This window comes from Paracoccus lutimaris (assembly GCF_003337565.1).
GTDB classification, from domain to species: Bacteria; Pseudomonadota; Alphaproteobacteria; order Rhodobacterales; family Rhodobacteraceae; genus Paracoccus; species Paracoccus lutimaris.
Genome location: NZ_QPJL01000012.1, coordinates 1 through 53,401 on the forward strand (window position 1 = coordinate 1; position 53,401 = coordinate 53,401).

Genomic DNA, 53,401 nt, shown 5'->3' on the forward strand with positions numbered 1-53,401 from the left:
GCTATGACAGATCCGCCAAGACCTTCCTATCCGCCGTCGCCCTCGCCGCAACAGTCATGTTCTGGCTGTGAAGATCAATGAGTCTGGAGCCTAGGGCGATCCGGCGTCTGAAACGCAGGTTCAACAATCCCCTCCCGCAAATACTTCTTGATTGTGTTGCGCGCGATGCCCGTGCGCCGCGCAATCTCTCGAATGGGCATCTTGTCTCGCAGCGCCCATGTCCTGATAACCTTCAAAAATCCCATGTCGATCACTCCATTTGCCCCCAGCTGGTTCAAGCCGGGGCAAGGTTGCACATGGGTCAATTCTCAATGACAATTTCCGCTGTTGCCGGGTCAAATCTCAGTGGCAATCAACACCGAACGACCGCAAAGGCTATTCCTTGACCGCCCCGGTCATCGACGAGACGTAGTAATCGACAAAGAACGAATAGAGGATCACCACCGGCAGCGATCCCAGCAGCGCCCCGCTCATCAGGGCGCCCCATTCATAGATGTCGCCGCGCACCAGCTCGGTCAGCACGCCCACCGGGACGGTCTTGTTTTCCGAACTGGAGATGAAGGTCAGCGCATAGATGAATTCGTTCCAGCTGAGCGTAAAGGCAAAGATCCCGGCCGAGATCAGCCCCGGCACCGCCAAAGGCAGCACCACCTTGGTCAGGATCTGCCAGCGGCTGGCCCCGTCGACCAGCGCCGATTCCTCAAGCTCGTAAGGGATCGAGCGGAAATAGCCCATCAAGAGCCAGGTGCAGAACGGGATCAGGAAGGTCGGATAGGTCAGGATCAGCGCCAGGCGCGAGTCGAAGATGCCGACCTGAAAGACGATATAGGCCAAGGGGATGAACAGGATCGAGGGCGGCACCAGATAGGCCAGAAAGATCAGAAGTCCGGTGATCCGCGCGCCCTTGAAGCGCAGCCGTTCGATCGCATAGGCCGCCAGCACCGAGGCAAACAGCGCAATCACCGTCGAGGCGACCGAGACGATGACCGTGTTCCACATCCAGCCCGGATATGAGGTTTCAAACAGCAGATAGCGCATGTGTTCCAGCGTCGGGCCGACCACCCAGAACGGGCTGTAGTTTTCGTAATCGGTCAACTGGTTGTCGGGCTTCACCGCGGTAATCGCCATCCAGTAGAACGGGAACAGCAGCACGAAGACAAAGACCGCCAGCGGCAGATAGACCACAAGGATGCGGCGCGGCAGGGTCTCGAACTGTTCCAGCGGGGCAGAGTTGTCCTCGGTCGCTTTGGCCATGATGCGCGCTCCTCAGTCCTGACCTTGTTGCCATTTGCGGCGCTGAAGGCCGAAGAAGCTGAACAGAATTGCCGCCAGCAGGAAGGGGATCATCGCGACCGCGATGGCCGCCCCCTCGCCCAGCTGGCCGCCGGGAATGGCGCGCTGGAACGACAGCGTGGCCATCAGATGCGTGGCGTTCACCGGGCCGCCCCGGGTCAGCACATAGATCAGCTGGAAATCGGTGAAGGTGAACAGGACCGAAAAGGTCATCACCACCGCGATGATCGGGGTCAGCAACGGCAGCGTCACCTTGCGAAAGCGCTGCCAGGGCGTGGCGCCGTCGATGGCCGCCGCCTCGTTCAGCGATTGCGGAATGGTCTGCAACCCGGCCAGAAGCGAGATGGCGACAAAGGGAATGCCGCGCCAGACATTGGCGGCGATCACCGACCAGCGCGCCGTCCAGGGGTCGCCAAGGAAGTTGATCGGCTGATCGATCAGCCCCATCTTCATCAGCGACCATGAGATGATCGAGAATTGCGAATCGAAGATCCACCAGAATGCCATGGCCGACAGCACCGTCGGCACCACCCATGGCAACAGGATGATGGCCCGGAAGAAGTTCTTGAAGGGCAGATGCCGGTTCAGGATCAAGGCCAGCCACAGCCCCAGCCCGAATTTCGCCACCGAGGCGATGGTGGTGTAGAACACCGTGTTGAAGACGGTCAGCCAGAAGACCGGATCGTCAAACAGCCAGAGGTAATTCTCAAGCCCGATAAAGACGCCCTCGCGCCCGATCCTTGTATCGGTAAAGCCCAGCCAGACCCCCAGCCCCAGCGGATAGGTCAGAAAGAACAGCAGGAAGATCGCGGCGGGCAGCATGAACAGAAAGCCCAGCCCGTTCTGGCTTTCCGACAGGCGCGACCACAATCCCCTGCGGGCGCGCGCCGGGGCGGCATCGCGGGCGTTTCTGGCCTGATCGGGTCCGGGCATCATGCGTCCTTTCCTTGGGCGTGTTCAGCGGGTTTTTCAGTCGACAGGCGGGGCGGCCCGAAAGCCGCCCCCCATCGGGATCAGCGGTAATAGCGCTGCAGGCGCCGCTCGGCATTGGCGATGGCTTCCTCGGGGGTGCGCTGGCCGGTCACGGCCTCGGCGAACATGTCCACAAGGACGTAATCGGCCATGGCGCCTGCCGATGCCGGCCCCAGCGGCCCGGCATAGCCATTCACCCGCAGCGATTCAGAGGCCTTTGCATAGGGCGCATGGACCGGGTTCGAGGTCCAGACCGGGTTCGCCGCAAACTCCTTGAGCGCCTGACAGCAATAGGCGCTGGCGGCCTCAAGCCATTTGTTCATGTTCTCGGACCGGTACATGAACTCGATATAGGCCTTGGCGGCGTTCGGATATTTGCAATGGCTGAAGATCGACAGAGTCGAGGTCTGGTGCAGCTCGACCGACTTGCCGACCGGGCCGATGGGCAGGTTGGTGGTGCGCAGGTCTTCGGCGATGGGCTTCATCGCCTCGTCCTTCATCGCGGCGTAATACAGCGACACGCCATTCGCGGTCAGCGAGATTTCCCCGGCCAGGAAGGCGCGGTTGTTGTTGATGTCGAGCCAGCTTTCCGTGCCCGGAATGAAGGTCGCGTAAAGCTGTTTGGCATAGTCGATGGCGGCCAGCGTCTCGGGGCTGTTGATGGTGACCTGGCCTTCGGCATTCACCGCCTCGCCGCCATGCGACCACAAGAGCCAATGCGCGTAGTTGTTGCCGTCGCCCACCGCCTTGCCATGCGGGAAGCCCGCGGGCGTGCCCTTTTCCTTCAGCGCCTGGCACAGTTTCAGGAAACCGGCGGTGTCGGTCGGGAACTCATCAAAGCCCGCCGCCTTCATGTGGCTGTCGCGATAGCAGATGGCGTTGCCGATGGCGCAAAGCGGCGTCGCGATCCATTTGCCATCCTGCGAGCCATAGGCCGCAAGCCCGTCATACCAGCCGCCATGCGCCTCGCCCAGATGGGTGCAAAGGTCGGTCACGTCGACCAGCTTGTCGGGATACTGGAAGGGGTCGTCGAACCAACTCATCACCATGTCCGGGCCCGAGCCCACATTGGCAGCGACGGCAGCCTTGGGACGCACATCCTCCCAGCTTTCCTGATCGATGGTGACCTGCACGCCGGTCGCCTCGGTAAAGGCGGCGGTGTTGGCGTTCCAGGCTTCCTCCTCGCCCTTGACGAAGGGGACCCAGCGCAGCAGGCGCAGGGAAGCCCCCTCTTCGGGCGTGAACATGGGCGCGGCCTGCGCCAGCGCGCGCCCGGCGCGGAACGGGCCGACAAGCGCGCCCGCCGCAGCCAGCGCAGCCGTGCCTTGCAGCAGTTTTCTGCGGTCGATGGTCATGGGGTTCCTCCTCGCTGAATGAAACGGGCGATCTGAGGCCGCCCGGTTTATACGCCCCGCCGCCACCCTCCCCGGCGGCGGCGGGGCGGTCGGTCAGTCCGAGACGCGCTTGCCGCTGGCCTCGTCGAAAAGATGCACGCCCGAAGGGTCGATGCCCACCGTCATCGTGCCGCCCGACGCCACATCGATGCGGTCGCGAAAGACGCCGGTGATCTCGACCCCGCCCAGCTTGCCCACGACATGGGTTTCGGCGCCGGTCGGCTCGGTCACCTCGACCACCAGCGGCACATCGCCCCCGGCGGTCATCAGCTCGGGGCGCAGGCCATAGATCAGCGCCTGACCGGGCCGGGCGCTGCCCCGCCGGGTGACCGGCAAAAGCGTGCCGTCCTTGGCGCGAAAGCCGCCCTCCTCCAGCGTGCCGGGGATCATGTTCATTGCCGGAGAGCCGATAAAGCCCGCCACGAACAGGTTGTCGGGCCGGTCATAGAGTTCCAGCGGCGCGCCGATCTGCTCGACGATGCCGTCATGCATGACCACGATCTTGTCGGCCATGGTCATGGCCTCGATCTGGTCATGGGTGACATAGACGGTAGTGGTCTTCAGGCGCTGGTGCAGGTTCTTGATCTCGCTGCGCATGGTCACGCGCAGCTTCGCATCCAGATTGGACAGCGGCTCGTCGAACAGAAATACCTGCGGATCGCGCACGATGGCGCGGCCCATGGCGACGCGCTGGCGCTGGCCGCCCGAGAGCATGCGCGGATAGCGATCCAGAAGATGCGCAAGGCCCAGAATTTCGGCTGCCGGGCGGACCTTTTCGGCAATCGCCGCACGCTTGGCCCCGGCCAGCATCAGCGAAAAGCCCATGTTCTCGGCCACGGTCAGATGCGGGTAAAGCGCATAGTTCTGGAACACCATGGCAATGTCGCGTTCCTTGGGCGCAAGGTCGTTGACCACCCGCTCGCCGATGCGAATCTGGCCCGAGGTGATGTGCTCAAGCCCCGCCAGCATCCGCAAAAGCGTCGATTTCCCGCAGCCAGAAGGACCGACCAGAACGACGAATTCCCCCTCATCTATCGCGACATCGACACCATGCAACACTTCGACCGAGCCATAGGATTTGCGCACGCCCTCGATCGTCACAGATGCCATTGCCGCCCCTCCCACAGGTATGCATTGCCGGATGCTATGCGTCAAATAGCCGTCTGGGCAAGAAGATTTTCGCGCCCCGGCAATGGCTGTACCAAGGGCAGCTTTTATTTGACAATGTATACGTTGTGGAAAAAACTGAGCCCCGGACGATATGAACATCAGGGAGAAACGCATCCATGACGGGCAAGATCACCAGAATCGCACGAGGAATCATCGACCGCCGCGCGGCGCTGACGGGCATCGCGCTGGCGGCCATTGCCGGCCTTGGCGCGCTTCCCGGCCCCTTTGCCGCAGGTCCCGCATCGGCCGAATATCCCGAGCGCCCGATCGAGATGATCGTGCCCTGGGGCGCGGGCGGCGGCACCGATGCGGTGGGCCGGATCTTTGCCCAGATCCTGCAGGAAAACCTGGGCCAGCCAGTCAATGTGGTGAACCGCACCGGCGGCTCGGGCGTGGTCGGCCACACCGCCATCGCGCGCGCCAAAGCCGACGGCTACACCATGGGTGTCATGACCATCGAGATCGACATGATGCATTGGCAGGGCCTGACCGCGCTGACCCATCAGGATTTCGACATTCTCGGCATGGTGAATGCTGATCCGGGCGGGCTGATGGTGTCCGAGGACAGTGAATGGAAGGACGCGGCAAGCCTGCGCGATGCGATCAAGGCGGCGGCGCCCGGCACCTTCAATGCCTCGGGCACCGGTCAGGGCGGCATCTGGCACCTGAACCTGCTGGGCTGGCTGATGTCCGAGGGCATCCCGGTCGAGGCCGTGACCTGGGTGCCCAGCGAGGGCTCTGTCGCGGGCCTGACCGACATGGTCGCGGGGGGCGTGAACATGGTGACCTCCTCCCTTGCCGAGGGCCGCGCCCTGATCGAGGCCGGCAAGGTCCTGCCGCTGGCCAGCATGTCGGCGGACAGGCAGGCGATGTTCCCCGATGTGCCCACCATCAAGGACGCGACCGGATCGGACTGGAGCCTGTCGGTCTGGCGCACCATCGTCGTGCCCAAGGGCCTGCCCGCGGACGTGCGCACGCGCCTGGCCGACGCGGTCAAGGCCGCCTATGACAGCCCGACCTATCAGGATTTCATGAAGGAACGCGGCTTTGGCCTGCGCTGGATGGGTCCCGACGAGGCCACCGCACAGGTCGCCGCCGATGATGCCAGCCTTGGCGCGGTGATGAAGGCCGCGGGTCTGGCCAAGTGAGCCAGCCGCATCTGAACCGGCCCCGGCGCGCCCGCGATATCGGGCTGGGCGCCGTCTCGATCCTGATCGGGGCGGCGCTGCTGCTCGGATCGCGCGGATTTGGCGCGATCCCGGGCCAGAATTACGGCGCCGACACCCTGCCCCGGCTGATCGCGCTGCTGGCCATCGGCACCGGCATCGCCATGTTGATCCAGGTGCTGCGCGCGCCCGCTGCGCCGCCCGGAGACAGCGGCCCGTCAACGGGCTGGATCCACGAGCCCCGCGCATGGGGCCGACTGGGGATCGGACTGGCGCTGGTTCTGGGCTATGCGCTCTTCTCGGAGACGACCGGTTTTGTCATCGCGGGCTTTGGCGTGGTCGCGGGGCTGGCGCTGCTGATGGGCGTCCGGGTCCTGCCCGCCATCGCCCTTGGCATCGTCTCGGCCATTGCCCTGCGCTATGCCTTTGCCGATATCCTGCTGGTGCCGCTTCCGCGCCTGTCCCTGCCCGGAACAGGGGGCTAGCATGGTACTGACCCAGGCACTCGGGCTGGTGCTGACCCCGCAGGTCATCCTGACCATGATCGCCTCGGGGGCATTCGGGCTGTTTCTGGGCGCCATGCCCGGTCTGACCGCGACCATGGCGACGGCGCTGCTGGTGCCGATCACCTTCTTCATGGAGCCGGTCCCGGCCATCGCCGCCATCGTCACCGCCGCCGCCATGGCGATCTTTGCGGGCGATCTTCCGGCGGCGCTGCTGCGCATCCCCGGCACGCCCGCCAGCGCCGCCTATACCGAGGACGCCTGGCGCATGACCCGCAGCGGCCGCGCCGCCGACGCGCTGGGGGCGCTGCTGGTTTTCTCGGCCATCGGCGGCATTCTGGGGACATTGGTGCTGATCCTTGCCTCACCCGCCCTGGCCGAGGTGGCGCTGAAATTTTCCTCGTTCGAGTATTTCTGGCTGGTGGTGATGGGGCTCAGCTGCGCCATCTTCGTCTCGCCGGGATCGGCACTGAAAAGCATGCTGTCGCTGGTCGTCGGACTGACCGCAGCGACGGTTGGTTTCGACAATCCCGCCGGCCAGCCGCGCTTCACCTTTGGCAATGTCGACATGATGGCCGGCATCCCCTTCATCTGCGCGATGATCGGGCTTTTCGCCAATGCCGAGGTGTTTCGCGCCATCATCCATCCGACCCGTCTGACCCGGGCCGAGCGCGCCGATACCAGCCGCATCTTTGCCCGCCAATGGCACAACATCCGCTGCTATCCCCGGCAGATGCTGCGCGGCAGCGCGCTTGGCACCGTGATCGGCGCCCTGCCCGGCGCTGGTGCCGATATCGCCGCCTGGATCAGCTATGCGATCTCGAAACGTTTTTCGCGCACGCCCGGGAAATTCGGCACCGGCCATGTCGAGGGTCTGATCGAGGCGGGTTCCTCGAACAATGCCGCCGTCTCGGGGGCGTGGATCCCGGCGCTGGTATTTGGCATCCCCGGCGATTCCATTACCGCCATTGTCATCGGAGTGCTGTATATCAAGGGTATGAATCCTGGACCGACGGTGTTCCTGATGCAGCCGCAGCTGATTTACGCGCTGTTCTTCGTCTTTCTGCTGGCGAACCTGATCATGCTGCCCCTGGGCTGGGCGGCGATCAAGCTGGGGGGACGGCTGCTGTCGGTGCCGCAGAACTATCTGATGCCGGTCATCATGCTGTCCTGCATCGTCGGCTCCTTCGCCATCACCAATTCACTGTTCGGCGTCTGGGTGATGCTGGCATTCGGCGTCATCGGCTTTGCCATGGAGGAATGCGACGTGCCCATCGCCCCCGCCATCCTTGGTCTGGTGCTGGGGCCGATGTTGGAAAAGAACTTCATCACCTCGATGATCAAGGCCGATGGCAATCTGCTGGCCTTTTTCGAGCGGCCGATTGCCGCAGCCCTTGGCGTCATGGCCATCGCCTTCTGGTTGCTGCCGCTGATCCGCGCAATACTGAACCGCAGAAAGGCAGGTGCAACATGAGCAAGGGCGTGACGGCGGGCGTGATCGGGCTGGGCTCGATGGGCATGGGGGCGGCGGTGTCGCTGGTCAGGGCCGGGATCACCACCCTGGGCCTGGATCTGCGCGACGAGGCCCGCACCGCCTTCGCCGAACAGGGCGGCATGCCTGCGCCTGACGCGGTGACGCTGGCGCGGCTTTCGGATGTGGTGCTGGTCTATGTCGTCAATGCCGCGCAGGCGCGCGAGGCACTGTTCGGCCCCGGCGGCGCGGTGCCCGCCGCCCGTCGCGGCACCGTCTTCATCCTGTGCGTGACCATGCCGCCCGCAGACGCCATCCAGATCTGCGACCAGTTGGTGGCGGCAGGAATGCTGGCCATCGACGCCCCGGTTTCGGGCGGCGCGGCCAAGGCCGCCGAGGGGCAGATTTCCATGATGGCATCGGGTCCCGAGGCCGCCTTCCGGAAGGCCGCCCCGGTGCTTGAGGCGATCTCGGCCACCGTCTTCCGGCTGGGCGATGCGCCCGGCGCCGGGGCGCGGATGAAGGTCATCAACCAGATGCTGGCGGGCGTCCATATCGCCGCCATGGCAGAGGCGATGGTGATGGCGGCCGCGCAGGGCATGGATCTGGCCGAGGTGCATCGCGTCATCCAGTCCTGCGCCGGCAATTCATGGATGTTCGCCAATCGCGGCGCGCATGTCGTCGCGGGCGATTACACGCCACATTCGGCGGTCGATATCTTCGTCAAGGATCTGGGCATCGTGACCGAGACCGCACAGGGCACCGGCGCACCGGCGCCGCTGTCCGAGACCGCGCTTGGCCTGTTTCGCCAAGCCTCGGCGGCCGGGCTGGGGCGGCGCGACGATGCCGCCGTGGCACTGCATCTGGCAAGGCAGGCCGGGGTGAAACTGCCCGGCGACGAATAGGGGAAACGGCAGATGATTCTGGGCTGCATCGCGGATGACTTCACCGGCGCCACCGATCTGGCGGCGCTTCTGGTCCGGGCGGGTGTGCCCGTTTCACTGCGGATCGGGCTGCCCTCGGGCCCAGCCATCCCCGGCCCCGCCGACGGGGTCGAGGTGGTGGCGCTGAAAATCCGCTCGATCCCGCCCGATCAGGCGGTGGCACAGGCGCTGGCGGCGCTGGACTGGCTGCGCGCGGGGGGCGCGCGGCATGTCTATTGGAAATACTGCTCGACCTTTGACAGCACGGCGCGGGGCAATATCGGCCCGGTCGCGCAGGCTTTGATGGCGCGGCTGCGGGCCAGACAAACGCTTTATGTCCCCTCTTTCCCGGAAAACGGCCGGCGGGTCTTCATGGGCAACATGTTCGTGGGCGACCAGCCCCTGGCCGAAAGCCCGATGAAGGATCACCCGCTGAACCCGATGCGAGACAGCGATCTGACCCGCGTTCTGGCCGCGCAACTGGGCGATGATGCCGACAAGGTCGGGCAGCTCGACTGGCCGGTGATCCGGCGCGGCGCGCGCGCGATTGCCGAGGCGATGGGCCGCTGTTCCACCCATGTGATCTGCGACGCCATCGACGACAGCGATCTTGCGCTGCTGGCGCAGGCCGCGCATCACCTGCCCCTGCTGACCGGCGGCAGCGCATTCGCCCGCCATCTGCCCGAGGCATGGCGCGCCGCCGGGCTGATCGGGCCTGCGGGCGGCAGGGACGCCCTGCCCGTCCTGCCGCACGGCCCGGCGCTGGTCCTGTCGGGCAGTTGCTCGGCCATGACCCGCAGGCAGGTGGCAGGCTATGCCGCCCATGCCCCGGCGCTGAAGCTGGACCCGTTGCGACTGGCCGCGGGGGATGATGGCGGCATGGCGGATTGGCTGGCGACGCAGCTCCGCGCGGGCGCAGTGCCGATCATCCACGGCACGGCCGAACCCGCCGAGGTCGCCGCAGCGCAGGCCGCGCTTGGCACGGAACGCGCCGGGGCGCTGGTCGAGGACACCCTTGCCCGCGCCGCCACCCTGGCCCGCGGCCTTGGCGTCGCCCGCTTCGTGGTCGCGGGAGGCGAGACCTCGGGCGCAATCACCGGCGCGCTTGGCGTGACCGCGCTGCGCGTCGGCGCCGAGATCGCGCCGGGCGTGCCCTGGTGTCTGGGAGAGGACAGCGCCGGCCCGCTGGCCTTGGCGCTGAAATCCGGCAATTTCGGCGATGAGGGCTTTTTCGACCGCGCCTTGGCGCAGGCGGGTTAGCGCAGGCTCTGCATCCAGCCCAGACTGTCGCCGGTCGGCCCAACGGGGCGATATTCCGCGCCTAGGGGCCGGTCCCAGCCCATCGCGTCGATATGGGCAAAGATGTGGCGATAATTCACCTCGCCCCGGTCGGGGGTGCCGCGATCGGGTACGCCAGCGAACTGGATATGGCCGGTGACCGGCGCCATCCGGGTCAGCAGCCGCGTCAGATCCCCCTGCATGATCTGCAGGTGATAGCAGTCAAACATCAGCCGCAGATTGTCGCGGCCAAGGCGCGCGATGATCCCGGCCGCCTGATCGGCGTCGCGCAGGAAATAGCCGGGCGCGTCATAGCGGTTCAGCGGCTCGATCAGCACGGTCGCACCCTGCCGGGCGGCCAGATCGCAGGCAAAATTCAGGTTCGCGTCAAAGGCTGCGCTGGCATCGGCCCCTTCGGCAAAACCGGCCATGACATGCACGGCTTTGCAGCCGATCCGGTCCGCGTATTCCAGCGCCTGCGCGATGGCGGCGCGGGCCTCGTCCTCGCGCCCCGGCAGGGCGGCAAGGCCGTTTTCGCCCGGCGCGCCCCGGACCGTGTTCAGGCCCAGCATGGAAAGCCCGGTTTCCGTCAGCGCGGCACCGACATCGCCGGCATCGAAGCCATAGGGCCAGTGGCATTCCACCGCATCGAACCCCGCCTGAGCCGCCGCCCGGATCGCATCCGGCAGGGCCAGATCGGCCCAGAGAAAGCCCAGATTGGCAGACAGGCGCGGCATGGTCAGTCCTCCCAGCTGATCTTGTGGACGCGGGTCAGATCGGCGATCTGGGCCGCGTCCAGCATCCGCGCCGGCAGGCCCCGCAGCATCAGTGCAAGGCGCGCGGTCGCCTCGAGTTCCTCGACGGCATTGCAGGCGGCCTCGGGGGTCAGGCCCGCGACGACCGGGCCGTGATTGGCCAGCATCACCGCCGCGCGCTTGCCCCCCAGCCCGCGCACCGCATCCCCCATCGCCGCGTCGCCGGGCCGGAAATAGGGCAGCAAGGTCACCTTGCCCAATTGCATGATCGCATAGGGCGTCAGCGGCGGCAGCCAGTTCTGCGCATCGTCCGCGGGCAGCATGGACAACGCCACCGAATGGCAGGAATGCAGATGCACCACCGCTCCGGTGCCGTCGCGGGTGTCATAAAATGCCCGGTGCAGCGCCATTTCCTTGGTTGGCGGATCGCCCCCGATCTGGCGCCCCGCCGCATCGAAGCGCGCCAGCCGCGCCGGGTCCAGCCGGCCAAAGCTGGTCCCGGTGGGCGAGACCAGCAGCCCGCCATCCGCGCAGCGGGCCGAGATATTCCCGGTCGAGCCATGGGTCAGCCCGCGCTGGAACAACGAGGCCGCCAGTTCGCACAGGGTTTCGCGCAGGCGGGCCTCGGCGCTCATGGCTCAGGCTTTTCCGACCTTCTGGGTCTGCTCGCCCAAGCCCTCGATACCCAGCCGCATGACCTCGCCGCCGCGCAGGAAGACCGGAGGCTTTTGCCCCATGCCGACGCCGGGGGGCGTGCCGGTGGTGATGACATCGCCCGGCAAAAGCGTCATGAAGGTAGAGCAATAGGCGACCAGTTCCGCCACGCCAAAGACCATGGTCGCGGTCGAGCCGTTCTGATAGCGCTTGCCGTCCACCTCAAGCCACATCGCCAGATTGCCGGGGTCAGCGATCTCATCGGCGGTCACCATCCAGGGGCCGATGGGGCCAAAGGTGTCAAAGCCCTTGCCCTTGTCCCAGGTCGCGGTGCGCTCAAGCTGCCATTCGCGTTCGCTGACATCGTTGACGACGCAATAGCCCGCGACATGTTTCAGCGCATCGGCCTTGCTGACGCCGGCTGCGGGGGCGCCGATGACCACGCCCAGCTCGACCTCCCAGTCGGTCTTGACCGAGTTTTTCGGGATCAGCACCTCGTCATCGGGACCGACGATACAGCTCGTCCATTTGTTGAAGACGACCGGCTCCGAGGGCACGGCCATGCCGGATTCGGCGGCGTGATCGGCATAGTTCAGCCCGATGGCGATGAACTTGCGCACATTGCCGACGCAGGCGCCAAGGCGCAGCCCGGCTTGCGGCTTCCCCTCGACCAGCGGCAGGTCGGCGGGGTTCAGCGCGGCAAGGCGCGCCAACCCCGCAGGCGTCAGCACGTCGCCCGCAATATCGGCCACATGCGCCGACAGATCGCGCACCCGGCCCTGATCGTCCAGCAGCCCCGGCTTTTCCGCGCCCGCAGGCCCATAACGCAGCAGTTTCATCCCGTCCCCCTGTTCATGAATACCGATGTAGCCTAGTCCAGCCGCAACGGGCATGCAATCTGGCATACCAAATTCTGGTACATTCCTCACCTCGGTGTTAACCTGACGGCAAGGGAATGAAAATGAGGGAATATCATGCGATTGCAGGGCAAGCGGATACTCGTCACGGCGGCGGGTCAAGGGATCGGGCGCGCCTCGGCGCTGGCCTGCGCGGCCGAGGGGGCCGAGGTGATCGCCACCGACCGCGATCCCGCGCTGCTGGCCGATCTGGCCGCGCCGGGCCTGCGCAGCATGGTGCTGGACGTGACCGACCGCGCCATGATCGCGCGCGCCGCCGCCGAGGCCGGGGCGCTGGACGGGCTTTTCAACTGCGCGGGCGTGGTGGTGAACGGCTCGTTGCAGGACTGCACCGAACAGGACTGGGATTTCAGCTTTCGCCTGAATGTGGACGCGATGTTCCACATGACCCGCGCGCTGATGCCGGGCCTGCTTGAGGCCGCAGAAAAGAACGGCGCGGCCAGTATCGTCAACATGGCCTCGATGTGTTCCAGCATCAAAGGCTTCGTCAACCGCTGCGCTTACGGCTCAAGCAAGGCCGCCGTGATCGGGCTGACGAAATCCATCGCCGCCGATTACGTCAAGCAGGGGCTGCGCTGCAATGCGCTGTGCCCGGGCACGGTCGATACGCCCAGCCTGCGCGGCCGCATCGCCAGCGCCGCCGACCCGGTGCAGGCGGAAAAGGACTTCATCGCCCGCCAGCCCATGGGACGCCTTGCCACGGTCGAGGACATGGCGCCGATGGTGGTCTATCTGCTGTCCGACGAAAGCCGCTTTGTCACTGGGCAGGCGGTTCTGGTCGATGGCGGCGTGACGATCTGATCCCGCCCCAGAACCAGCCGGTGAACCCGTCGCGCGGCCCTCAATAGGTCGCGCGGCCGCCCGAGATGTCAAAGACCGCGCCGGTCGAAAAGGCGCATTCCTCGGACGCGAGCCACGCGATCAGCGCGGCAGCCTCGTCCGGTTCCAGAAAGCGGTTCAGGGGGATTTTCGACAGCATATAGTCGATATGTTCCTGCTTCATCTGGTCAAAGATCGGCGTGCGCGCGGCGGCGGGGGTGATGCAGTTCACCACGACGCCGGTCCCGGCCAGCTCCTTGCCCAGACTTTTCGTCAGCGCGATCAGCCCCGCCTTGCTGGCCGAGTAATGCGAGGCGTTCGGATTGCCCTCTTTGCCGGCGATCGAGGCCACGTTGACGATGCGGCCATAGCCGCGCGCGATCATGCCCGGCACCAGCGCGCGGCAGATCACATAGGGCGCGGTCAGGTTGACCTGCATGACCTGCCGCCATGTCGCGGGGTCGATTTCCCACAGCTTCGCATTGCCGCCAGTGATGCCGGCATTGTTGACAAGGATATCGACGGCGCCCGCCTCGGCGCTGGCGGCGGCGACATCGGCGTCGTCGGTCAACTCGACCTGACGGGCCACGCCGCCCAGCTCGGCGGCGGCGGCGCGGGCGGCATTGCCGTTGATGTCCCAGATGACGACGCTGGCCCCCGACGCGGCAAAGCGGCGCGCGACGGCCAGCCCGATCCCCTGCGCGCCCCCGGTGATGACCGCGCGGCGGCCCCTCAGATCGATCTGGTTCATGCTGTTTCCTCCTCATCGGTTTTATCCGGCGCGCCGGGCGGCAGGCGCGATTTCAGCAGGGCAAGCTGCTGGGCATCGGCGCGGGCGCGGTGGCGCAGATGGGCCGCGCGCGCAGCCTCTTCGTCCCGGGCATGGACGGCGGCAAGGATCTCGCGGTGTTCCCTGTCGGATTGGTGCGGGCTGGGCCGCAGGGGCAGCACCAGCATGCGGGCGCGGAACTGCTGGCCCCAATATTCGCCCAGCGTATGCTGCAGGCGGCCATTGCCGCACAGGCTGACCATGCTGGAATGGAAATCGTCGTCCAGATCCGACCAGCGCCCGATATCGCCGCTGGCGGTGTGCCGCTCCATCCGGTCCAGAAGGTTGGCAAGGTGCTCATGCTCGGCCCGGCTCAGCCCGCGCCGCGCCACCAGCGCCACGGCGCGAATCTCCAGCGCGGAAAACACGTCGAGGATCTCGGCCACGTCGCGCAGGCTCAGGTCGCGCACGGTGATGCCGTGGCGGGCGCGGATGCTGACCAGCCCCTCTTCGGCCAGCTTGATCGCCGCCTCGCGCACGGGCGTGCGCGACAGCGACAGCAGCGCCGCCAGTTCCGTTTCCAGCAGCGTCGTGCCCGGCGCCAGCCGCCCGGTCAGGATGCGATAGCGCAGGTCGTGATAGGCCCGTTCGCGCGCCGGCATGTGCTCGACCCCCGAAAGGGTCGGGCGCGGCCGCGTGGCCCGGTTCGAGCGGAACGCGCCCTCGGGCTTCATCGCCTATCCCGCCGTTTCCATGTCGCGGATATGGGCGCGGATGATGTCCTGAAAACTGGCATCGGCAACGAAACCCGCCCCGGTCGCGCGGGCGGCGTCGAAATTCCGCGGCCAGCCGGCGACGATGCCCCGGATCGTCGCATCAGGCTGGCGCTTGATCAGCGCCACCTTGTCCTCGCCCGCGACCTCGCCCAAAGCCGCGATCATCTCGCCCACGGTGACCGAGAGGCCAGGCATGGTCAGGCAGCGCCGCGCGCCCAGGGGTCCGGTGTCCATGGTCGCGGCATGGATCAGGAAGCCGGTCGCGGATGCCGGGCTCGCGACCCAGTGGCGCACATCGTCATCGACCGGCAGCACGGCCTCAAGCCCCGCCAGAGGCTCGCGGATGATGCCCGAAAAGAACCCCGAGGCCGCCTTGTTGGGCTTGCCGGGCCGGACCACGATGGTCGGCAGGCGGATCCCCACGCCGTCAAGGATGCCGCGCCGGGAATAGTCGTTCAGCAAGAGTTCGCCGATCATTTTCTGCGCGCCATAGCTGGTCATCGGCGCGGTGATGAACTCGTCCCCGATCGCCTCGGGGAAGGGCGCGCCAAAGACCGCGATGGACGAGGTATAGACCACGCGCGGGTGATAACCGGCCTCAGCTCGGATCGCCTCGAAGAGGTGCCGGGTGCCGTCCAGATTGATGCGGTAGCCCTTGTCGAAATCGGCCTCAGCTTCGCCCGAGACGATGGCGGCAAGGTGAAAGATCACCTCGGGCCGGTCGGCGACCAGCGCATCGACCGTGGCGCGGTCGGAAATGTCGCCGGTCATGACCCGGACCGCCACCGCATCCGTCCCTTGCGTCGCGGCGGGCACCACGTCGAACAGGGTGACTTCCGACACCGCCCTGTCGCCCAGACGGCCCGAGGCGACCAGCGCCTCGGCCAGATTGCGGCCGACCATGCCGGCGCCCCCGATGATTAGAACCTTCATCCGCCCCGCCCCTTTTTCCCGAGTCCCGATATCTATGTATACATTATCGGGCTTTGGCGGCGGTTCAAGCCTTGAGGAGACCCCGCCCGGCCAGATTGCGCATCAAGGCGCCGGCACCAAAGACCCATTCGGGGGCCTCGGTGGACAGGGTCACGCGATTGACCAGCGCGCCCAGCCCCGGCTCGCTGATGGTGACCAGATCGCCGGGATGATGGGTAAAGCCCTGACCGGGCGCGTCGCGGTCCTGCGTGGGCGCGAAAAGCGTGCCCAGATACAGCATGAAGCCATCGGGATACTGGTGATGGCGGCCGCGCGCCTGCGCCACCAGATCGGCCGGATCGCGGCTGATCCGCGACATGGACGAACGCCCGTCCATGACGAAACCGTCCGCGCCCTCGACCCGCAGGGTCAGTTCGGCCCGGCGGATATCGTCCAGCCCCCAATCCGCGTCGAACAGCCGGATGAAGGGGCCGATGGCTGCGGATGCATTGTTGTCCTTGGCCTTGCCCAGCAGCAGCGCCGAGCGCCCCTCGACATCGCGCAGGTTCACGTCATTGCCAAGGCTTGCGCCCCGGATGCGGCCCCGGCTGTCCACGGCCAGCACGATTTCCGGCTCGGGGTTGTTCCAGCGGCTGATCGGGTGCAGACCCACATCCGCGCCCCAGCCGACCGAGGCCATGGGCTGGCATTTGGTGAAGATCTCGGCATCCGGGCCGATGCCCACCTCAAGGTATTGCGACCATAGGCCCTCGGCCAGCAGCACGCGCTTGACCTCGGCAGCGCGCTCGGATCCCGGCACGATGCCGCGCAGATTGTCGCCGACCCGCGCGCCGATGCGGGCGCGGATTTCGGCGGCAAGGTCGGGATTGCCGGCGGCTTGTTCCTCGATCACGCGTTCGACCATCGACTCGGCAAAGGTGACGCCGCTGGCTTTGATGGCCTGCAGATCGGCGGGCGACAGCAGATGCAGCCGGTCCGGCCCGGTGCCCGTGATCTGCAAATCCCCGATATCGCCAAGGACCTGCCCGGTCTGCGCCGCCAGCCAGCCCGCCGGGTCGTCCAGTTCCAGCAGGTCGCGCATGGTCGGCACCTCGGGCGAGGTGACATCGACCAGCCCGCCGTCGCGCAGGACCACTACGGCGGGGCCAATGCCGGGGCGCCAGACGCGGCCGACGAAAAGCCCCGCCCTGGGCAGCTGGAACCCCGGCGCCACGCTCATTTCCCCCAGCGCAGGACGATCGGGTCCAGCGGCCGGGCCAGATCAATGGCCATGCGGCGCGTGTCGGGGTGCAGGGGCGGGATCGGATGGCGGCAGAATTCCGAGCCGATGACGCCCCCCTCGACCATCAGCGCCTTGGCCGAACGGAACCCGCATTGCCGGTTTTCATGGTTCACAAAGGGCAGGACGCGCGCATAGCCCGCCGTCGCGCCCGCGCGGTCCCCCGCCGCCCAAAGCGTCAGAATCGGCTTGATCTGATCGGTGATCGAGGCCGAGGTCATCGCCCCCGTCGCGCCCGCATCCAGATCGGCCAGAAGCGTGATCGCCTCTTCGCCGTCCATGGGCGCCTCGATGGCGTCGCCGCCTTCGGCGATCAGCACGCGCAGCTTGTTCGCGGCCTGCGGGCATTCGATCTTGAAAAGCTTCACCATCTCGATCTCGCGCGCCATGCGCACCAGCAAAGGCACCGGCAGATCGACCCCCGACAAGGGCGCATCCTGCACCATGATCGGGATCCCCACCTCGCCCACGGCGCGGAACTGCTCGAAGGTCTGCTCGGCAGTGCCGCGCATCAGCGCGCCGTGATAGGGCGGCATCATCATCACCGCCGCAGCGCCCAGATCACGCGCCAGCCGCGCCCGCGACACCGCGATGGACGTGGCGAAATGGCTGATGGTCACGATCACCGGCACCCGGCCTGCGACATGCTCCAAGGACAGCCGGGTCAGCGCCTCGCGTTCATCATCCGAAAGCAGGAACTGCTCCGAGAAATTCGCCAGAATGCAGATGCCGGTCGATCCCTGATCCACCATGCAATCCAGCACACGCCGCATGCCGTCGTAATCGACCTCGCCATTTTCAAGAAACGGCGTCGGCGCGACCGGCCAGATTCCTTCCCATCCCGGCATCAAAGCCCCCTGATTCATGTGATGATTCATGTGATGCGCGGATGGTATACCATTTTTCGCCGGCGGCAAGGGCGCGCCGCAACGCGCCCTTGCCGATCAGGAAAAGCCCGCGCCCTGCGTGGCGGTCGGCAGTGCGTAAAGCGACTGGCTGGCGGCCATGAACAGCACGTTCCGCTTGGGCCCGCCAAAGCAGATATTGCCGCAGACCTCGGGCAGGCGCACCCGGCCCAACAGCCGCCCGTCCGGCGCCCAGCAGGTCACGCCGCTATAGCCGACCACCCGCCCGGCATTGCTGGAGGCCCAGAGATTGCCATAGACATCGCAGCGCAGCCCGTCGGGGCCGCATTTCACCCCGTCCACCATGCAATCGCTGAACAGGCGCTGGTTTGACAGCGCCCCATCCGGCGCCACGTCAAAGACAAAGATCTCGCCCTTGCCGCCCGTGCCGGTATCGCCCGGCCCCTTGCCGGTCGAGGCGACGTAAAGCCGGTCGAACGCGGGCGAAAAGCACAGCCCGTTCGGGTCCTGGATCTGGGCTTCCTCGATCATGCGGGTGATGGCGCCATCGGGCGCGACGCGATAGACGCCATGGCCCATCTCGCGCCTGGCCTCGCCGATTTCGGGGGGCTGGCCGATGCGGTTGTTGATCCGCCCATCCGGGTTTGACGGCCCGCCCGGCGCATCGGGCGTGCCCTCATATAGCTGGCCGCCATAGGGCGGGTCCGAGAACCAGACGCTGCCGTCTTGATGCTCGACCACGTCGTTGGGGGAATTGAAGCGCTTGCCCTCATAGCGGTCGGCGACGATGCTGATGGTGCCGTCCAACTCATAGCGGGTGACGCGGCGGGTCAGGTGTTCGCAGGAAAGCTGCCGGCCCTTGCTGTCAAAGCTGTTGCCGTTCGAGTTGTTCGAGGGCAGGCGCATCACGCTGACATGGCCGTCATCGGCCAACCAGCGCATCTGGCGATTGTTGGGAATATCCGAGAACAGCAGATACTGGCCGACCGCGCTCCATGCCGGGCCTTCCAGCCACAGCCCGCCGGTCCATAACCGCCGGATCGGGGCATTGCCCTGCGCCAGCGCATCAAAGCCCGGATCGACGCTAAGAACGTCGGGATCGCGGAAATAGACATTCGGCGGCGCATCGGGCGCGAAGCTGCGCGGCGGCGTGGTCACGGTGCTGGGCGGTGGCGGGCCCTCCTGCGCAAAGACCGCCGGCGCGGCCAGCACCACCGCTGCGGCCCCTGCCCCCAGCGTGCCCAGCGACTGGCGCCGGGTCATGCCCGCCTGATGATCGGTGTCGTCGTGATGGCTCATGCCCTCGCCCCCTTTTCTCGCGGAAAAATGCGGTTTGCTTTTCGGTCAATCGGGGTATGGTATACCAAAATCCGAAACCGGTAAATCGACGCCAGCCAGAGGGATGCCATGTCCGACACGCGCGCCAACAAACGCTTTCGCAGCCAGGAATGGTTCGACAACCCCAACAATCCCGGCATGACCGCCCTATATGTCGAACGCTATCAGAATCAGGCCTTCACGCGCGATGAGATTCAATCCGACCGCCCGATCATCGGCATCGCCCAGACCGGCAGCGATCTGGCGCCCTGCAACAAGATCCACGTCTTTCTGATGGACCGCATCAAGGCCGGCATCCGCGACGGCGGCGGCATCCCGATGGAGTTTCCGGTCCATCCGATTCAGGAAACCGGCAAGCGCCCGACCGCCGCACTGGACCGCAACCTGGCCTATCTCAGCCTCGTCGAGGTGCTGCACGGCTATCCGATCGACGGCGTCGTGCTGACCACCGGCTGCGACAAGACCACGCCCGCCATGCTGATGGGCGCCGCGACCGTCGATATCCCGGCGATCACGCTGAATGGCGGCCCGATGCTGGACGGCTGGTGGCAGGGCAAGCGCGCAGGGTCCGGCACCATCGTCTGGGAAAGCCGCCGCCTCTTGGCCGAGGGCAAGATCGATTACGACGAATTCATGGAGCGCGTCTGCGCATCCGCCCCCAGCCTTGGCCATTGCAACACCATGGGCACCGCCAGCACCATGAACGCCATGGCCGAGGCGCTTGGCATGTCGCTGACCGGCTGTTCGGCCATTCCCGCGCCGTTTCGCGAGCGCATGAACATGGCCTATGAAACCGGCAAGCGCATTGTGCAGATGGTGCTGGACGATCTGAAGCCCAGCGACATCCTCAGCCGCGAAAGCTTTGAAAACGCCATCGTGGTGAACGCGGCGATTGGCGGGTCCACCAACGCGCCGCCGCATCTGCAGGCCATCGCGCGGCATGCGGGGATCGATCTGAACGTCAAGGACTGGGAAACCATCGGCTTTGAGATTCCGCTGCTTTTGAACATGCAGCCGGCGGGGGAGTTTCTGGGCGAAAGCTTCTTTCGCGCCGGGGGCGTCCCCGCCGTGATGGGCGAGCTGATGAAGGCCGGGATGATCCGCAAGGGCGCGATGACCGTCAGCGGCAAGACCATGGGCGACAATCTGGCGAAATGGGAAAGCCGCGACGCTGCGGTGATCCGCACGGTCGCCCACCCCTTGCGCCAGAACGCGGGCTTTCTGGTCCTGTCGGGCAACCTGTTCGACAGCGCCCTGATGAAGACCAGCGTGATTTCCGCCGATTTCCGCAACCGCTTCCTGTCGCGCCCCGGCGCCGAGGGCATCCACGAGGCCCGCGCCATCGTCTTTGAGGGCCCCGAGGATTACCACGACCGCCTGAACGACCCCGATCTGGCGATTGACGAAAACTGCATCCTGTTCATCCGCAACGTCGGCTGCGTGGGCTATCCCGGCAGCGCCGAGGTGGTGAACATGCAGCCGCCGGACGCGCTGCTGAAACAGGGCATCAACCACCTGCCGACAGTGGGCGACGGGCGGCAATCGGGCACTTCGGAAAGCCCCTCGATCCTGAACGCCTCGCCCGAGGCGGTGGTGGGGGGCGGGCTGGCGCTGCTCAGGACCGGGGACCGGGTGCGGCTGGACCTGAACACGCGGCGCATGGATGCGCTGGTCGATCCGGCCGAATGGCAGCGCCGCCGCGATGCATGGCAACCGCCCGAACTGGTCAACCAGACACCTTGGCAGGAAATCTATCGCCGCCATGTCGGGCAACTGGCCGATGGCGGCTGTCTGGAACTGGCGACGGCCTATCGGCGGGTGGCGCGGATGCTGCCGCGCGACAATCACTGAGCGGGACTGAAAGGACAGGGCATGAGCAGCGGCAAAAGCATCATCATCACCGGCGCGGGCAGCGGCATCGGCCGCGTCACCGCACGGACATTCCTGAAAGCCGGCTGGCGCGTGGGCCTGATCGGCCGGCGCGAGGAGGCGCTGCGCGAAACTGCAGGCGATACCAAGGCCGCGCTGATCCTGCCCTGCGACGTGGTGAACCCGGTCGAGGTCGATGCGGTCTTTGACCGCGCTCAGGCCGCCTGGGGGCATCTGGACGCGATCTTCAACAATGCCGGCACCGGGCTGATCCCGCAGACCCCGGACGAGGTCGATCCCGAGGAATTCCGCCGCGTGATCGCGGTCAATGTGCTGGGCGTCTTCAACTGCGCCCATACCGCCTTTCGCATCATGCGCGAACAGGACCCGCAGGGCGGGCGGATCATCAACAACGGCTCGATCTCGGCCCATGCGCCGCGTCCGGGCTCCATCGGCTATACGACCTCGAAACATGCGGTGACGGGGATCACGCGCTCGGTCTCGCTGGACGGGCGGCCGTTCAATATCGCCTGCGGCCAGATCGATATCGGCAATGCGCTGACCGACATGGCGCAGGCCATGACCAAGGGCGTGATGCAGGCCGATGGCTCGGTCAGGGTCGAGCCGGTGATGGATGTGCAGGTGGTGGCCGATACCGTGCTGCACATGGCCAGCCTGCCCGAGGGCGCGAATGTGCAATTCGTCACCGTAATGGCCACCAACATGCCCTTTATCGGGCGCGGCTGAGCCATGGCGCAGGGGCTTTTCGACCTGACCGGGCGGCGGGCGCTGATCACCGGCTCATCGCAGGGGATCGGCCTTGCCCTGGCGCGCGGGCTGGCCGGCGCGGGCGCAAGCCTTGTGCTGAATGGCCGCGACAGCGCCAAGCTGGACGCCGCCGCCAGGGCGCTGCGGGCCGAAGGGGCGCAGGTCGAGACCCTGCCCTTTGACGTGACCGATCACGCCGCCGCCCGCAAGGCCGTCGACGGGTTCGAGGGCGCGCAGGGCCCCATCGACATCCTGATCAACAATGCCGGCATGCAGCATCGCGCGCCCTTGCAGGATTTCCCCGCTGACGCATTCCAGCAGCTTTTGCAGACGAACATCGCCAGCGTCTTCAATGTGGCGCAGGCCTGCGCCCGGCACATGATCGCGCGCGGCGCCGGCAAGATCATCAATATCGCCAGCGTGCAGACGGCCTTGGCCCGGCCCGGCATCGCCCCCTATACGGCGACCAAGGGCGCGGTTGCGAACCTGACCAAGGGCATGGCGACCGACTGGGCGCGGCATGGGCTGAACTGCAATGCGCTGGCGCCGGGCTATTTCGACACGCCGCTGAATGCCGCGCTGGTCGCCGATCCGGCCTTCTCGGACTGGCTGGAAAAGCGCACCCCCGCCGGCCGCTGGGGCAAGGTCGAGGAACTGGTGGGCGCGGCGATCTTTCTGTCCGCCCCGGCCTCGTCCTTTGTCAACGGCACCGTCATCTATGTGGATGGCGGTATCACCGCCTCGCTTTAAGAAGGGAACCCCATGTCCAAGGTCATCGCCATCGGCCCCTATTCCGACAGTGACGCCGCCGCGCTCAAGCGGGATTTCGACGCGCTTCGCCTGCCCGGTCTTGCCGCCATCGCGGACCTGCCCGAGGATCAGCGCCGTGCGGTCCGGGCCGTGGCCTTCATGGGGCATGACCCGTTCGGCGGCGCGACCATGGACCTGCTGCCGGGGCTGAAGGCGATCGCCAATTTCGGCGTCGGCTATGACGCCATCGACGTGGCGGCGGCGACGGCGCGCGGCATCCGCGTCACCAACACCCCCGAGGTCCTGAATGACGACGTGGCCGATCTGGCCGTCGCCATGTGGATCGCGCAGGCCCGCGATTTCGAGATCGCGATCCGGAACGCCCGCAGCGGCGACTGGGGGCGCGGGGTCAGGCTGCCATTGGCACGCAAGGCATCCGGGCGCCGGGTTGGCGTCCTTGGGCTGGGGCGCATCGGGCGCGAGATCGCCGACCGGCTTGCCGGTTTCAAATGCGAGATCCATTACCAGTCGCGCAGCCGCAAGGACACGCCTGCGGGCTGGACCTATCACGCCGATCCGGTCGATCTGGCGCGTGCCGTCGACGACCTGATCGTCGCCGTGGTCGGCGGCCCGGAAACCGAGGGGTTCGTGTCGGCCGAGGTGCTGGCCGCGCTGGGACCGGACGGGGTCATCGTGAACATCTCGCGCGGCAGCGTCATCGATGAAGAGGCGCTGATCGGCGCCCTGCAATCGGGCGCGATCCGGGCCGCCGCGCTGGATGTGTTCCGGGGCGAGCCGCAGATCGACCCGCGCCTGCTGGCCCTGCCCAATATCCTGCCCCTGCCCCATATCGGTTCCGCCACGGTCGAGACCCGCGCCGCCATGGGGGCCTTGCAGCGCGCCAACCTGCGGGCCATTTTGGCCGGGCAGGACCCGGAAACTCCGGTCAACTAGAATGATGCAGGCGATATCGTGACCAGCAGACCCGAGGACACCGACCGGACCTTTCCCGCCGGCATCGCCGCCCGCCTGCGCCGCGAAATCCTGACCGGCGAATTGCCCCCCGGCAGCGCGCTCAAGGAACGCGACAACGCCCAACGTCTGGGCGTCAGCCGCACGCCCCTGCGCGAGGCGGTGCGCATCCTGGGCCAGGAGGGGCTGGTCACGCTGCGCCCCTTGCGCAGCCCGGTCGTCGCCGACCCCTCGCTGGCCGAGGTGCTGGACGAAATCGCCGTGCTGCGCCAGCTTGAGATCTTTTCCGGCGGGCTGGCCTGCCAGAACGCCACGCCCGAGGAGGTTGAGCTGATCGCCGCCCTGGCCGCCGATGTCGCGGCCCATCATGCCACGGGCGACAAGGTCGATGTCTTTGATCAGGACATGCGCATGCATACCGCGATTGCCGATGCCGCGCATAATGCGGCGCTCAGCCGGACCTATCGCGAATATCTGGCGCGGCTGTGGCGGGTGCGGTTCGTCTCAGCCCGCGAACGCGCCGATGCGCCCCGCGTTTTGGCCGACCATCAGGACATGATCGCCGCGCTGCGCGCCCGCGACAGCCAGCGGATGACGGCAGCGATTGCCTCGCATCTGGACGGGATGGTGCGCAATGTCACCCGCCATTTCCAGAACCGCGAGGGCAATGCCCGCCAGCCCTGACAGATCGCCGGGATCGCCCCATTGGCGGGCAGGCTCATGCGGTGCAGGCACGGGCCCGCAGGTCAGTCCCCGCCGGTCACGGTTGCATCTGGACGCCCCGGCCTTGATGCAAAGCTTGCCGCCATTCTGCGCACCGTATCCGAACCGTTCCGCATCAGCCGCTCCAGCCGGTCGCCCGGATGGCCGCCATGGGCGATCATCGCCGCAAGCGCGGCCTCGGTCCGCGCGCTGTCGCCCGAGTCGACCCAGTCGCGCACCACGGCGGCCGTGACTTTCGGCGGCAGCCATTCAAAGGCGCCACAAAGGCCGCGTGTGCCGTCATCACAGACGCGGGCGAAAGCGACGGCCTGCTCAAGGCGCCGCGCATCGCCTGTCTCGAGCGCGCGATGGGTCAGCACGAACAGCTCACCCTTTTCGGGGAATGCCTCGAAAGCCTCGATGATGAACGGCCAGACCGCCGCGCCGGCGATACGCAAGGCGTCAAGATTGGCCTCAAGCCGGGCATCCACGAAAGCGATGGCCTCGGTATCGGGCGGATCCTCGGCCGCCAGCGTATCGCGCTGTGCCCAGAAGAAGGCGGCGTTTTCGACATGTGTGCGGACCACCGCGGCGATCACCGGCTGCGTCTCCGACATGTTGCCCTCTGATTGTCTGCTGACGTCACCGGCAAGTATAGCGCGCAACGCGCGAATTGATCGTGGAAACTTTCAGCAGCTATCGCCCGCCCTTCTTGCCGGGCGGTGTTTCTCCGCCCTTCTCGCCTGCGTGCCGGCGCATTCCGTTTCCCACTGGTTTTCAGACGCGCGCGGACCTATTTCAAAGGCCAAGCAGGGGGATGCCGCCATGAAAGACCTGACCCAGACCGATGCCGACGCGCTGATCGCGACCCTTGGCCGGCGCGCGCGCGAGGCGACGCGGGTCCTCGCCGAAGCCACGGCCGAGCGCAAGCACGCCGCCCTTGTCGGCGCGGCCGAGGCGATCCTCGCCGCCGGGGACGAGATCCTCGACGCCAATAGCGAGGACATGCGCCATGCCGAGGAAAAGGGCCTGACACCCGCCATGCTCGACCGGCTCAAACTCGACGTCTCGCGCATCCGCGCGATGGCCGACGGGCTGCGCGCGGTCGCCGAGCAGCCCGATCCGGTGGGCAAGGTGCTGGCCGAATGGGATCGCCCGAACGGGTTGCATATCCAGCGCGTCGCGACGCCTCTGGGCGTGATCGGGGTGATCTATGAAAGCCGCCCCAATGTCACTGCCGACGCCGCCGCACTGGCGCTGAAATCGGGCAATGCCGTGATCCTGCGCGGCGGCTCGGAAAGCCTGCACAGCTCTGCCGCCATCCACAAGGCACTGGTGCGGGGGCTGGTCTCGGCCGGCCTGCCCGCGGATTCGGTCCAGATGGTCCCGACCCGCGACCGCGAGGCGGTGGCAGCGATGCTGCGCGCGCAGGGGCTGATCGACGTCATCATCCCGCGCGGCGGCAAGGGGCTGGTCGGCCTGGTGCAGAAAGAGGCGCGCGTACCGGTCTTTGCCCATCTTGAGGGGATCTGCCATGTCTATGCCGATGGCGATGCCGATCTGGCCAAGGCGCGGCGCGTGGTCCTGAACGCCAAGACCCGCCGTACCGGCATTTGCGGTGCCGCCGAATGCCTGCTGATCGACCGCGGCTTTTACGACCGCCATGGCGCCGTGCTGGTCCAGGACCTGCTGGACGCGGGCGTCGAGGTGCGGGCCGATGGCGCGCTGGCCGCAATCGCCGGCACCGTCGCGGCCGAGCCCTCGGATTTCGGGCAGGAGTTTCTGGACAAGATCATCGCGGTCAAGCTGGTTGACGGGATCGATGCCGCCATGGACCATATCCGCCGCTATGGGTCCGGCCACACCGAGTCGATCCTGACCGAGAATGACGCCACCGCGCAGCGCTTTTTCAGCGGGCTGGACAGCGCCATCCTGATGCGCAATGCCTCGACCCAGTTCGCCGATGGCGGCGAATTCGGCATGGGCGCGGAAATCGGCATCGCCACCGGCAAGATGCATGCCCGCGGCCCCGTCGGCGCCGAGCAGCTGACCAGCTTCAAGTATCTGGTCACCGGCGACGGCACGATCCGGGACTGATGACGGCCCAGACGCTGCATCAGGACGACCGCTACCGCGTCACATTGTTTCGCGGCAGTGGCGGGGGCGCGCGTCTGGCGGTCAGTTTCGACCATGGCCGCCCGCAGATGCGTGGCGGGTTCACCAAACCCAAATATCCCCATTTCGCCGAGCAGCTGGGCATCGACGCGCTGACGGTACAGACCGCCTGGCGCGACTGGTTCATCTCGGAGCGCAGCGCGACTCTGGCCGAGGTTCTGGCCGACGCCACCCGCGACCGCGCCGAGGTGATCTGCACCGGATTTTCGATGGGCGGCTATGGCGCGCTGCTCTATTCGGCGGCCTGTCACGCAAAGCGGGTGCTGGCCGTCTCGCCGCAATACAGCATCGACCCGGCCGTGGCGCCCTTCGACGCCAAGCGGCATCAGAAATTCGCCCGGATCGGCCGCCCGATGCCCTGTCCCCAGGAATGGGGCGATCCACAGGTCGGGGGGCTGCTGCTATATGACCCGGCCATCGCTGCGGATCGTGCGCATATGCAATTGATCACCCGGGCCTTTCCCCGGTTGATGACGATTGCCCTGCCCCATGGCGGCCATCCCGCGACCGGCGTCATCGCGGCATATGGCGGGATCGGCCGGGTGGCCCGGATGGTCGCAACCGATCAGATCGACGCGTCCGCGATCCGGCAGCTGCACCGGCGCTACCGGCGCCGCGTGGCCAATTATCGCCTGAGCCTGGCCAGCGCGGCTCTGCCCCGACATCCGCAGCGTGCCGTGCCAGAGCTGCTGCGGCTGGCGCATGAAACCGACCCCGAGATCCGCTTTCAGGCCGGGCTCACGCTGCTGGAACATGGCCATTCCGAGGCAACGCCCCTGCTGATCGCGCTGCTTGACGAGTTTCCGGACGCTCCACGTTCCTGGGCGCGCCGGATGAATCTGGCCCTGCGCAAGGCCGAGGCCGCCACGAAAGCCGCCGCCGGGCGCGAGGGCCGGCCGCCGCGTCCCCAAGCCCCGGCGCAAACGCCCTGAGGCTGCGAGATGGCCGGGGGTGCCGGGGTCGCGGCAAACGGCTCGGGTCATGAGCCCCGGCCAGCCTGCAAGAGCGATGCGCCCCTGCGGGACCGCCGCGCCTAAAGCGCCGTCCAGCCCCCATCTACCGAAATCGTCGTCCCGGTGATCTGATCCGCCGAGGGCGAGCACAAGAATACCGCCGTGCCGCCCATCTGCTCGACGGTCGCGAACTGGCCCGAGGGCTGGCGTTGCAGCATGACCTTGGCGATCACGTCCTCGCGGCTCATGTTATGGGTCTTCATCTGGTCGGGGATCTGCTTTTCGACAATGGGCGTCAGCACATAGCCGGGGCAGATGGCGTTGCAGGTGATCGCCTCCCTGGCGGTCTCAAGCGCAGTCACCTTGGTCAGCCCGACCACGCCATGCTTGGCCGCGACATAGGCGGACTTGTATTCGCTGGCGGTCAGCCCGTGGGCCGAGGCGATGTTGATCACCCGCCCCCAGCCCGCCTTGCGCATCATCGGCAGCGCCACCGCCGTGGTGTGGAAGGCCGAGGACAGGTTGATGGCGATGATCGCGTCCCACTTCTCGGCCGGGAAATCCGGGATCGGCGCGACATGCTGGATGCCGGCATTGTTCACCAGAATATCGCAGGCGCCGGCCTTTTCGATCAGCGCCCGGCAATCGGCGCCCTTGGACATGTCGGCCTGGATATAGCGGACCTTGACGCCATGCTCGCGCGACATCGCATCGGCCAGCGCGTGATCCTCGGGCGCGTCGGTAAAGCTGTTCAGCACGATATCGGCGCCCGCACGCGCCAGCTCGACCGCGATCCCCAAGCCGATGCCGGAATTCGAGCCGGTCACCACCGCGGTCTTGCCGCCAAGGAATTTCTGGAACATCGCTGCCTCCTGCTGCATGCGTCGCTGTTGCGGGTGCAGCATGGGGAATAATGCCGGGCGGCACAAGACCGACCTGGCGACCGGTCCGGGTCCCGCCGCCGCAGGGTTTGGCCGAACATTTTCGCGTGATCGAATCCCCTGCCCCTTGGCCTTGGCCGGAGCAATGCCGGCAAGCCGCCCGGGCCATCGTTTTCCCCAATAAAAAAGCGCCCGCACAAGGCGGGCGCAAGTCATGAGGCAGGTTTCATACAGGCAAGAAACCTATCGAGCAGTGCCTTATCTATACGCTTTTCGCCCCATGAGTCCAAGGCGTAAGTTTGCTTCATGGTGAACAGGCGGCTAATCTGGCCGGCAACAAGACCAGCGACCCGAAAAACAGGGCCATCGAGCATGCGATTCTACAATTTTGCTAACGATTCCGCGATCTGGCGGCGGCTCGCCTTATGCGTGTGTGTTGCATCCATGCCGCTGGCAAGCCCCGCCGAACCCATGCATGCCATTGCAATGTATGGAGAACCTGCGCTGGGGCCGGGTTTCCCGCACCTGCCCTATGCCAATCCCGAGGCCCCGAAAGGCGGCACGATTCGTCTGGCCGAGACGGGCAGCTTTGATTCGCTCAATCCCTGGGTCTTGATGGGCAATCCGGTCTGGCCGCTATTCACCCAGCCCGGGCTGGTGACCGAGACGCTGATGATGCGCTCGCTGGATGAGCCGTTCACGCTTTATGGCCTGCTGGCCGAAAGCGTCGAGACCGATCCCGACCGGACATGGGTCGAATTCACCCTGCGCCCCGAGGCGCGGTTTTCGGACGGCTCGCCCGTCACCATCGAGGACGTGATGTGGTCCTATGAGGTGATGGGGACCAAAGGGCATCCGCGCTATACCGCCGTCTGGGCCAAGGTCGCCAAGATGGAGCAGACCGGGCCGCGCAAGCTGCGCTTTACCTTCAACACCGCCGACCGCGAATTGGCGCTGCTGATGGGGATGCGCCCGATCCTGAAAAAGGCGCAATGGCAGGGGCGCGATTTCAGCCAGTCGGGGCTGATGGCGCCGATCGGCTCGGGGCCCTATGTCATCGACAAGGTCGATCCGGGCCGCGCCATCAGCTTTCGCCGCAATCCCGATTACTGGGGCCGCGATCTGGCGCTGACCCGCGGCCTGGGGAATTTCGACACCATCCGCTATGATTATTTCGGCGACGCCTCGACCATGTTCGAGGCCTTCAAGGCCGGCGAGATTGACATGTGGCGCGAGCTGGTCGCGGCGCGCTGGGACCGCGATTTCGACTTTCCGGCGGTCCGCGAGGGCCGCGTGGTCAAGTCCGAGATCCCGAATGGCCGCCCCTCGGGGATCATGGGGCTGGTAATGAACACCCGAAACCCGCTTTTCGCCGATTGGCGGGCGCGGCAGGCGCTGATCGAGGCCTTCAACCACCGTTTCATCAACATGACGCTGTCGGGCGGCAAGGATCCGCGCATCAGCAGCTATTTCTCGAATTCGGAACTGGCGATGGGGCCCGGCCCGGCCAGCGGCCGCGAGGCCGAGCTGCTTGCGCCCCATGCGGGCGCCCTGCCCCCCGGCACCATCGAGGGCTATGCCCTGCCCGAGGGGGGGGAGCGCGCCATCGACCGCAAGGGCATCCGTGCCGCGCTGGAGCTTTTGCGCGAGGCCGGCTGGACGGTGCAGAATGGCGAATTGCGCAATGCCGAGGGCCAGCCCTTTGGCTTCGATATCTTGCTGAACCAGTCGGGCAGCGCCATGCGCAGCAGCGCCGAGACCCGGCAGATCGTCGATATCTTCGTGGAATCGCTGCGCAATCTGGGCATCCAGCCCAAGGTGACGCTGCTGGATTCAGCGCAATATGTCGAGCGGACCAACAACTATCAGTTCGACATGACCTGGTATGAGCGCGGGCTGTCGCTGTCGCCGGGCAATGAGCAGATGCTCTACTGGGGCCATGAGGGTGTGACCAAGACCGGCACCAAGAACTGGATGGGCATGGCCTCCCCCGCCGCCGAGGCGATGATCGCCGAGATGGGGCAGGCCCGCACGCATGAGGATTATCTGGCCGCGGTCCGGGCGCTTGACCGGATTTTAACCGCCGGGCGCTATGTCATCCCGGTCAGCTATTCGCGGATTTCCCGCTTGGCCCACAGGTCGGACCTGGATTATCCTGAAATGACGCCGCTTTATGGTGACTGGCCCGGATTCATGCCAGAAACCTGGTGGCAAGAGGAAAGGAAGTGAAATTGATCAGGATCGCAGCTCTCATGGCTCTTATGGCGCTTGCCGCCTGCAATACCGTGGCCGGCGTTGGCGAGGACATCACCGGTGCCTCGCGCATGGTACAGGGCGGGGTCACTGGACCGGGAGGCTATTGAGATGAAATGGGTCCATGTCAGTGAGAACTGGCCCGCCTTCTTTGAGGCCATCATCGAGAAATGGCCCGAGGCGGATGAGGCCGAACTGGACGAGATCGACGGCGATCAGCGCGCCTTCATCACCTATATCGCCGAGGTGACGGGGCAGGATATCGACGAGACCAAGGACGAGATCCGCGAATGGCTGGCGGGCGAGATTCCTTCGGACATCGTCATGGACCCGATCCACGACAATCACTCGATCGCGCTGTCGTCGAAATATGTCGGCGAGGGCGAGGACGAATATGACGACGACGCCCGCTTTGGCGATGACGGCGAGGATGGCGACCGCGAGTGAGGCGGTCGCGTCTTGGGGCCACGTTGCCGGGGCTTCGCCCCGCTCGTCGCTGACGCTCCTCACTCCCCAGGATATTTGGACATGAAAGAAATGGGCGCCGTTCTCAGGCGTCCAGATCGACCCAGACCGGGACATGGTCGCTGGGCTTGTCCTTTGCACGCTCGTCCCGGTCGATGCCGAGGTCGATCATCAGGTCGGCGGCCTGCGGCGACAGCAGGATATGGTCGATGCGGATGCCATTGTCCTTTTGCCAGGCGCCGGCCTGATAGTCCCAGAAGGTGAAGGGGCCGCGCGAGGCGTCCGGATCGCGCAGGCGGACCGCATCTGCCCAGCCGTCAAAGGCGATGCGGCGCAGGGCGGCGCGGCTTTCGGGCTGAAAGAGCGCGTCGTCAGACCATCTTTCGGGATGGGCAGCGTCGCGGGGCTCAAGGATGACGTTATAGTCACCGAGCATCAGCACCGGCATTTCGCTGTCGAGAAGCGCCCGCGCGCGGCGGTGCAGGCGCTCCATCCATGCCAGCTTGTAGTCGAATTTCGGCCCCGGCTGCGGGTTGCCATTCGGCAGATAGAGCCCGGCGATGCGGATGGCGCGCTGGCCGACCACCGTCGCCTCGATCCAGCGGGCCTGTTCGTCGCTGTCATCGCCGGGCAGGCCGCGGCTGACATCCTCGAGCGGCAGTTTCGACAGGATCGCGACGCCGTTGAAGCCCTTTTGGCCATGGGTTTCGATATTGTAGCCCAGATCGGAGATCGGCTCGCGCGGGAAGCCCTCGTCCTGGGTCTTGATCTCTTGCAGGACGACGACGTCCGGCTGGGCCTGCGACAGCCAGCCGGTCAGGGTCTCGATCCGGGCGCGGACGCCGTTGATATTGAAGGTCGCGATTTTCATGGCCCGAGACTAGCCGCGCCCCGCGGCCAAGACCAGAGGCGCCAAGACCAGATCAGATCGAAAACGACGTGCCGCAGCCGCAGGACGAGCTGGCATTGGGGTTGTCGATGGTAAAGCGCGCGCCGATCAGCTCATCGGTGAAATCGATGGTGGCGCCGGCCAGAAACGGCAGCGAGACCGGATCGACGACCACGCTTTGGCCGCCGCCTTGCAGGACCAGATCGTCCTGTGCGGCATCGTCTAGACGGATATCGTATTGAAAACCCGAGCAGCCGCCCCCCGCCACCGCCACCCGCAGCGGCCGTGCCGGGCCATCGGCATTGATTTCTGCCAGCCGGGCAAAGGCGCGCTCGGTCACCTTGGGCGGCAGGGTCAACTCAAAGTTCATGGGGCGTTCCCGTTTCCGTTCCTGGCCTTGGAATATAGGGTTCGCCGTGACCCCTCGCAAGGAATGCAGGACGATATGACGGCACCCTATGCCTGCCAGCCCGATGAAAGCCGCGGCCGCCGCTGGCCGGAACGCATGTCCACCTTTCGCAGCCCATGGCAGCGCGACCGCGACCGCATCATCCATTCATCGGCATTCCGGCGGCTGAAGCACAAGACCCAGGTCTTTGTCGAGCATGAGGGCGATTATTACCGCACCCGCCTGACCCATACGATCGAGGTGGCGCAGGTCGCGCGCACCATCGCCGGCGTGCTGGGCCTGAACGCCGATCTGGCCGAGACAGTGGCGCTGGCCCATGACCTTGGCCACCCGCCCTTTGGCCATACCGGAGAGGATGCGCTGGCTGTCCTGATGGCGCCCTATGGCGGCTTTGACCACAATGCGCAGGCGCTGCGCATCGTCACCCGGCTGGAGCGCCATTACGCCGATTTCGACGGGCTGAACCTGACATGGGAAAGCCTTGAGGGAATCGCCAAGCATAATGGTCCGGTCACCGGCCTCCTGCCCTATGCCTTGGCCGAGGTGAATGCCGAATGGGATCTGGAGCTGCATACCAATGCCAGCGCCGAGGCGCAGGTCGCCGCCGTCGCCGATGATGTCGCCTATAACCATCACGACCTGCATGACGGGCTGCGCGCCGGGCTATTTTCAGAAGAGGATCTCGCGCAACTGCCGGTCGTCAGCGACGCCTTTGCCGAGGTCGATGCCCTGCATCCCGGGCTTGACCAGATGCGCCGCCGGCACGAGGCGCTGCGCCGCGTCTTTGGCGTCATGGTCGAGGATGTGATCGCGGTCGCGCAGAACCGGCTGACCAGCCTGCAGCCGCAAAGCGCGCAGGATATCCGCGACATGGAGGGACCGATCATCCGGTTCTCCAAGCCGCTTTACCAGAACCTCAAGGCGATCAAGCTGTTCCTGTTCCAGCGCATGTATCGCGCGCCTTCGGTCGTGGTCGAGCGTCAGCGGGTCACCGAGATGCTGAACGGGTTGTTTCCGCTGTTCCTGAACGATCCGTCAAAGATGCCCGAAAACTGGTTTCAGGCCGCCGAGGCTGCGGGCGACGAGACCGGCCGCGCCCGCGTGGTGCTGGATTACGTCGCCGGCATGACCGACCGTTTCGCCATTCAGGAGGCCGAGCGGCTGCTGGGCTGACCCCGCAGCCGCCCCGGGTCAGGGCCTATTCGGGCTTGTCATGGGCCTTGAGCCATTCCTGCATCATGGCGATTTCCGCCTCTTGCGCCTTGATGACCGCTTCGGCCAGCGCCCGCACCTCGGGGTCCTTGCCATGTTCCAGCGCCACCTTGGCCATGTCGATGGCACCTTGGTGATGCGGGATCATGCCGCGCATGAAATCGACATCGGCGTCACCCGTATATTCGATCATCATGTCCTGATGCATCCGGTCCATCGCCTGCTTGTAGGCGGCGGTCGAGGGCGCGTCGCCATGGCCGGAATGGTCCATCGCCGCATGGTCCTGTGCGACGACCGGCAGCGCGATCAGCGCGGCAATGGCAAGGGGGGCGAAGATCTGGCGCATGGGGGTTCTCCTGCAGGTTGCGCACTGAGTTGATCGCGCGGAGCCAGCACAGGCAAATGACAAAGCCGTCAATCGCGCATCCGTCATCTGAGGAAAATCAGCGCCATCCCGGCCACCGCGATCAGCGCCCCCGCCCATGAGGTCGCCGAGGGCCGTGCCCCGGTCATCGCCCAAAGAACCGGCAGGATCAGCACCGGCGACAGCGCTGACAGCGTCGAGACGATGCCGACCTTGCCGCCCTGCAGAGAAAACATCAAAAGCGTCATGCCGATGACCATGGCGATCAGGCCCGACATGGCGGTGACAAACAGCACCCGCGCTGTGGGGCGCGCCAAAGGCTGCACCGCGCGGATCGGCAGCGCCATCAGCAGGATCAGGCAGGCCACCGCGACCGCCACCCGGATCAGCGAGGCGGCATAGGGATCAAAGCCCTGCGCCATGACCGGGCGCGCGATCAGCGACCCCAGCGCCTGCCCCGCAGCAGCCAGCAAGCCATAGCCCGAGGCGATCCAGACCGAGCCCTGTACCGCCTCGAACCTATGCCCGCCCGAGCGGCCGGCGCGTCCCAGCACCGCCATGGCGACGCCCATCGTGGACAGCGCCACCCCCAGCGCGGCCAGAGGCGACAGCGCCTCGCCCAGAAACAGCCAGCCCATCACCGCCGCCATCGGCGCGTTCAGGGCAAACAGCGCCCCCGCCCGGCGCGGCCCCAGCCGGATCAGCGCCACGTAAAGCAGCGTATCGCCCAGAAAGATGCCGATGACGCCGGACAGCGACAGCCGCCACAGATCGTCTGCCGCGATCCCGTGCCAGCGCCCGGTGGCAAGGACGATCACCCCCAGCATCACCGCGACCATCGCCTGCCGCAGCCGGTTGAAGCCGAACGGTCCCAGCGCCTGCGCCGCCGATTGCGACAGGATGCCGGTCACCGCCCAGCAGATGGCCGCGCCAAGCGCGGCCAGTTCATAGACCGGCATTTTCCCCCCATCCTTTTTCTGCTTGGATAGGGTGACGCATGAACCTGCACAAGGCGGCGCGCGTTAAGTCACGAACTCATCCCAGAAGGAGACAGACAATGATCGTCAATTCCGGCTCGGCCAGATGGGAAGGCGGCCTCAAGGACGGCAAGGGCACCGTCTCGACCAAATCCGGGGTGCTGTCCGACCAGCCCTATGGCTTCAAGACCCGCTTCGAGGGCGCGCCCGGCACCAATCCCGAGGAGCTGATCGGCGCGGCGCATGCCGCCTGTTTCAGCATGGCGCTGTCGAACATCCTTGCCGGCGAGGGCGTGACCGATGTGGTCATCGAGACCACCTCGAAAATCGGGCTGGATCAGGAGGATGGCGGTTTCACCATCAAGACCGCGCATCTGACGACCACAGTGTCGGGCAAGGGCGACCGCGCGGTGATCGAAGAGGCCGCCCGCAAGGCCGAAAAGGGCTGCCCGGTCAGCAAGGTGCTGAATGCGGCGATCACGCTGGATGTGACGGTGGTCTGAGTTCAGGAAAACTCGAAACGGTAGCCGTATCGTTTAAGTTCGAGATTGGGGATGGCCCGGGTTGCAAGAGTGACACGCGGATGGTGATCCGAAGCGATCAGAATACCGCGAACCAGGCCATTCTCTTCCTCAGCGATGCAGCCCATATAGGCTAGAATCTGCGCGACGGCTTCGGGTTTGGACACGCCGGCCTTCAACTCGATCACCACCGTCCGGCCTTGGCTGTCCCGTGCCAGAATATCTATGAAACCAGCCTCGACTCGCCGTTCGACATCGCCATCGATAATGGTCAGCCCTTCTTCAAGCTGGGAAATGTTCGTGCGCAGGGCATCCTGCAGGTCCCGCTCAAGACCGAATACCTGCAAGACGGCCTCGGCGGTCTCGACAGTGGGGCTTTCGCCGTCATCACCAATATCGCCGCTGATCAGGCCCGAGCCGCCGCGAAACTTGATGTAGTCCGCCAGATGAGACTTGTACCAAGCCAATATTGTCCGAAGATCGCCGCGGTCGACATTGATCTTCGACGGGTTGTCTCGACCGCTTCGCGCATCATCCGTCGAGTAAACGAACGATCCGGCAATTCGTCTCAATTCGTCCTCGGCAAAGGCGGCGTCCAGATCGACATTATAGGCGCGTTCGATACGTTTCAGGGCCGAGATACGCTGCTCACGTGTTTTCTCAGCGAGGTTTCTCTCGGCCAGATGCTGGCGATATTCGGCTTCGCGCACTTTACACCATCATTTCCTTGGTCGCGGTCAGCTTCAGCTCGGGCTGGTCGCGCTGGACGCGGTCGATGTCCCATTGCAGGCGCGTCAGGTAAACCAGATCGCCGTCATGGTCCTGCGCCATATGCTGCTTGTTGGTGTTGGCGAAGGCCTCGACCTTGTCCTTGGGGCCGGAAAGCCAGCGGGCGCTGGTGAATTGCGTCGGCTCGAAGCGCACGGGCAGGCCGTATTCGATCTCGATCCGGCTGGCCAGAACCTCGAATTGCAGGGCGCCCACGACACCGACGATGAAGCCCGAGCCGATCATCGGCTTGAAGACCTTGGCCGCGCCTTCCTCAGCAAATTGCATCAGCGCCTTTTCCAGATGCTTGGCCTTCATCGGGTCGCCCGCGCGCACGGTCTGCAAAAGCTCGGGCGCGAAGCTGGGGATGCCGGTGAAGCGCAGCCCCTCGCCCTCGGTCAGCGCGTCGCCGATGCGAAGCTGGCCGTGGTTCGGAATGCCGATGATGTCGCCGGCCCAGGCCTCTTCGGCCAGTTCGCGGTCGGCGGCCAGAAACAGCACCGGGTTTGACACCGCCATCGGCTTTTTCGAGCGCACATGCAGCAGCTTCATGCCACGCTCAAAGTGCCCCGAGGCCAGCCGCACAAAGGCCACGCGGTCGCGGTGCTTGGGGTCCATATTGGCCTGCACCTTGAAGACAAAGCCGGTGACGGGCTTTTCCTCGGGGTCGATCTCGCGCTCGGCGGCGTTCTGGGGCTGCGGCTCGGGACCGAATTCGCCGATGCCGGTCATCAGTTCCTTGACGCCGAAACTGTTGATGGCCGAGCCGAACCAGATCGGGGTCATGTGCCCCTCAAGGAAGCTTTTGCGGTCAAAGGCGGGCAGCAATTCGCGCGCCATCTCCAGCTCTTCGCGCAGCTTGGCCAGCAGGTCGGCGGGGACGTGATCGGCCAGTTTCGGGTCGTCGAGGCCCGAGATCTGGACCGATTCCGCCACCTTGTTGCGATCGGCGCGGTCCATGATCTCCAACCGGTCATGCAGCAGATCATAGGCGCCGATAAAGTCGCGCCCCATGCCGATGGGCCAGCTGACCGGCGCGACGTCGATGGCCAGGTTTTCCTGAATCTCGTCGATGATCTCGAAGGTGTCGCGGCTTTCGCGGTCCATCTTGTTGCAGAATGTCAGGATCGGTAGGTCGCGCAGCCGGCAGACCTCGAACAGCTTGCGGGTCTGGGATTCGACGCCCTTGGCGCCGTCGATGACCATGATCGCCGCATCCACCGCCGTCAGCGTGCGGTAAGTGTCCTCGGAAAAATCGCTGTGGCCGGGTGTGTCCACCAGATTGAACCGGTAGTCGCCGAACTCGAACGACATCGCCGAGGCGGAAACCGAGATGCCGCGGTCCTGCTCCATCTTCATGAAGTCCGAGCGCGTGCGCCGCGCCTCGCCCTTGGCGCGGACCTGTCCGGCCATCTGGATGGCGCCGCCGAAAAGCAGGAACTTTTCAGTCAGGGTGGTCTTGCCGGCATCCGGATGCGAAATGATCGCGAAGGTCCGGCGGCGGGCGATTTCGGGCGGGAGGTCGGGGCGGTTCATCATGCCCGGCCCTTTACCCTGCCGCGCGTGCCGCCTCAAACGAATTGTTCGCGGATCAGCCGTTCCTCAAGCCCGTGGCCGGGATCGAACAGCAGCCGGTGCCGGATCGTCTGTTCAGAGCGGATCTCGACCCACAGGACCGAATCGACGCCCCGCGAATCGGCGTCCGCCATCACCGGGCGCTTGTCGGGCTCAAGGATGTCAAAGCGCAGCGTGGCCGATTTCGGCAGGATCGCCCCGCGCCAGCGCCGGGGCCGGAATGCGGCGATGGCCGTCAGCGCCAGCACATCCGAGCCGAGCGGCAGGATCGGACCATTGGCCGAATAGTTATAGGCGGTCGAGCCGGCGGGCGTGCAAAGCAGCGCGCCGTCGCAGACCAGCTCTTCCATCCGAACGCGGCCATTGACCGAAATGCGCAGCCGCGCCGCCTGCGGACCGGCGCGCAGCAGGCTGACCTCGTTGATGGCCAGGGCGCAATGCTCATGCCCGTCGGTGGTGCCCGCCGTCATCGCCAGCGGGTTCACGACCGTCGCCTCGGCGGCCTGAATGCGTTCGGGCAAGGCGTCCTCGGAATAGCTGTTCATCAGAAAGCCGACCGTGCCGCGATTCATCCCGTAAACCGGCAGGCCGCGATTCTGATGCATGACCGACAGCATCAGCCCGTCGCCCCCCAGCGCCACGATCACCTCGGCCTCCGTGACCGGGACATGACCATAGCGCGCGGTCAGCGCCTCGGCGGCGGTCACGGCGGATTCGGTGCTGGCTGAGATGAAATGCAACTTCATGCACTTATCATGGCGCGGCGCGAGGCGGGCGCAAGCCCCCAAGATCGCATGGGATATCTACCACCTCCACGTCGCATCCGTCCTAGCGGCGCGCGACAAAAGCCGCTAGAACCGCGCCAAGCCGCTTTTTGCATGAGGACCAGATGACCGACACCGGATTCTTCACCGAGACGCTGGACAGCCGCGACCCAGAAATCTTTGGCGCCATCCGCAAGGAACTGGGCCGTCAGCGCGACGAGATCGAACTGATCGCCAGCGAAAACATCGTCTCGAAGGCGGTGCTGGAGGCGCAGGGCTCGGTCCTGACCAACAAATATGCCGAAGGTTATCCGGGCAAGCGCTATTACGGCGGCTGCCAATATGTCGATATCGTCGAGACGCTGGCGATCGAGCGCGCCAAGGAACTGTTCGATTGCGGCTTTGCCAACGTGCAGCCGAATTCCGGCTCGCAGATGAACCAGGCGGTGTTTCTGGCGCTTTTGCAGCCGGGCGACACATTCATGGGGCTGGACCTGAATTCGGGCGGCCACCTGACCCATGGCTCGCCGGTCAACATGTCGGGGAAATGGTTCAACGTCGTCAGCTACGGCGTGCGCAAGCAGGACCAGCTTCTGGACATGGAGGAAATCCGCCGTTCCGCCCATGAGCACAAGCCCAAGCTGATCGTCGCCGGCGGCACGGCTTACAGCCGCGTCTGGGACTGGGCCGAATTCCGCAAGATCGCCGATGAGGTCGGCGCCTGGCTGATGGTGGACATGGCCCATATCGCCGGTCTGGTGGCGGGCGGCCAGCACCCCTCGCCGCTGCCGCATGCCCATGTCGTGACCACCACCACCCATAAATCGCTGCGCGGGCCGCGCGGTGGCATGGTGCTGACCAACGACGCGGATATCGCGAAAAAGATCAACTCGGCGGTGTTCCCCGGTCTGCAGGGCGGTCCGCTGATGCATGTCATCGCCGCCAAGGCCGTCGCCTTCAAGGAGGCGCTGGAGCCGGGCTTCAAGGACTATGCCGCGCAAGTCGTCGCCAATGCCCGCGCCATGGCCGATGAGTTGATGAAGGGCGGCATAGACATCGTCTCGGGCGGCACCGACAACCACCTGTGTCTGGCCGACCTGCGCCCGAAAGGCGTGACCGGCAAGGCGACCGAGGCGGCGCTGGGTCGCGCCCATATCACCTGCAACAAGAACGGCGTGCCTTTCGATCCGGAAAAGCCCTTCGTGACCTCGGGCATCCGTCTGGGCGCCCCCGCCGGCACCACCCGCGGCTTCAAGGAACAGGAATTCCGCCAGATCGCCCGCTGGATCGTCGAGGTCGTCGACGGCCTTGCCGCCAATGGCGAAGAGGGTAACGCCGAGGTCGAGGCCAAGGTGAAAGCCGAGGTCGAGGCGCTTTGCGCCCGCTTCCCGCTTTACGCCGGGATGTGAGCCCCGAACACGGGACCGCGCGCGGGCCAACCCGCGCGCTTGAACGCCGGCTCGGCGACTGGGCGCGCGCCCGGCTGCCGGGCTTTCTTGTCGATTTCAGCATGTTCGTGCTGAAACAGGGCTGGGCCTGCCTGTTCGGCGCCCTGATGCTGGCCGCGATCCTGATCAGCCACGCCATCTGGCAGCCGGGCTGGGCCCTTCAGCGCTATGACGCGCTGTTTCTGTTCGCGATCACCGTGCAGGTGCTGTTTCTGGCGCTGCGTCTGGAGACATGGACCGAGGTCCGGGTCATTGCGCTGTTTCACCTGACCGGCACCGCGATGGAGATCTTCAAGGTCGATGCCGGGTCATGGGCCTATCCCGAGCCGGGCCTGTTCAAGCTGATGGGCGTGCCGCTGTTTTCGGGCTTCATGTATGCCAGCGTCGGCTCTTACATGGCGCGCGTGATCCGCATTTTCGACATGCGTTTTCAGCCCTATCCGCCCTTCTGGGTGACGATGGCGCTGGCGGTGGCGATCTATGTGAACTTCTTCGCCCATCATTTCCTGCCCGATATCCGCTGGCTGCTGTTCGCGGCGACGCTGCTGATCTATGGCCGCACACGGGTCTGGTTCCGGCTCAGCCGCTGGTATTTCATGCCGCTGCCGCTGGCCGCATTCCTGACCAGCCTGTTTTTGTGGATCGCCGAGAATATCGGCACCATGACCGGCACCTGGCTTTACGCCGGGCAGGCCACGCTGGACCGGGTGTCATTCGCCAAGATCGGCTCGTGGTATCTGCTGCTTTACGTCAGCTTCGTCACCGTGACATTGGCCGCGCGGCAGGTGATCGCCTCAGATCAGCCCGCGCTGCAGCATGATCCAGACCGCGACGGCGCCAAGGATCATCAGCCCAAGGATCACGCTGGCGGCGATGCTGACCGCGCCGCCCTGTAGCCGCGCGCCCTTGCCCAAGGGCCGCAGGTAATGGGTCAGCGCCTTGTGGGCGCGCTCGAACCGGTCGAAATTCACCTGCCGCGCCAGTTTCGGATGCCCGGCCATGCGGTCGCCGTCCAGCAATATCCGCGCCTCGCGCCGCAGCCGCCGGGGCAGCGCGCCACCGCGCTTGCGCATCATGCTGTCCAGATCGGCCTGATGCCCGCGCCGGAGGCCGCCAAACCGCGCCGCCATCAGCCCCGCCACCTCATCCGCCATCGGCCGGATATTCTCGATGCTCATCCCTGCCCCCGTTTTTCGGCAAGGTTAACGCCTCTGGTGCCGCTTCGCCAGTGGCGCTAGGGTTTCGCCATGATGCTGAACATGATCGTGACAGGGACGGATACCGGACAGCCGCCAGTGCTGCTGGCGCATGGGCTTTTCGGTTCGGGCAAGAATCTGGGCGGGCTGGCGCGGCGGCTGGCCGAGACCCGGCGCGTGATCTCGGTCGAGATGCGCAATCATGGCGACAGTTTCCACGACCCCGATCACAGCTACCCGGCGCTGGCGGACGATCTGGCGCAGGTGATCGCGGCCCATGGCGGTCAGGCCGATGTGCTGGGCCATTCCATGGGCGGCAAGGCCGCGATGATGCTGGCGCTGACCCGGCCGGAGCAGGTGCGCAAGCTGGTGGTGATGGACATTGCCCCCTATGCCTATGGCCACACGCAGACCGCGCTGATCGACGCCATGGAGGGCATGGAACTGAACGGGTTGCGCCTGCGCTCCGAGGCGGATGCACGGCTGGCCGCCGCCATCCCCGAGCCGGGGGTCCGCGCCTTTCTGCTGCAATCTCTGGACCTGAAATCGGACCCGCCGCGCTGGAAATACAACCTGCCCGCGCTGCGCGATCAGATGCCCCAGTTGATCGGCTGGCCCGAGACAGCGCCCAAGGGGACCTATGAAGGCCCGACCCTGTTCCTGGCCGGCGCCGAATCCGATTATTGCCGCGAACCGCAGGTCGGGGCCATCCGCGCCTATTTCCCGCAGGCAAAGCTCAGGTATTTCGCCGGGGCCGGCCATTGGCTGCATGCCGACCGTCCCGCCGAAGTCGCCGAGGTGGCGGCAGAGTTTCTGGGCTAAGCACCCGGCAATCGACATTCGCTACTTGCGTTTCGACATGGGCTTAAGACCCGCCCACGCCACAGCCAGTCCTTTACTCAGCCTCTTCCTCCAAACGCCGCGCCACCAGCCATGTCACCGGCAGGGCGGCGATGCCCCCGGCCAGCGCCGCGCCGACGATCGAGGCGACATCATAGCGGCCCATGACCAGAACCACGACGATCCCGATCCCGGCCAGCGTGGTGAAGGCAATGGAGAAAAGCAGCATGAAAAGACGAGACATGGGGCTTGGTCCTTTGTTGTCTTGCCACCATGCTAAAGCGGCGCCGGAGACCTTGCCTTGATCTGGCGCAGAAATGCCGCGAAATCCCGAAACCAGATCAGCACAGTCGGCGCATTCGCTTGCGCCGTGCTTCAATAGCAATCCAGCGCCACACGCGCCTCGCCCGTGTCCCCGGGAATGCGGCTGCGCAGGCTGTTCGGGATCACCCGGCAGCCGGTTGTCTTTTCGGCAGCCTGCACCATCAGCTCCGGCACCACGCCGCGTTCGCGCCGCGTCAGGTAGCCATGGCGGATCACCTCGGCCGAGTTGCCATCATGAAAGACCGTGAAATCAATGCCCTGAAGCGTGATGTCGTGGCGGGTCGCGTCGAAGTAGCCCGGCGCGGGCGAGGCACAGGCGGCAAGCAGAAGGATCAGGGGGATCAGAATCACACGCATGTGTCTTGGTAACGCGAATTCGTTAACCAAACCCTAACACCCGCTGGAACCCCGCGCTAAAAGAAGGCGTTTGACAGCGAGTGACATTCGCATTGCAGGAGTATGGAATGCCCAGAATCTTCAAGCTTTTCCCGGCGCTTGCGCTGCTCGCGCTGGCGGCTTGCCAGACTGTCGAAGGCGCCGGGCGCGACCTTCAGACCGCCGGTCAGGTGGTCGAGCAGGAAAGCCGCAACGCACAAAGCGGCATGTGATCGCGGGCGGCCCCGGCGCCGCCCCATCATCCCCAAATCCGCCGCAAGCTGCGCAGACCGCGCGTGGACAGGTGACACGCCAGCGGTATATCTCTACCGCCCGCCCCGGATTCGCATTTTGGCGGCCCTGCGAAACATGCTATGATTGTCCGCACTTACCTTCGTTCTCATTCCGAGGAAGGTTACCATGTCGGGCATTCTTTTTCTGATTTCCTTCGTGCTGGTGATCGCGCTGATCTGCGTGATCGGCGGCATCTATGCGCTGCTGCGCCAGCAGATCGTCGTCGATGAACACGGCCAGCCAAGCGAGATCGAGCTGCCATGGTTCGGCAAGATCAAGACCAACTACCCCTCGTTGATCGCGGTCGGGCTGGGGATCGCGCTGGCGACCTTCGTGGCCAGCAAGCTGGAACCCGCACCCGAGATCCGCAACCTGCCGCTGGTCGCGACGCTGGAAACCGACAACCTGCCGCCGGGCAGCTATGTGATGGTCGCAGCCTTTCCGCAGCGCTATCTGAAAGGCTCGCAGGAGTTCTTTCAGAACGGCAGGGGCACGATGGAGCTGCTGGTCGAGGAACCCGGCCCCTATACGGTCGTGGCGCTGTCGCCGACCGATCTGGGGTCGGACGGGCGGCTGATCTATACGGTGACGCAGGGCCCGGCGATCTTTGACGGGGGAAGGCTGTCCTTCAGCGGGCGACTGACCCGCAACCATGTCAGCAATGGGGATGGATCATGACGCGGCTTGGCACGATTCTGGCGCTGGCTTTCGCCTGTGGCAACCCCGCCGGGGCGCAGGTGGCGATGATCCAGGGCAAGCTGCAGGATGCCGACGGCAAACCCGTGGCGGGCTTTCCGATCATTCTGGAAAATGCCGACAGCGCCGCCAAGGGCTATTCGGGCAATATCGGCTTTACCTCCGAGACCGGGGAATTCGCGGTAGCGGTGGACCAGCCCGGTCAATATGACGCGATCCTGCCCAATGTTCCGGGCGGAGTTCTGGGCCAGTTCGAGGTCGCCCCCGAGGACCTGCAACCGACCGCCGAGGCCAAGGCCCCGCAGGATCTGGGCACGATCTATCTGCCGACCAAGGGGGCTTGGCGTTGAGCCGCTTAACGCCGCCTTAACCGGGAGATGCGAGGCTGGGGCATGTCGCGCTATCTTCGCCCGCGCCTGCCCGGTGCCCCGATCTTTTTCACCGTCGCACTGGCCCGGCGTGGCGGGACGGCGTTGGTCGATCATGTCGGGCTTTTGCGGGCGGCGGTGGCGCAGACCCGGGCCGAGCGGGGCTTTCACATCGCGGCATGGGTGGTCATGCCGGATCATCTGCATTGCATCTGGATATTGCCCGAGGGGGATTGCGATTATTCAACGCGCTGGCGCTTGATCAAGGCGCGGTTTTCGCGCGGCTTGCCGATGGGCGCGCGGCGCGAGAGCCATGTGGCGCGGCAAGAGCGCGGGATCTGGCAGCGGCGTTTTTATGAGCATCATATCCGGGATGAGGCGGATATGGCCGCGCATCTGCGGTATTGCTGGTGGAACCCCGTGAAGCATGGGTTCATGACGCGACCCGAGGATTGGCCGTATTCGTCGTATCACCGGGATCGGGCGATGGGGTGGAGCGTTTGGTAGGGTGCGTGTTTATACGCACCCTACTGTTGCTGACTATCCATTGTCATCCTCATCTTTTTTCGAGGATCTACGCAGAAACGATTGAACAACCCCAGCAATCACACCCGATGTCGCAATTACGCCGCCGACCTCAGGCTGTCCAATCGCTGCGCAATAGACCCCGCCTAAAACCATCGCGAGAGAGACGACGACGCTCGCAAGAACTTTAAGCGTTACATTCCAGTTGAAGTGTGCGGTGTCACGGCCCCTAATGCCCTGCTCTTTCTCGGCCAGATTCACCAACCGATTGGCCAAACCGGGCAGCACATCCTCATATCTTTGCAGCTCGCCGGCAGACGGCACCGGCCCACTATGGATCGCGCGCTGTATTACAGCGCGCACCTCTGATGGCGGACCATCGAGAATTGCCTGTAGCACTTCGTCCGCATTTGCTTCACTGGGGTCAGAATCGCTCTCTGCAATCTGTTCGACCTGCTGCTGGCTCTGCTCAGTTGGTAGATTCATCAAGCTTCAATTTTTCACGAGCCGCATGAAAGTACTCACGAATATGCACAGCGTCTGAAACACTGCCAGCGATTTTACTCCGGGGCTTCACCTCGACAAAGCTCGGCCCGGCAGCAACCATGCTAACAACTGTCCAGAATCCGTCTCCTCTGGAAACATATTGCGAAGAACTCGCAGCACGCCGACGCCGACTGGCAACGCTATTAGCCATCGAATCTGCTCCATCACTCCATGTAACCACAATATCCACCGCCGATAATTCCACAAGGCGTTGCGTATGTACTCGGTTAACCGTTCGTTACCGTACGCAAGTACTCACATCGCAGGTTACCCAGAACATGGAGACTCGCCGTCAAGGAGCAAGTAGCAGCGAAGTAATTCACGCATATTTGCGTACTCCCCTCACCCATCCATCTTCAACGCCTGAATGAACGCCGTCTGCGGGATCTCGACCTTGCCGAACTGGCGCATCTTCTTCTTGCCGGCCTTCTGCTTTTCCAACAGCTTCTTCTTGCGCGTGGCGTCGCCGCCATAGCATTTCGCCGTCACGTCCTTGCGCATCGCGCTCAGCGTTTCGCGGGCGATGACGCGGGAACCAATCGCCGCCTGGATCGGGATCTTGAACATGTGGCGCGGGATCAGCTCTTTCAGCTTTTCGACCATCACCCGGCCGCGGCTTTCCGCGCGGTCGCGATGGACCATGATCGACAGCGCGTCCACCGGCTCGTCGTTCACAAGGATCGACATTTTCACAAGGTAATCCTCGCGATATTCCGACAGTTGATAGTCGAAGCTCGCATAGCCCTTGGTCACCGATTTCAGCCGGTCGTAGAAATCGAACACCACCTCGGCCAGTGGCAGGTCATAGACCACCATGGCGCGCTGGCCGGCATAGGTCAGGTCCATCTGGATGCCGCGACGGTCCTGGCACAGTTTCAAGACGTCGCCCAGATATTCGTCCGGGACCATGATCGTGGCCTTGATGCGCGGTTCCTCGATATGGTCGACATAGGTCAGGTCGGGCATGTCGGCGGGGTTGTGCAGATCGCGGACCTCGCCGTCCTTCATGTGCAGGCGGAACACCACGCTGGGCGCGGTGGTGATCAGGTCCAGATCGTATTCGCGTTCCAGACGGTCGCGGATCACCTCAAGATGCAAAAGGCCAAGGAAGCCGCAGCGGAAGCCAAAGCCAAGCGCGGCCGAGGTCTCCATCTCATAGCTGAAGCTGGCGTCGTTCAGGGCCAGTTTCTCGATGGCGTCGCGCAGGGCTTCGAAGTCGTTGGCATCGACCGGGAAAAGGCCGCAGAAGACCACCGGCTGGGCGGGCTTGAAACCGGGCAGCGGGGTCTCGGCGCCCTTGCGTTCATGGGTGATGGTGTCGCCGACGCGGGTGTCGCGGACCTGCTTGATCGAGGCGGTCAACACGCCGATCTCGCCCGGGCCCAGCTCGGCGATGTCCTGCATCTGCGGGCGCAGCACGGCCAACTTGTCGATGCCGTAGACGGCATTGGTCTGCATCATGCGGATGCGGTCGCCCTTGCGGATGACGCCGTCCATGACGCGGATCATGACGACGACGCCCAGATAGGCGTCATACCAGCTGTCGACCAGCATCGCCTTCAGCGGCGCGTCGCGGTCACCCTTGGGGGCCGGCAGGCGGGTGACGATGGCCTCCAGCACGTCGGGAATGCCAAGGCCGGTTTTCGCGGAAATCGGGATCGCGTCCGAGGCGTCGATGCCTATCACGTCCTCGATGTTTTCCTTGACGCGCTCGGGCTCGGCCGCGGGCAGGTCGATCTTGTTCAGGACCGGGACGATCTCATGCCCGGCGTCGATGGCCTGATAGACATTGGCAAGGGTCTGCGCCTCGACGCCCTGGCTGGCATCCACGACCAGAAGCGAGCCTTCGACGGCGCGCATCGAGCGGCTGACCTCATAGGCGAAGTCCACATGGCCGGGCGTGTCGATCAGGTTCAGCACGTAATGGCGGCCGTCCTTGGCCGGATAGTCGATCCGGACGGTGTTGGCCTTGATGGTAATGCCCCGTTCGCGCTCGATATCCATGCTGTCGAGAAGCTGGGCTTTCATGTCGCGCTCGGCGACAGTGCCCGTCATCTGGATCAGACGATCGGCCAGAGTGGATTTGCCGTGGTCGATATGGGCCACGATCGAGAAATTGCGGATGAGATCAAGGTCGGTCATGGCCGGGCTATACAGGGGCTTTGGCGTTGCGGGAAGGGGGTTCGATACGGGCGTGCGATCACGTCACCGGACAGGGGTGAAACCGGCGGCGCGCAACTGGCGGCGGCGCAGCGCGGCCTCGCGCCACATGGTATAGCAGCCCGAGGCGACAATGACCGCCGCGCCCAGCAGGGTCATCAGGTCGGGACGCTCGTCAAAGACGGCAAAGGCCAGCATCAGCGCGAAAACCAGCCGCACATAGCGATAGGGCGCAAGGGCCGAGGCCTCGGCCAGACGGGTGGCGGTGACCAGCAGCGCATAGCCGCCGACACCCACCGCCATGCAGGCAATGAACAGCCCCCATTGCCGCAGGTCGGGCATGACAAAGGACTGCCCCAGCACCCAGCCCATCACGCAGGAGGCGATCAGGATGGCAAGAAATGCCAGCGCCGCCAGCTGGTCGGAATGGATGCGGGCGGGAATGCGGCGGGTGGCGATGTCGCGCGCGGCCAGCCCGACCACCGCCAGCACCGCCATCAGCGAGACCGGCTGGAACCCGGCCAGACCGGGACGGATGACCAGCAGTACGCCCAGAAAGCCCACGATGATCGCGCTCCAGCGGCGCCAGCCGACCGGCTCGCCCAGAAACAGCGCCGCACCCAGCACGATGGCCAAGGGCAGCGCCTGCATGATCGCCGAGGTCGATGACAGGTCGCTGAGCGCCAGCGCCACCACGATCCCGATCGAACCCACGACCTCGGCCATGCTGCGAAACAGCACCAGCGGATTGAGCAGGTCGCGGGTCAGGAAGCGCCCATCCTTGAGCCTCAGCATGGCGCCAAAGGCCAGAAAGCCCAAAAGGCCGATCATGCCCAGCACCTCGGCATAGGGCAGTTCGGCCGCCAGCAGCTTGATGAACATGTCCTCGAAGGCGAAAAGCACCATCGAGACGACCATGAGAATCGCACCACGGAAGTTTTCGGTGACCATTGGCCGGATATCCTGCGGTTGGGGGGAATTGCGCCGGGCGCGGTATGGCGCGATCATAGGCGGGTTGCCAGCCAGACGAAAGGACAGGCGATGAAATTTCACGTCGAGGACATGAGCTGCGGCCATTGCACCGCCGCCATTGAAAAAGCGGTGACCGAGGCCGGCGGCCGCGCCGCGACCGATCTGGCCAGCCACAGCGTCACCGTCGAGGGTCTGGACGCCGCCCGCGCCGAGCAGGTGATTCGCGATGCCGGCTATACGCCGCGCCCGGCGTGACAGCCCGCAGGCGGCATATCTTGGGGCGAAATTCCGCCGCGCCGCGACCCGTGGTCACCCGCCCGTGATTGAGCCGTGAGGAAGGTTCTGTTAACCTTCCTCGGATAAACGGGCGGATCAAAGAGGGCGCCCAGCCCCGGCCGCCAGGCAAGACCCGAGGAGACAGACATGATCAACCGCCTTATGATCGCCGCGGCAGCGGTGGTCCTGACCACGCCGCTTGCCGTCGCCGGACCTGTTGATTCCGCCTGCATGCGTTCGGATCGCGCGGCGGGCAGCCGCCAGCTTTGCGGCTGCATCCAGCAGGTCGCCGACATGACGCTGTCGCGTTCCGATCAGCGCCGCGCCGCGAAATTCTTTGACGATGCCGAGCGGGCGCAGGAAGTGCGCATGTCGAAAAGCGATTCCGACAATGCCTTCTGGGCGCGCTACAAGAATTTCGCCACCACCGCCGAAGCCTATTGCGCGAACTGAAACCAGATGCGGATCGCGGTGCTGACCGGAGCCGGCATTTCGGCTGAAAGCGGGATTCGGACATTCCGCGCCACCGACGGCTTGTGGGAAGAGCACCGGATCGAGGATGTCGCCACGCCCGCGGGCTTTCGCCGCGACCCGGTGCTGGTGCATCGCTTCTACAACATGCGCCGGGCGGATGCCGCCCGCGCCCGGCCCAATGCCGCGCATCGGGCGCTGGCGGCGCTGGCCCAACGGCATCAGGTCACGCTGATCACCCAGAATGTCGACGACCTGCATGAGCGCGGCGGCTCGCCCGAGGTGATCCACATGCATGGCAGCCTGCTCGGGGCGCTTTGCGCCGCTTGCGGGCATCGCTGGTCGGCGACGCTGGTCATGCGCTCGCTGGACCCCTGCCCCCGCTGCGGCAAGCCCGCGACCCGGCCCGACATCGTCTGGTTCGGCGAGATCCCCTATCACATGGAACGGATCTGGGCCGCTGTCGAAGAGGCCGAGATATTCGCCGCCATCGGCACCTCGGGTCAGGTCTATCCGGCGGCGGGTCTGGCGCAGCATGCGCATCGCAACGGCGCCAGAACCGTCGAACTGAACCTGGCCTCATCGGCCGTCAGCAGCGATTTCGACGAAATCCGCGCCGGGCCCGCGACCCAGCTGGTCCCGGCCTGGGTCGCCGAACTGACCGCCTGAATGCAAGGCTCAGGCCCATCATGCACAGGAACCGGCCGGCGCCCTGCTCACGCCCCGTCGCCCCTTGCGTGGATTGCCGCGCAAGGGTCAAGCCCCGGTCTTGACGGCGGACGCGCCGCCTGATCCCCTGCCCCAAGTTTCCAAGCCGGCCACAGACATGACCCAGACCATCCTTGCCAATGCGCAACTGATCCTGCCCGACCGCGTCACCCCCGGCGCAGTGGTGATCGAGAACGGGCTGATCGCCGAGATCCTGCCGGGCGCATCACTCCCGCCCGGGGCACTGGACATGCAGGGCGACTATCTCGCGCCGGGCATGGTCGAGCTGCATACCGACAATCTGGAACGCCACATGCGCCCGCGCCCGGGCGTGGACTGGCCCCATGCCAGCGCCATTCTGGCCCATGACGCGGAACTGGCGGGCTGCGGCATCACCACGGTCTTTGACGCGATGCGCGTGGGGTCCATCCCCAGCGACGGGCCGGATGACGACTACAAGAAATACGCCCGCCCGCTGGCGCATGAGCTGGCGGCGCTGCGGGCGCGCGGCGTGTTGCGGATCAGCCATCTGCTGCATCTGCGCGCCGAGGTCTGTTCGGAAACCCTGCTCGCCGAGCTGGACGAATTCGGCCCCGAGGATCGCGTCGGCATCGTCAGCCTGATGGATCACACGCCCGGCCAGCGCCAGTTCCGCGACATCTCGAAGCTCGCGCAATATGTGCAGGGCAAATACAAGCTGGACGACGTGGCCTTTGCCGAACATGTCGCCCGGCTGCAGGCGCTGCGCGACCGCTTTGGCGACGCCCATGAGGCGGCGACGGTCGAGATCGCGCACCGGCTGGGCGCGGTGCTGGCCAGCCATGACGACACCACCCGCGACCATGTCGCGATCTCGGCCGGGCATGGCGTGCGGCTGGCCGAGTTCCCGACCACGCCTGAGGCCGCCCGCGCCTGCCACGATCACGGCATCATGGTGATGATGGGGGCACCGAACCTGATCCGCGGCGGCAGCCATTCGGGCAATGTCTCGGCCGCCGATCTGGCGCAAGACGGGCATCTGGATATCCTGTCCTCGGACTACGTGCCCGCCGGGCTGCTGGCCGGGGCGGCTATTCTGGCGCGGATCTGGGACGATCTGCCCCGCGCCATCGCCACGGTCAGCACCAATCCCGCCCGGGCGGCTGCGCTGGCGGATCGCGGCCGCATCGCGCCGGGCCTGCGCGCCGACCTGATCCGGTTCCGGCTGATCGAGGACGCGACCCCCGTGCTGCGCGGCACTTGGGTCCGGGGCGAGCGGGTCTGACCCCTGCCAATCTGCCAATGAACAAGGCCCGGTCCTGACGGTCCGGGCCTTTCCATGTCATGACAGTGCAGCCGCCCTAGCCCAGATAGGCGCGGATGGTGGCGGCGGTGCCGTTTTTCCACACGTCGTTCAGCGTCTGGGTAAAGGCCGCGACGAACTCGGCATTGTCGGCCAGATCGCCATAGATCGCGCGCCGCTCCAGCCATGCGGCGGGTTGGGCGCGGGCCTCCTGGGCGACGCGGGTCAGGCGGTCCCAGTCGGGATCGTTCGGCTCGATCACCGCGCCATTCTCATCGGTGCCGGCGCAATAGCGGCACCACAGCGCCGAGGCGAGGACCAGCCCCTTCGGCACCACGCCGCGCGCCAGATTGTCGCGGATCGAGGGGATGATGAACTTGGGCTGGCGGTTCGAGCCGTCAAGACACAGCCGCCGCTCGGTATCCGCGATCTCGGGGTTCGAAAAGCGGCCGATGATCAAGGTCTTGTAGGCATCCAGATCGGTCCCCGGCACCGGCGGCACGATGGGCAGGATTTCCTCGGTTTCGATCTTGTCGAGGAAATCGCGGATCAGCGGCTCGGCCATGGCCTCATGGACATATTCGATGCCCATCAGCCCGCCCGGATAGGCGATGATCGCATGGCCACCGTTCAGGATGCGGATCTTCATCATCTCGAAGGCATGGACCTGATCCGAGAAGGTGACGCCCACCTTTTCCAGCGCCGGGCGGCCATTGGTGAACTTGTCCTCGACCACCCATTGGCGGAAGGGCTCGCAGGTCACCGGCACCGGATCGTCGCCCAGACCAAAGCTGGCGGCCATGGCGCGCTCGCGCGGGCCGGTCGCCGGGGTGATGCGGTCGACCATGCCGTTCGGAAAGGCCACATTCGCCTGAATCCAGCCGGCCAGTTCGGGGTCAGAGAGCCGCGCCAGCCCGATCACTGCGTCATGGGTGACATGGCCGTTGCCCGGCAGATTGTCGCAGGACATGACCGTAAAGGGCGGAATGCCCGCTGCACGCCGCGCCTTCAGCGCCGCGACGATGGCGCCAAAGGCCGTGACCGGCGCGCCCGGATTGGCGCCGTCGGCGGCGATATCGGGCGCGGCGGGGTCGAACTTGCCGGTGGCGGGGTTCACGAAATAGCCGCCCTCGGTGACGGTCAGGCTGACGATGCGGATCTGCGGATCCGTCATCGCGGCGATCAGACTGGCATTGTCAGGCTCGACCGGCAGAAAGTCGATCATGGCACCGACGCGGCGACAGGTCTTGCCCTTGGGGTCCAGCTCGATGATCGTCGAAAGGCAGTCCTGCCCTTTCAGCGCATCGCGCATGCGGCTGTCGGGCGCGCGCACGCCGGCGCCAATGATCGCCCAGTCATGACTTTCGCCCAGATTGAACAGGTCGTCCAGATAGACGGCCATATGGGCACGGTGGAAATTGCCCAGACCGATATGGACGATGCCCGGCTTGAGCTTGCTGCGGTCATAGCGGGGAAGTGCGATTTCTGCTGTCATCTCTGCCCATCCGTTTCGCCTGCGGCGCCACGGCGCCCGGCGTCAATGCGTTTTTCGCGCCAAGGGGGGCTGCATAGCCGGTCCCGGTGGCAATGAGGACGCGGGCCGGCGAAACGCCCGGCCCGCGCTGCAAGAAGAAACCGGGGCATCCCGTGCCCCGGCACAGGTTCACTTCAGCGCCAGCCCCTTGTCGTCAAAGCGATAGATGCGGTCGGCGCGCGGCTTCAGGCGGATGGTGTCGTTGTGGTGCAGGCCCATCTCGCCATTGCCGCGGACGGTCATCTCGCCCACGACCGGGCAGGCCACCTTGAGGAAGGTGTCCGAGCCCAGGTGCTCGGCCAGAAGGATCTTGCCCTCCCAGCCATCGCCATCCTTGCTGACCTCGACATGCTCGGGACGCACGCCGATGGTATGGGCCTGATATTTCGCCGCCTCGGGCCCGGTGATGAAGTTCATCTTGGGGCTGCCGATGAAGCCGGCGACAAACAGGTTCGCGGGGGCGTTATACAGCTCCAGCGGGCTGCCGACCTGCTCGACCCGGCCGGCATGCAGCACCACGATCTTGTCGGCCATGGTCATGGCCTCGACCTGATCATGGGTCACATAGATCATCGTGGTCTTCAGCTTCTGATGCAGCTCGCTGATTTCCTGACGCATGACGACGCGCAGGGCGGCATCAAGGTTCGACAGCGGTTCGTCGAACAGGAAGGCCGCCGGTTCGCGCACGATGGCGCGGCCGATGGCCACCCGCTGACGCTGGCCGCCCGAAAGCTGGCCCGGCCGCCGGTCGAGATAGTTCGACAGGTTCAGGACCCGCGCCGCGTTCTCGATCCGGGCGTTCTGCTCGGCCTCGGACATGCCCGCCATCTTCAGCGGGAAGGC

Annotated in this window: 59 protein-coding genes and 1 pseudogene (1 of these 60 cut by a window edge); 29 read left to right on the top strand and 31 right to left on the bottom strand. The window is 65.5% G+C overall.

The genetic code is table 11. The features are described from left to right. Nucleotides 1-92 precede the first annotated feature (92 nt). The 5 genes and pseudogenes from DFP89_RS11900 to DFP89_RS11920 all read right to left on the bottom strand — a co-directional run. A pseudogene (locus DFP89_RS11900) lies at nucleotides 93-245 on the bottom strand (helix-turn-helix domain-containing protein); the annotation flags it as partial. 130 nt (nucleotides 246-375) lie between these two features. Continuing rightward, nucleotides 376-1,254, bottom strand: coding sequence for a carbohydrate ABC transporter permease (locus DFP89_RS11905; protein ID WP_114349616.1), 879 nt, complete (start codon nucleotides 1,252-1,254; stop codon nucleotides 376-378). Nucleotides 1,255-1,266: 12 nt separating this feature from the next. Next, the gene (locus DFP89_RS11910; protein WP_220269834.1) at nucleotides 1,267-2,229 is read right to left on the bottom strand and encodes a carbohydrate ABC transporter permease; all 963 of its coding nucleotides are present in this window, start codon (nucleotides 2,227-2,229) and stop codon (nucleotides 1,267-1,269) included. A gap of 77 nt (nucleotides 2,230-2,306) precedes the next feature. After that, nucleotides 2,307-3,620, bottom strand: coding sequence for an ABC transporter substrate-binding protein (locus DFP89_RS11915; RefSeq protein ID WP_114349617.1), 1,314 nt, complete (start codon nucleotides 3,618-3,620; stop codon nucleotides 2,307-2,309). Nucleotides 3,621-3,713: 93 nt separating this feature from the next. After that, nucleotides 3,714-4,769, bottom strand: coding sequence for an ABC transporter ATP-binding protein (locus tag DFP89_RS11920; protein WP_114349618.1), 1,056 nt, complete (start codon nucleotides 4,767-4,769; stop codon nucleotides 3,714-3,716). Nucleotides 4,770-4,945: 176 nt separating this feature from the next. Between DFP89_RS11920 and DFP89_RS11925 the strand changes: the two genes are divergently transcribed. From DFP89_RS11925 to otnK, 5 genes are read left to right on the top strand one after another with little or no spacing between them, the layout of a single operon-like run. Then, nucleotides 4,946-5,977, top strand: a complete 1,032-nt coding sequence (locus DFP89_RS11925; RefSeq protein ID WP_114349619.1) for a tripartite tricarboxylate transporter substrate binding protein — start codon at nucleotides 4,946-4,948, stop codon at nucleotides 5,975-5,977. Further along, nucleotides 5,974-6,480: a tripartite tricarboxylate transporter TctB family protein gene (locus DFP89_RS11930; protein ID WP_114349620.1), complete on the top strand. Its 507-nt coding sequence runs from the start codon at nucleotides 5,974-5,976 to the stop codon at nucleotides 6,478-6,480. The genes DFP89_RS11925 and DFP89_RS11930 overlap by 4 nt, the downstream gene beginning before the upstream one ends. A gap of 1 nt (nucleotide 6,481) precedes the next feature. Further along, nucleotides 6,482-7,972, top strand: a complete 1,491-nt coding sequence (locus DFP89_RS11935) for a tripartite tricarboxylate transporter permease (protein ID WP_114349621.1) — start codon at nucleotides 6,482-6,484, stop codon at nucleotides 7,970-7,972. After that, the gene (ltnD, locus tag DFP89_RS11940; RefSeq protein ID WP_114349622.1) at nucleotides 7,969-8,874 is read left to right on the top strand and encodes an L-threonate dehydrogenase; all 906 of its coding nucleotides are present in this window, start codon (nucleotides 7,969-7,971) and stop codon (nucleotides 8,872-8,874) included. The genes DFP89_RS11935 and ltnD overlap by 4 nt, the downstream gene beginning before the upstream one ends. Nucleotides 8,875-8,886: 12 nt before the next feature. Beyond that, entirely contained in the window at nucleotides 8,887-10,152 is a 1,266-nt protein-coding gene (otnK, locus tag DFP89_RS11945; RefSeq protein WP_114349623.1) for a 3-oxo-tetronate kinase, read from the top strand. On the opposite strand, the gene DFP89_RS11950 is transcribed toward otnK, so the two are convergent. From DFP89_RS11950 to DFP89_RS11960, 3 genes are read right to left on the bottom strand one after another with little or no spacing between them, the layout of a single operon-like run. After that, entirely contained in the window at nucleotides 10,149-10,907 is a 759-nt protein-coding gene (locus DFP89_RS11950) for a hydroxypyruvate isomerase family protein (protein WP_114349624.1), read from the bottom strand. The genes otnK and DFP89_RS11950 overlap by 4 nt on opposite strands. Nucleotides 10,908-10,909: 2 nt before the next feature. After that, nucleotides 10,910-11,560, bottom strand: coding sequence for a 3-oxo-tetronate 4-phosphate decarboxylase (gene otnC / locus DFP89_RS11955; RefSeq protein ID WP_114349625.1), 651 nt, complete (start codon nucleotides 11,558-11,560; stop codon nucleotides 10,910-10,912). Nucleotides 11,561-11,563: 3 nt separating this feature from the next. Then, nucleotides 11,564-12,418: an ureidoglycolate lyase gene (locus tag DFP89_RS11960; protein WP_114349626.1), complete on the bottom strand. Its 855-nt coding sequence runs from the start codon at nucleotides 12,416-12,418 to the stop codon at nucleotides 11,564-11,566. Nucleotides 12,419-12,553: 135 nt separating this feature from the next. Here DFP89_RS11960 and DFP89_RS11965 point away from each other — a divergent pair, with 135 nt between their 5' ends. Beyond that, the gene (locus tag DFP89_RS11965) at nucleotides 12,554-13,297 is read left to right on the top strand and encodes an SDR family oxidoreductase (protein ID WP_114349627.1); all 744 of its coding nucleotides are present in this window, start codon (nucleotides 12,554-12,556) and stop codon (nucleotides 13,295-13,297) included. A 40-nt stretch (nucleotides 13,298-13,337) separates the two neighbouring features. Here the strand turns inward: DFP89_RS11965 and DFP89_RS11970 are convergent, their stop codons facing one another. The 6 genes from DFP89_RS11970 to DFP89_RS11995 all read right to left on the bottom strand — a co-directional run bounded on the left by DFP89_RS11970 (nucleotide 13,338) and on the right by DFP89_RS11995 (nucleotide 19,237). Further along, entirely contained in the window at nucleotides 13,338-14,066 is a 729-nt protein-coding gene (locus DFP89_RS11970) for an SDR family NAD(P)-dependent oxidoreductase (protein WP_114349628.1), read from the bottom strand. Beyond that, nucleotides 14,063-14,818, bottom strand: coding sequence for a GntR family transcriptional regulator (locus DFP89_RS11975; protein ID WP_114349629.1), 756 nt, complete (start codon nucleotides 14,816-14,818; stop codon nucleotides 14,063-14,065). Before DFP89_RS11975 ends, DFP89_RS11970 begins: the two co-directional genes overlap by 4 nt. Before the next feature lie 3 nt (nucleotides 14,819-14,821). Beyond that, nucleotides 14,822-15,793, bottom strand: a complete 972-nt coding sequence (gene denD, locus DFP89_RS11980) for a D-erythronate dehydrogenase (RefSeq protein ID WP_114349630.1) — start codon at nucleotides 15,791-15,793, stop codon at nucleotides 14,822-14,824. Nucleotides 15,794-15,857: 64 nt separating this feature from the next. Continuing rightward, nucleotides 15,858-17,012 (bottom strand): fumarylacetoacetate hydrolase family protein, encoded by a 1,155-nt coding sequence (locus DFP89_RS11985; RefSeq protein WP_114349631.1) that lies wholly within the window; start codon nucleotides 17,010-17,012, stop codon nucleotides 15,858-15,860. Then, on the bottom strand, nucleotides 17,009-17,920 hold the full coding sequence (locus DFP89_RS11990) for a dihydrodipicolinate synthase family protein (protein WP_114349707.1): 912 nt from the start codon (nucleotides 17,918-17,920) through the stop codon (nucleotides 17,009-17,011). The genes DFP89_RS11985 and DFP89_RS11990 overlap by 4 nt, the downstream gene beginning before the upstream one ends. 96 nt (nucleotides 17,921-18,016) lie before the next feature. Continuing rightward, nucleotides 18,017-19,237 (bottom strand): SMP-30/gluconolactonase/LRE family protein, encoded by a 1,221-nt coding sequence (locus DFP89_RS11995; RefSeq protein ID WP_114349632.1) that lies wholly within the window; start codon nucleotides 19,235-19,237, stop codon nucleotides 18,017-18,019. Between the two features lie 108 nt (nucleotides 19,238-19,345). Between DFP89_RS11995 and DFP89_RS12000 the strand changes: the two genes are divergently transcribed. Genes DFP89_RS12000 through DFP89_RS12020 form a run of 5 tightly spaced genes read left to right on the top strand, consistent with a single transcriptional unit; the run spans nucleotide 19,346 to nucleotide 24,319 of the window. Continuing rightward, complete coding sequence (locus tag DFP89_RS12000) at nucleotides 19,346-21,127, top strand: IlvD/Edd family dehydratase (RefSeq protein WP_114349633.1); 1,782 nt, start codon at nucleotides 19,346-19,348, stop codon at nucleotides 21,125-21,127. 21 nt (nucleotides 21,128-21,148) lie between these two features. Then, nucleotides 21,149-21,892 (top strand): SDR family oxidoreductase, encoded by a 744-nt coding sequence (locus DFP89_RS12005; protein ID WP_114349634.1) that lies wholly within the window; start codon nucleotides 21,149-21,151, stop codon nucleotides 21,890-21,892. 3 nt (nucleotides 21,893-21,895) lie between these two features. Beyond that, on the top strand, nucleotides 21,896-22,663 hold the full coding sequence (locus DFP89_RS12010) for an SDR family oxidoreductase (RefSeq protein WP_114349635.1): 768 nt from the start codon (nucleotides 21,896-21,898) through the stop codon (nucleotides 22,661-22,663). 12 nt (nucleotides 22,664-22,675) lie between these two features. Then, nucleotides 22,676-23,617 (top strand): 2-hydroxyacid dehydrogenase, encoded by a 942-nt coding sequence (locus tag DFP89_RS12015; RefSeq protein ID WP_114349636.1) that lies wholly within the window; start codon nucleotides 22,676-22,678, stop codon nucleotides 23,615-23,617. Between the two features lie 18 nt (nucleotides 23,618-23,635). Continuing rightward, entirely contained in the window at nucleotides 23,636-24,319 is a 684-nt protein-coding gene (locus tag DFP89_RS12020; protein ID WP_245948699.1) for a GntR family transcriptional regulator, read from the top strand. 62 nt (nucleotides 24,320-24,381) lie between these two features. On the opposite strand, the gene DFP89_RS12025 is transcribed toward DFP89_RS12020, so the two are convergent. Next, on the bottom strand, nucleotides 24,382-24,954 hold the full coding sequence (locus DFP89_RS12025; protein WP_114349637.1) for a hypothetical protein: 573 nt from the start codon (nucleotides 24,952-24,954) through the stop codon (nucleotides 24,382-24,384). 208 nt (nucleotides 24,955-25,162) lie between these two features. On the opposite strand from DFP89_RS12025, the gene DFP89_RS12030 reads away from it, so the two are divergent. Then, entirely contained in the window at nucleotides 25,163-26,434 is a 1,272-nt protein-coding gene (locus DFP89_RS12030) for a glutamate-5-semialdehyde dehydrogenase (protein WP_114349638.1), read from the top strand. Then, complete coding sequence (locus DFP89_RS12035) at nucleotides 26,434-27,444, top strand: HEAT repeat domain-containing protein (RefSeq protein ID WP_114349639.1); 1,011 nt, start codon at nucleotides 26,434-26,436, stop codon at nucleotides 27,442-27,444. Before DFP89_RS12030 ends, DFP89_RS12035 begins: the two co-directional genes overlap by 1 nt. A 101-nt stretch (nucleotides 27,445-27,545) precedes the next feature. On the opposite strand, the gene DFP89_RS12040 is transcribed toward DFP89_RS12035, so the two are convergent. Next, a complete protein-coding gene (locus DFP89_RS12040; RefSeq protein WP_114349640.1) occupies nucleotides 27,546-28,328 on the bottom strand; it encodes a 3-hydroxybutyrate dehydrogenase in 783 nt (260 codons plus the stop codon). A gap of 390 nt (nucleotides 28,329-28,718) precedes the next feature. On the opposite strand from DFP89_RS12040, the gene DFP89_RS12045 reads away from it, so the two are divergent. The 3 genes from DFP89_RS12045 to DFP89_RS12050 are packed head-to-tail and all read left to right on the top strand — an operon-like array spanning nucleotide 28,719 to nucleotide 31,046. Next, nucleotides 28,719-30,575 carry an extracellular solute-binding protein gene (locus DFP89_RS12045; RefSeq protein WP_114349641.1) on the top strand — a complete coding sequence of 619 codons (1,857 nt, stop codon included), beginning with the start codon at nucleotides 28,719-28,721 and terminating at the stop codon, nucleotides 30,573-30,575. Further along, nucleotides 30,572-30,709, top strand: coding sequence for a hypothetical protein (locus DFP89_RS20530; protein WP_220269835.1), 138 nt, complete (start codon nucleotides 30,572-30,574; stop codon nucleotides 30,707-30,709). Before DFP89_RS12045 ends, DFP89_RS20530 begins: the two co-directional genes overlap by 4 nt. Nucleotide 30,710: 1 nt before the next feature. After that, complete coding sequence (locus DFP89_RS12050; protein WP_114349642.1) at nucleotides 30,711-31,046, top strand: hypothetical protein; 336 nt, start codon at nucleotides 30,711-30,713, stop codon at nucleotides 31,044-31,046. Nucleotides 31,047-31,149: 103 nt separating this feature from the next. Here the strand turns inward: DFP89_RS12050 and xth are convergent, their stop codons facing one another. Beyond that, entirely contained in the window at nucleotides 31,150-31,935 is a 786-nt protein-coding gene (gene xth, locus DFP89_RS12055; protein WP_114349643.1) for an exodeoxyribonuclease III, read from the bottom strand. Between the two features lie 52 nt (nucleotides 31,936-31,987). Continuing rightward, nucleotides 31,988-32,323 (bottom strand): HesB/IscA family protein, encoded by a 336-nt coding sequence (locus tag DFP89_RS12060; RefSeq protein WP_114349644.1) that lies wholly within the window; start codon nucleotides 32,321-32,323, stop codon nucleotides 31,988-31,990. Between the two features lie 75 nt (nucleotides 32,324-32,398). Here DFP89_RS12060 and DFP89_RS12065 point away from each other — a divergent pair, with 75 nt between their 5' ends. Continuing rightward, a complete protein-coding gene (locus DFP89_RS12065; protein ID WP_114349645.1) occupies nucleotides 32,399-33,535 on the top strand; it encodes a deoxyguanosinetriphosphate triphosphohydrolase in 1,137 nt (378 codons plus the stop codon). Nucleotides 33,536-33,560: 25 nt separating this feature from the next. Here the strand turns inward: DFP89_RS12065 and copM are convergent, their stop codons facing one another. Beyond that, nucleotides 33,561-33,920: a CopM family metallochaperone gene (copM, locus tag DFP89_RS12070; RefSeq protein WP_114349646.1), complete on the bottom strand. Its 360-nt coding sequence runs from the start codon at nucleotides 33,918-33,920 to the stop codon at nucleotides 33,561-33,563. An 83-nt stretch (nucleotides 33,921-34,003) separates the two neighbouring features. Beyond that, entirely contained in the window at nucleotides 34,004-34,897 is an 894-nt protein-coding gene (locus DFP89_RS12075; protein ID WP_114349647.1) for a DMT family transporter, read from the bottom strand. A 98-nt stretch (nucleotides 34,898-34,995) separates the two neighbouring features. Here DFP89_RS12075 and DFP89_RS12080 point away from each other — a divergent pair, with 98 nt between their 5' ends. After that, nucleotides 34,996-35,418, top strand: coding sequence for an OsmC family protein (locus tag DFP89_RS12080; RefSeq protein ID WP_114349648.1), 423 nt, complete (start codon nucleotides 34,996-34,998; stop codon nucleotides 35,416-35,418). Nucleotides 35,419-35,420: 2 nt separating this feature from the next. Here DFP89_RS12080 and DFP89_RS12085 read toward each other — a convergent pair whose 3' ends face one another. The 3 genes from DFP89_RS12085 to DFP89_RS12095 are packed head-to-tail and all read right to left on the bottom strand — an operon-like array spanning nucleotide 35,421 to nucleotide 38,525. Next, nucleotides 35,421-36,146 (bottom strand): endonuclease NucS domain-containing protein, encoded by a 726-nt coding sequence (locus DFP89_RS12085; protein WP_114349649.1) that lies wholly within the window; start codon nucleotides 36,144-36,146, stop codon nucleotides 35,421-35,423. 1 nt (nucleotide 36,147) lies between these two features. Beyond that, nucleotides 36,148-37,743, bottom strand: coding sequence for a peptide chain release factor 3 (locus DFP89_RS12090; RefSeq protein ID WP_114349650.1), 1,596 nt, complete (start codon nucleotides 37,741-37,743; stop codon nucleotides 36,148-36,150). Nucleotides 37,744-37,775: 32 nt separating this feature from the next. After that, complete coding sequence (locus tag DFP89_RS12095) at nucleotides 37,776-38,525, bottom strand: NAD kinase (RefSeq protein ID WP_114349651.1); 750 nt, start codon at nucleotides 38,523-38,525, stop codon at nucleotides 37,776-37,778. 143 nt (nucleotides 38,526-38,668) lie between these two features. Here DFP89_RS12095 and glyA point away from each other — a divergent pair, with 143 nt between their 5' ends. After that, on the top strand, nucleotides 38,669-39,952 hold the full coding sequence (gene glyA, locus DFP89_RS12100) for a serine hydroxymethyltransferase (RefSeq protein WP_114349652.1): 1,284 nt from the start codon (nucleotides 38,669-38,671) through the stop codon (nucleotides 39,950-39,952). Next, nucleotides 39,949-40,887, top strand: a complete 939-nt coding sequence (locus DFP89_RS12105; protein ID WP_342770942.1) for a DUF817 domain-containing protein — start codon at nucleotides 39,949-39,951, stop codon at nucleotides 40,885-40,887. Before glyA ends, DFP89_RS12105 begins: the two co-directional genes overlap by 4 nt. Here DFP89_RS12105 and DFP89_RS12110 read toward each other — a convergent pair. Further along, nucleotides 40,786-41,169 (bottom strand): hypothetical protein, encoded by a 384-nt coding sequence (locus tag DFP89_RS12110; protein WP_114349653.1) that lies wholly within the window; start codon nucleotides 41,167-41,169, stop codon nucleotides 40,786-40,788. The two genes, DFP89_RS12105 and DFP89_RS12110, sit on opposite strands and share 102 nt — an antisense overlap. Nucleotides 41,170-41,238: 69 nt before the next feature. On the opposite strand from DFP89_RS12110, the gene DFP89_RS12115 reads away from it, so the two are divergent. After that, nucleotides 41,239-42,009 carry an alpha/beta fold hydrolase gene (locus DFP89_RS12115; protein ID WP_114349654.1) on the top strand — a complete coding sequence of 257 codons (771 nt, stop codon included), beginning with the start codon at nucleotides 41,239-41,241 and terminating at the stop codon, nucleotides 42,007-42,009. Nucleotides 42,010-42,082: 73 nt separating this feature from the next. Here DFP89_RS12115 and DFP89_RS12120 read toward each other — a convergent pair whose 3' ends face one another. Beyond that, a complete protein-coding gene (locus DFP89_RS12120) occupies nucleotides 42,083-42,271 on the bottom strand; it encodes a hypothetical protein (RefSeq protein WP_114349655.1) in 189 nt (62 codons plus the stop codon). A gap of 131 nt (nucleotides 42,272-42,402) precedes the next feature. Next, entirely contained in the window at nucleotides 42,403-42,708 is a 306-nt protein-coding gene (locus DFP89_RS12125) for a hypothetical protein (protein ID WP_114349656.1), read from the bottom strand. Between the two features lie 107 nt (nucleotides 42,709-42,815). Here DFP89_RS12125 and DFP89_RS12130 point away from each other — a divergent pair, with 107 nt between their 5' ends. From DFP89_RS12130 to DFP89_RS12145, 4 genes are all read left to right on the top strand, one after another. Next, complete coding sequence (locus DFP89_RS12130; protein ID WP_114349657.1) at nucleotides 42,816-42,959, top strand: entericidin A/B family lipoprotein; 144 nt, start codon at nucleotides 42,816-42,818, stop codon at nucleotides 42,957-42,959. 187 nt (nucleotides 42,960-43,146) lie between these two features. Next, the gene (locus DFP89_RS12135) at nucleotides 43,147-43,698 is read left to right on the top strand and encodes a hypothetical protein (protein ID WP_114349658.1); all 552 of its coding nucleotides are present in this window, start codon (nucleotides 43,147-43,149) and stop codon (nucleotides 43,696-43,698) included. Further along, a complete protein-coding gene (locus DFP89_RS12140) occupies nucleotides 43,695-44,066 on the top strand; it encodes a peptidase associated/transthyretin-like domain-containing protein (RefSeq protein WP_114349659.1) in 372 nt (123 codons plus the stop codon). The genes DFP89_RS12135 and DFP89_RS12140 overlap by 4 nt, the downstream gene beginning before the upstream one ends. 42 nt (nucleotides 44,067-44,108) lie before the next feature. Continuing rightward, nucleotides 44,109-44,591, top strand: a complete 483-nt coding sequence (locus DFP89_RS12145; protein WP_114349660.1) for an REP-associated tyrosine transposase — start codon at nucleotides 44,109-44,111, stop codon at nucleotides 44,589-44,591. Between the two features lie 33 nt (nucleotides 44,592-44,624). Here the strand turns inward: DFP89_RS12145 and DFP89_RS12150 are convergent, their stop codons facing one another. The 3 genes from DFP89_RS12150 to DFP89_RS12160 all read right to left on the bottom strand — a co-directional run bounded on the left by DFP89_RS12150 (nucleotide 44,625) and on the right by DFP89_RS12160 (nucleotide 48,266). Further along, nucleotides 44,625-45,095, bottom strand: coding sequence for a DUF2335 domain-containing protein (locus tag DFP89_RS12150; protein WP_114349661.1), 471 nt, complete (start codon nucleotides 45,093-45,095; stop codon nucleotides 44,625-44,627). 402 nt (nucleotides 45,096-45,497) lie between these two features. After that, nucleotides 45,498-47,297 (bottom strand): translation elongation factor 4, encoded by a 1,800-nt coding sequence (lepA, locus tag DFP89_RS12155; protein WP_114349662.1) that lies wholly within the window; start codon nucleotides 47,295-47,297, stop codon nucleotides 45,498-45,500. A gap of 63 nt (nucleotides 47,298-47,360) precedes the next feature. Then, nucleotides 47,361-48,266: a DMT family transporter gene (locus tag DFP89_RS12160; RefSeq protein ID WP_114349663.1), complete on the bottom strand. Its 906-nt coding sequence runs from the start codon at nucleotides 48,264-48,266 to the stop codon at nucleotides 47,361-47,363. 90 nt (nucleotides 48,267-48,356) lie between these two features. Here DFP89_RS12160 and DFP89_RS12165 point away from each other — a divergent pair, with 90 nt between their 5' ends. From DFP89_RS12165 to DFP89_RS12180, 4 genes are all read left to right on the top strand, one after another. After that, nucleotides 48,357-48,542 (top strand): heavy-metal-associated domain-containing protein, encoded by a 186-nt coding sequence (locus DFP89_RS12165; protein ID WP_114349664.1) that lies wholly within the window; start codon nucleotides 48,357-48,359, stop codon nucleotides 48,540-48,542. Nucleotides 48,543-48,710: 168 nt separating this feature from the next. Beyond that, nucleotides 48,711-49,016 carry a hypothetical protein gene (locus DFP89_RS12170; protein ID WP_114349665.1) on the top strand — a complete coding sequence of 102 codons (306 nt, stop codon included), beginning with the start codon at nucleotides 48,711-48,713 and terminating at the stop codon, nucleotides 49,014-49,016. Nucleotides 49,017-49,022: 6 nt separating this feature from the next. Next, on the top strand, nucleotides 49,023-49,703 hold the full coding sequence (locus DFP89_RS12175) for an NAD-dependent deacylase (RefSeq protein WP_114349666.1): 681 nt from the start codon (nucleotides 49,023-49,025) through the stop codon (nucleotides 49,701-49,703). A gap of 157 nt (nucleotides 49,704-49,860) precedes the next feature. Then, a complete protein-coding gene (locus DFP89_RS12180) occupies nucleotides 49,861-51,006 on the top strand; it encodes an alpha-D-ribose 1-methylphosphonate 5-triphosphate diphosphatase (protein WP_114349667.1) in 1,146 nt (381 codons plus the stop codon). A 76-nt stretch (nucleotides 51,007-51,082) separates the two neighbouring features. Here DFP89_RS12180 and DFP89_RS12185 read toward each other — a convergent pair whose 3' ends face one another. After that, nucleotides 51,083-52,519, bottom strand: a complete 1,437-nt coding sequence (locus tag DFP89_RS12185; protein ID WP_114349668.1) for a mannitol dehydrogenase family protein — start codon at nucleotides 52,517-52,519, stop codon at nucleotides 51,083-51,085. Nucleotides 52,520-52,687: 168 nt separating this feature from the next. Continuing rightward, nucleotides 52,688-53,401, bottom strand: the 3' portion of a protein-coding gene (locus DFP89_RS12190; RefSeq protein ID WP_114349669.1) for an ABC transporter ATP-binding protein. Its footprint extends 288 nt past the window's final position; the window shows 714 of its 1,002 coding nt (coding positions 289-1,002); its start codon lies off the right edge, out of view — the gene reads right to left on this strand; the stop codon is at nucleotides 52,688-52,690.

What these genes read in the sequence shown, in the direction of transcription:
- lepA (WP_114349662.1), bottom strand. Translation starts at nt 47,297, where the DNA reads ATGACCGACCTTGATCTCATCCGCAATTTCTCGATCGTGGCCCATATC.
- DFP89_RS12140 (WP_114349659.1), top strand. Translation starts at nt 43,695, where the DNA reads ATGACGCGGCTTGGCACGATTCTGGCGCTGGCTTTCGCCTGTGGCAAC.
- DFP89_RS12130 (WP_114349657.1), top strand. Translation starts at nt 42,816, where the DNA reads ATGCCCAGAATCTTCAAGCTTTTCCCGGCGCTTGCGCTGCTCGCGCTG.
- DFP89_RS12135 (WP_114349658.1), top strand. Translation starts at nt 43,147, where the DNA reads ATGTCGGGCATTCTTTTTCTGATTTCCTTCGTGCTGGTGATCGCGCTG.
- DFP89_RS12090 (WP_114349650.1), bottom strand. Translation starts at nt 37,743, where the DNA reads ATGATGAACCGCCCCGACCTCCCGCCCGAAATCGCCCGCCGCCGGACC.
- DFP89_RS12170 (WP_114349665.1), top strand. Translation starts at nt 48,711, where the DNA reads ATGATCAACCGCCTTATGATCGCCGCGGCAGCGGTGGTCCTGACCACG.
- DFP89_RS12035 (WP_114349639.1), top strand. Translation starts at nt 26,434, where the DNA reads ATGACGGCCCAGACGCTGCATCAGGACGACCGCTACCGCGTCACATTG.
- DFP89_RS12075 (WP_114349647.1), bottom strand. Translation starts at nt 34,897, where the DNA reads ATGCCGGTCTATGAACTGGCCGCGCTTGGCGCGGCCATCTGCTGGGCG.
- glyA (WP_114349652.1), top strand. Translation starts at nt 38,669, where the DNA reads ATGACCGACACCGGATTCTTCACCGAGACGCTGGACAGCCGCGACCCA.
- DFP89_RS12000 (WP_114349633.1), top strand. Translation starts at nt 19,346, where the DNA reads ATGTCCGACACGCGCGCCAACAAACGCTTTCGCAGCCAGGAATGGTTC.
- DFP89_RS12040 (WP_114349640.1), bottom strand. Translation starts at nt 28,328, where the DNA reads ATGTTCCAGAAATTCCTTGGCGGCAAGACCGCGGTGGTGACCGGCTCG.
- DFP89_RS11960 (WP_114349626.1), bottom strand. Translation starts at nt 12,418, where the DNA reads ATGAAACTGCTGCGTTATGGGCCTGCGGGCGCGGAAAAGCCGGGGCTG.
- DFP89_RS12180 (WP_114349667.1), top strand. Translation starts at nt 49,861, where the DNA reads ATGACCCAGACCATCCTTGCCAATGCGCAACTGATCCTGCCCGACCGC.
- DFP89_RS12060 (WP_114349644.1), bottom strand. Translation starts at nt 32,323, where the DNA reads ATGAACTTTGAGTTGACCCTGCCGCCCAAGGTGACCGAGCGCGCCTTT.
- DFP89_RS11965 (WP_114349627.1), top strand. Translation starts at nt 12,554, where the DNA reads ATGCGATTGCAGGGCAAGCGGATACTCGTCACGGCGGCGGGTCAAGGG.
- DFP89_RS11905 (WP_114349616.1), bottom strand. Translation starts at nt 1,254, where the DNA reads ATGGCCAAAGCGACCGAGGACAACTCTGCCCCGCTGGAACAGTTCGAG.
- DFP89_RS12010 (WP_114349635.1), top strand. Translation starts at nt 21,896, where the DNA reads ATGGCGCAGGGGCTTTTCGACCTGACCGGGCGGCGGGCGCTGATCACC.
- denD (WP_114349630.1), bottom strand. Translation starts at nt 15,793, where the DNA reads ATGAAGGTTCTAATCATCGGGGGCGCCGGCATGGTCGGCCGCAATCTG.
- DFP89_RS11985 (WP_114349631.1), bottom strand. Translation starts at nt 17,012, where the DNA reads ATGAGCGTGGCGCCGGGGTTCCAGCTGCCCAGGGCGGGGCTTTTCGTC.
- DFP89_RS11950 (WP_114349624.1), bottom strand. Translation starts at nt 10,907, where the DNA reads ATGCCGCGCCTGTCTGCCAATCTGGGCTTTCTCTGGGCCGATCTGGCC.
- DFP89_RS11990 (WP_114349707.1), bottom strand. Translation starts at nt 17,920, where the DNA reads ATGCCGGGATGGGAAGGAATCTGGCCGGTCGCGCCGACGCCGTTTCTT.
- DFP89_RS11975 (WP_114349629.1), bottom strand. Translation starts at nt 14,818, where the DNA reads ATGAAGCCCGAGGGCGCGTTCCGCTCGAACCGGGCCACGCGGCCGCGC.
- copM (WP_114349646.1), bottom strand. Translation starts at nt 33,920, where the DNA reads ATGCGCCAGATCTTCGCCCCCCTTGCCATTGCCGCGCTGATCGCGCTG.
- DFP89_RS11920 (WP_114349618.1), bottom strand. Translation starts at nt 4,769, where the DNA reads ATGGCATCTGTGACGATCGAGGGCGTGCGCAAATCCTATGGCTCGGTC.
- DFP89_RS12120 (WP_114349655.1), bottom strand. Translation starts at nt 42,271, where the DNA reads ATGTCTCGTCTTTTCATGCTGCTTTTCTCCATTGCCTTCACCACGCTG.
- DFP89_RS12115 (WP_114349654.1), top strand. Translation starts at nt 41,239, where the DNA reads ATGATGCTGAACATGATCGTGACAGGGACGGATACCGGACAGCCGCCA.
- DFP89_RS12050 (WP_114349642.1), top strand. Translation starts at nt 30,711, where the DNA reads ATGAAATGGGTCCATGTCAGTGAGAACTGGCCCGCCTTCTTTGAGGCC.
- DFP89_RS12030 (WP_114349638.1), top strand. Translation starts at nt 25,163, where the DNA reads ATGAAAGACCTGACCCAGACCGATGCCGACGCGCTGATCGCGACCCTT.
- otnC (WP_114349625.1), bottom strand. Translation starts at nt 11,560, where the DNA reads ATGAGCGCCGAGGCCCGCCTGCGCGAAACCCTGTGCGAACTGGCGGCC.
- DFP89_RS12025 (WP_114349637.1), bottom strand. Translation starts at nt 24,954, where the DNA reads ATGTCGGAGACGCAGCCGGTGATCGCCGCGGTGGTCCGCACACATGTC.
- otnK (WP_114349623.1), top strand. Translation starts at nt 8,887, where the DNA reads ATGATTCTGGGCTGCATCGCGGATGACTTCACCGGCGCCACCGATCTG.
- DFP89_RS12150 (WP_114349661.1), bottom strand. Translation starts at nt 45,095, where the DNA reads ATGAATCTACCAACTGAGCAGAGCCAGCAGCAGGTCGAACAGATTGCA.
- DFP89_RS12005 (WP_114349634.1), top strand. Translation starts at nt 21,149, where the DNA reads ATGAGCAGCGGCAAAAGCATCATCATCACCGGCGCGGGCAGCGGCATC.
- DFP89_RS12165 (WP_114349664.1), top strand. Translation starts at nt 48,357, where the DNA reads ATGAAATTTCACGTCGAGGACATGAGCTGCGGCCATTGCACCGCCGCC.
- DFP89_RS12045 (WP_114349641.1), top strand. Translation starts at nt 28,719, where the DNA reads ATGCGATTCTACAATTTTGCTAACGATTCCGCGATCTGGCGGCGGCTC.
- DFP89_RS12160 (WP_114349663.1), bottom strand. Translation starts at nt 48,266, where the DNA reads ATGGTCACCGAAAACTTCCGTGGTGCGATTCTCATGGTCGTCTCGATG.
- DFP89_RS11935 (WP_114349621.1), top strand. Translation starts at nt 6,482, where the DNA reads ATGGTACTGACCCAGGCACTCGGGCTGGTGCTGACCCCGCAGGTCATC.
- DFP89_RS12065 (WP_114349645.1), top strand. Translation starts at nt 32,399, where the DNA reads ATGACGGCACCCTATGCCTGCCAGCCCGATGAAAGCCGCGGCCGCCGC.
- DFP89_RS11915 (WP_114349617.1), bottom strand. Translation starts at nt 3,620, where the DNA reads ATGACCATCGACCGCAGAAAACTGCTGCAAGGCACGGCTGCGCTGGCT.
- DFP89_RS11970 (WP_114349628.1), bottom strand. Translation starts at nt 14,066, where the DNA reads ATGAACCAGATCGATCTGAGGGGCCGCCGCGCGGTCATCACCGGGGGC.
- DFP89_RS12110 (WP_114349653.1), bottom strand. Translation starts at nt 41,169, where the DNA reads ATGAGCATCGAGAATATCCGGCCGATGGCGGATGAGGTGGCGGGGCTG.
- DFP89_RS12015 (WP_114349636.1), top strand. Translation starts at nt 22,676, where the DNA reads ATGTCCAAGGTCATCGCCATCGGCCCCTATTCCGACAGTGACGCCGCC.
- DFP89_RS12175 (WP_114349666.1), top strand. Translation starts at nt 49,023, where the DNA reads ATGCGGATCGCGGTGCTGACCGGAGCCGGCATTTCGGCTGAAAGCGGG.
- xth (WP_114349643.1), bottom strand. Translation starts at nt 31,935, where the DNA reads ATGAAAATCGCGACCTTCAATATCAACGGCGTCCGCGCCCGGATCGAG.
- DFP89_RS12125 (WP_114349656.1), bottom strand. Translation starts at nt 42,708, where the DNA reads ATGCGTGTGATTCTGATCCCCCTGATCCTTCTGCTTGCCGCCTGTGCC.
- DFP89_RS12095 (WP_114349651.1), bottom strand. Translation starts at nt 38,525, where the DNA reads ATGAAGTTGCATTTCATCTCAGCCAGCACCGAATCCGCCGTGACCGCC.
- DFP89_RS12185 (WP_114349668.1), bottom strand. Translation starts at nt 52,519, where the DNA reads ATGACAGCAGAAATCGCACTTCCCCGCTATGACCGCAGCAAGCTCAAG.
- ltnD (WP_114349622.1), top strand. Translation starts at nt 7,969, where the DNA reads ATGAGCAAGGGCGTGACGGCGGGCGTGATCGGGCTGGGCTCGATGGGC.
- DFP89_RS11925 (WP_114349619.1), top strand. Translation starts at nt 4,946, where the DNA reads ATGACGGGCAAGATCACCAGAATCGCACGAGGAATCATCGACCGCCGC.
- DFP89_RS12145 (WP_114349660.1), top strand. Translation starts at nt 44,109, where the DNA reads ATGTCGCGCTATCTTCGCCCGCGCCTGCCCGGTGCCCCGATCTTTTTC.
- DFP89_RS11995 (WP_114349632.1), bottom strand. Translation starts at nt 19,237, where the DNA reads ATGAGCCATCACGACGACACCGATCATCAGGCGGGCATGACCCGGCGC.
- DFP89_RS12080 (WP_114349648.1), top strand. Translation starts at nt 34,996, where the DNA reads ATGATCGTCAATTCCGGCTCGGCCAGATGGGAAGGCGGCCTCAAGGAC.
- DFP89_RS11910 (WP_220269834.1), bottom strand. Translation starts at nt 2,229, where the DNA reads ATGATGCCCGGACCCGATCAGGCCAGAAACGCCCGCGATGCCGCCCCG.